At 49.0% G+C, this 56,841-nt stretch carries 53 protein-coding genes (1 of these 53 only partly in view); 27 read left to right on the top strand and 26 right to left on the bottom strand.

All coding sequences use genetic code 11. The features are described from left to right. On the top strand, positions 1 to 699 hold the 3' portion of the coding sequence (locus EHO61_RS15520; RefSeq protein WP_135814479.1) for a D-alanine--D-alanine ligase family protein. The gene continues 354 nt to the left of window position 1, outside the view; 699 of the gene's 1,053 nt are visible here — the last part of the coding sequence; its start codon lies off the left edge, out of view; the stop codon is at positions 697 to 699. Continuing rightward, positions 696 to 1,379 (top strand): iron-containing redox enzyme family protein, encoded by a 684-nt coding sequence (locus EHO61_RS15515; RefSeq protein WP_135814478.1) that lies wholly within the window; start codon positions 696 to 698, stop codon positions 1,377 to 1,379. The genes EHO61_RS15520 and EHO61_RS15515 overlap by 4 nt, the downstream gene beginning before the upstream one ends. A 17-nt stretch (positions 1,380 to 1,396) precedes the next feature. Here EHO61_RS15515 and EHO61_RS15510 read toward each other — a convergent pair whose 3' ends face one another. The 5 genes from EHO61_RS15510 to bfr form a co-directional block, all read right to left on the bottom strand. After that, positions 1,397 to 1,747: a DCC1-like thiol-disulfide oxidoreductase family protein gene (locus EHO61_RS15510; RefSeq protein ID WP_135814477.1), complete on the bottom strand. Its 351-nt coding sequence runs from the start codon at positions 1,745 to 1,747 to the stop codon at positions 1,397 to 1,399. Then, positions 1,744 to 2,934, bottom strand: coding sequence for an acetylglutamate kinase (locus EHO61_RS15505; protein ID WP_135814476.1), 1,191 nt, complete (start codon positions 2,932 to 2,934; stop codon positions 1,744 to 1,746). The genes EHO61_RS15510 and EHO61_RS15505 overlap by 4 nt, the downstream gene beginning before the upstream one ends. Positions 2,935 to 2,952: 18 nt before the next feature. Then, positions 2,953 to 4,062, bottom strand: a complete 1,110-nt coding sequence (locus EHO61_RS15500) for a THUMP domain-containing class I SAM-dependent RNA methyltransferase (protein ID WP_135814486.1) — start codon at positions 4,060 to 4,062, stop codon at positions 2,953 to 2,955. A gap of 56 nt (positions 4,063 to 4,118) precedes the next feature. Continuing rightward, the gene (locus tag EHO61_RS17260) at positions 4,119 to 5,051 is read right to left on the bottom strand and encodes a hypothetical protein (RefSeq protein ID WP_167884890.1); all 933 of its coding nucleotides are present in this window, start codon (positions 5,049 to 5,051) and stop codon (positions 4,119 to 4,121) included. A 151-nt stretch (positions 5,052 to 5,202) separates the two neighbouring features. After that, a complete protein-coding gene (gene bfr / locus EHO61_RS15495) occupies positions 5,203 to 5,670 on the bottom strand; it encodes a bacterioferritin (RefSeq protein WP_135766552.1) in 468 nt (155 codons plus the stop codon). A gap of 129 nt (positions 5,671 to 5,799) precedes the next feature. Between bfr and EHO61_RS15490 the strand changes: the two genes are divergently transcribed. The 4 genes from EHO61_RS15490 to EHO61_RS15475 all read left to right on the top strand — a co-directional run bounded on the left by EHO61_RS15490 (position 5,800) and on the right by EHO61_RS15475 (position 9,840). After that, a complete protein-coding gene (locus EHO61_RS15490; protein WP_135814475.1) occupies positions 5,800 to 6,924 on the top strand; it encodes a thiolase family protein in 1,125 nt (374 codons plus the stop codon). Positions 6,925 to 6,992: 68 nt separating this feature from the next. Continuing rightward, positions 6,993 to 8,015, top strand: a complete 1,023-nt coding sequence (locus tag EHO61_RS15485; RefSeq protein WP_135814474.1) for a glycosyltransferase family 9 protein — start codon at positions 6,993 to 6,995, stop codon at positions 8,013 to 8,015. Between the two features lie 2 nt (positions 8,016 to 8,017). After that, positions 8,018 to 9,307 (top strand): aminopeptidase P N-terminal domain-containing protein, encoded by a 1,290-nt coding sequence (locus tag EHO61_RS15480; RefSeq protein ID WP_135814473.1) that lies wholly within the window; start codon positions 8,018 to 8,020, stop codon positions 9,305 to 9,307. A 152-nt stretch (positions 9,308 to 9,459) separates the two neighbouring features. Beyond that, positions 9,460 to 9,840 (top strand): hypothetical protein, encoded by a 381-nt coding sequence (locus tag EHO61_RS15475; RefSeq protein WP_135814472.1) that lies wholly within the window; start codon positions 9,460 to 9,462, stop codon positions 9,838 to 9,840. Here EHO61_RS15475 and EHO61_RS15470 read toward each other — a convergent pair. The 6 genes from EHO61_RS15470 to EHO61_RS15445 form a co-directional block, all read right to left on the bottom strand. Further along, positions 9,837 to 11,015: a M20 metallopeptidase family protein gene (locus EHO61_RS15470; RefSeq protein ID WP_135814471.1), complete on the bottom strand. Its 1,179-nt coding sequence runs from the start codon at positions 11,013 to 11,015 to the stop codon at positions 9,837 to 9,839. The genes EHO61_RS15475 and EHO61_RS15470 overlap by 4 nt on opposite strands. An 89-nt stretch (positions 11,016 to 11,104) precedes the next feature. Then, positions 11,105 to 12,679, bottom strand: a complete 1,575-nt coding sequence (locus tag EHO61_RS15465) for an FAD-dependent thymidylate synthase (RefSeq protein WP_135814470.1) — start codon at positions 12,677 to 12,679, stop codon at positions 11,105 to 11,107. A 134-nt stretch (positions 12,680 to 12,813) separates the two neighbouring features. Continuing rightward, positions 12,814 to 16,086 carry an efflux RND transporter permease subunit gene (locus EHO61_RS15460; protein WP_135814469.1) on the bottom strand — a complete coding sequence of 1,091 codons (3,273 nt, stop codon included), beginning with the start codon at positions 16,084 to 16,086 and terminating at the stop codon, positions 12,814 to 12,816. Positions 16,087 to 16,180: 94 nt separating this feature from the next. Next, positions 16,181 to 16,912: a class I SAM-dependent methyltransferase gene (locus tag EHO61_RS15455; protein WP_246032166.1), complete on the bottom strand. Its 732-nt coding sequence runs from the start codon at positions 16,910 to 16,912 to the stop codon at positions 16,181 to 16,183. A 41-nt stretch (positions 16,913 to 16,953) separates the two neighbouring features. Beyond that, positions 16,954 to 18,255 (bottom strand): adenylate/guanylate cyclase domain-containing protein, encoded by a 1,302-nt coding sequence (locus tag EHO61_RS15450; RefSeq protein WP_135814468.1) that lies wholly within the window; start codon positions 18,253 to 18,255, stop codon positions 16,954 to 16,956. Positions 18,256 to 18,289: 34 nt separating this feature from the next. Beyond that, a complete protein-coding gene (locus EHO61_RS15445; protein ID WP_246032165.1) occupies positions 18,290 to 19,684 on the bottom strand; it encodes a glycosyltransferase 87 family protein in 1,395 nt (464 codons plus the stop codon). A 70-nt stretch (positions 19,685 to 19,754) separates the two neighbouring features. Between EHO61_RS15445 and EHO61_RS15440 the strand changes: the two genes are divergently transcribed. From EHO61_RS15440 to EHO61_RS15400, 9 genes are all read left to right on the top strand, one after another. Continuing rightward, positions 19,755 to 20,243 (top strand): DUF4395 domain-containing protein, encoded by a 489-nt coding sequence (locus tag EHO61_RS15440; protein ID WP_135814467.1) that lies wholly within the window; start codon positions 19,755 to 19,757, stop codon positions 20,241 to 20,243. A gap of 153 nt (positions 20,244 to 20,396) precedes the next feature. Further along, complete coding sequence (locus EHO61_RS15435; RefSeq protein WP_135814483.1) at positions 20,397 to 20,738, top strand: arsenosugar biosynthesis-associated peroxidase-like protein; 342 nt, start codon at positions 20,397 to 20,399, stop codon at positions 20,736 to 20,738. Positions 20,739 to 20,757: 19 nt separating this feature from the next. Further along, positions 20,758 to 21,801 (top strand): arsenosugar biosynthesis radical SAM (seleno)protein ArsS, encoded by a 1,044-nt coding sequence (gene arsS, locus EHO61_RS15430; RefSeq protein ID WP_135814466.1) that lies wholly within the window; start codon positions 20,758 to 20,760, stop codon positions 21,799 to 21,801. A 152-nt stretch (positions 21,802 to 21,953) separates the two neighbouring features. Next, positions 21,954 to 22,037, top strand: coding sequence for a K(+)-transporting ATPase subunit F (kdpF, locus tag EHO61_RS17465; protein ID WP_135814482.1), 84 nt, complete (start codon positions 21,954 to 21,956; stop codon positions 22,035 to 22,037). A gap of 9 nt (positions 22,038 to 22,046) precedes the next feature. Next, positions 22,047 to 23,735: a potassium-transporting ATPase subunit KdpA gene (gene kdpA, locus EHO61_RS15420; protein WP_135814465.1), complete on the top strand. Its 1,689-nt coding sequence runs from the start codon at positions 22,047 to 22,049 to the stop codon at positions 23,733 to 23,735. A gap of 3 nt (positions 23,736 to 23,738) precedes the next feature. Continuing rightward, a complete protein-coding gene (gene kdpB, locus EHO61_RS15415) occupies positions 23,739 to 25,832 on the top strand; it encodes a potassium-transporting ATPase subunit KdpB (RefSeq protein ID WP_210415354.1) in 2,094 nt (697 codons plus the stop codon). Further along, positions 25,829 to 26,416: a potassium-transporting ATPase subunit KdpC gene (kdpC, locus tag EHO61_RS15410; RefSeq protein ID WP_135814464.1), complete on the top strand. Its 588-nt coding sequence runs from the start codon at positions 25,829 to 25,831 to the stop codon at positions 26,414 to 26,416. Before kdpB ends, kdpC begins: the two co-directional genes overlap by 4 nt. Before the next feature lie 21 nt (positions 26,417 to 26,437). Beyond that, positions 26,438 to 29,101, top strand: coding sequence for a sensor histidine kinase (locus tag EHO61_RS15405; protein ID WP_135814463.1), 2,664 nt, complete (start codon positions 26,438 to 26,440; stop codon positions 29,099 to 29,101). Beyond that, complete coding sequence (locus tag EHO61_RS15400; RefSeq protein ID WP_135814462.1) at positions 29,094 to 29,798, top strand: response regulator; 705 nt, start codon at positions 29,094 to 29,096, stop codon at positions 29,796 to 29,798. The genes EHO61_RS15405 and EHO61_RS15400 overlap by 8 nt, the downstream gene beginning before the upstream one ends. On the opposite strand, the gene EHO61_RS15395 is transcribed toward EHO61_RS15400, so the two are convergent. From EHO61_RS15395 to EHO61_RS15385, 3 genes are all read right to left on the bottom strand, one after another. Continuing rightward, positions 29,795 to 31,963 (bottom strand): cation:proton antiporter, encoded by a 2,169-nt coding sequence (locus tag EHO61_RS15395; protein WP_135814461.1) that lies wholly within the window; start codon positions 31,961 to 31,963, stop codon positions 29,795 to 29,797. The two genes, EHO61_RS15400 and EHO61_RS15395, sit on opposite strands and share 4 nt — an antisense overlap. A 134-nt stretch (positions 31,964 to 32,097) precedes the next feature. Continuing rightward, positions 32,098 to 32,949, bottom strand: a complete 852-nt coding sequence (locus EHO61_RS15390; RefSeq protein WP_135814460.1) for a penicillin-binding transpeptidase domain-containing protein — start codon at positions 32,947 to 32,949, stop codon at positions 32,098 to 32,100. Then, entirely contained in the window at positions 32,946 to 33,458 is a 513-nt protein-coding gene (locus EHO61_RS15385) for a hypothetical protein (protein ID WP_210415353.1), read from the bottom strand. The genes EHO61_RS15390 and EHO61_RS15385 overlap by 4 nt, the downstream gene beginning before the upstream one ends. 156 nt (positions 33,459 to 33,614) lie before the next feature. Here EHO61_RS15385 and EHO61_RS15380 point away from each other — a divergent pair, with 156 nt between their 5' ends. From EHO61_RS15380 to EHO61_RS15355, 6 genes are all read left to right on the top strand, one after another. Next, positions 33,615 to 34,778 (top strand): class I SAM-dependent methyltransferase, encoded by a 1,164-nt coding sequence (locus EHO61_RS15380; protein WP_135814459.1) that lies wholly within the window; start codon positions 33,615 to 33,617, stop codon positions 34,776 to 34,778. A gap of 120 nt (positions 34,779 to 34,898) precedes the next feature. Next, on the top strand, positions 34,899 to 35,696 hold the full coding sequence (gene flgG, locus EHO61_RS15375; protein ID WP_010411171.1) for a flagellar basal-body rod protein FlgG: 798 nt from the start codon (positions 34,899 to 34,901) through the stop codon (positions 35,694 to 35,696). Positions 35,697 to 35,701: 5 nt separating this feature from the next. Then, entirely contained in the window at positions 35,702 to 36,610 is a 909-nt protein-coding gene (gene flgA, locus EHO61_RS15370) for a flagellar basal body P-ring formation chaperone FlgA (RefSeq protein ID WP_135814458.1), read from the top strand. Position 36,611: 1 nt separating this feature from the next. Then, entirely contained in the window at positions 36,612 to 37,283 is a 672-nt protein-coding gene (locus EHO61_RS15365; protein ID WP_135814457.1) for a flagellar basal body L-ring protein FlgH, read from the top strand. Next, the gene (locus EHO61_RS15360) at positions 37,280 to 38,353 is read left to right on the top strand and encodes a flagellar basal body P-ring protein FlgI (RefSeq protein WP_135814456.1); all 1,074 of its coding nucleotides are present in this window, start codon (positions 37,280 to 37,282) and stop codon (positions 38,351 to 38,353) included. The genes EHO61_RS15365 and EHO61_RS15360 overlap by 4 nt, the downstream gene beginning before the upstream one ends. Positions 38,354 to 38,355: 2 nt before the next feature. Further along, complete coding sequence (locus tag EHO61_RS15355) at positions 38,356 to 38,826, top strand: rod-binding protein (protein ID WP_135814455.1); 471 nt, start codon at positions 38,356 to 38,358, stop codon at positions 38,824 to 38,826. Positions 38,827 to 38,839: 13 nt separating this feature from the next. Here EHO61_RS15355 and EHO61_RS15350 read toward each other — a convergent pair whose 3' ends face one another. The 4 genes from EHO61_RS15350 to EHO61_RS15335 are packed head-to-tail and all read right to left on the bottom strand — an operon-like array spanning position 38,840 to position 43,839. Beyond that, complete coding sequence (locus EHO61_RS15350) at positions 38,840 to 41,092, bottom strand: YhjD/YihY/BrkB family envelope integrity protein (protein WP_135814454.1); 2,253 nt, start codon at positions 41,090 to 41,092, stop codon at positions 38,840 to 38,842. Further along, positions 41,089 to 41,976, bottom strand: coding sequence for a class I SAM-dependent methyltransferase (locus EHO61_RS15345; RefSeq protein ID WP_167884892.1), 888 nt, complete (start codon positions 41,974 to 41,976; stop codon positions 41,089 to 41,091). Before EHO61_RS15345 ends, EHO61_RS15350 begins: the two co-directional genes overlap by 4 nt. Beyond that, the gene (locus tag EHO61_RS15340; protein WP_135814452.1) at positions 41,952 to 42,584 is read right to left on the bottom strand and encodes a class I SAM-dependent methyltransferase; all 633 of its coding nucleotides are present in this window, start codon (positions 42,582 to 42,584) and stop codon (positions 41,952 to 41,954) included. The genes EHO61_RS15345 and EHO61_RS15340 overlap by 25 nt, the downstream gene beginning before the upstream one ends. Then, a complete protein-coding gene (locus EHO61_RS15335; RefSeq protein WP_135814451.1) occupies positions 42,574 to 43,839 on the bottom strand; it encodes an ATP-grasp domain-containing protein in 1,266 nt (421 codons plus the stop codon). The genes EHO61_RS15340 and EHO61_RS15335 overlap by 11 nt, the downstream gene beginning before the upstream one ends. Positions 43,840 to 43,966: 127 nt before the next feature. Here EHO61_RS15335 and EHO61_RS15330 point away from each other — a divergent pair, with 127 nt between their 5' ends. Next, complete coding sequence (locus EHO61_RS15330) at positions 43,967 to 44,830, top strand: flagellar hook-basal body protein (protein ID WP_135814450.1); 864 nt, start codon at positions 43,967 to 43,969, stop codon at positions 44,828 to 44,830. A 31-nt stretch (positions 44,831 to 44,861) separates the two neighbouring features. Here EHO61_RS15330 and EHO61_RS15325 read toward each other — a convergent pair whose 3' ends face one another. The 3 genes from EHO61_RS15325 to EHO61_RS15315 form a co-directional block, all read right to left on the bottom strand. Continuing rightward, complete coding sequence (locus tag EHO61_RS15325; RefSeq protein WP_135814449.1) at positions 44,862 to 45,857, bottom strand: response regulator; 996 nt, start codon at positions 45,855 to 45,857, stop codon at positions 44,862 to 44,864. Between the two features lie 7 nt (positions 45,858 to 45,864). Then, positions 45,865 to 48,852 carry an MHYT domain-containing protein gene (locus EHO61_RS15320; RefSeq protein ID WP_135814448.1) on the bottom strand — a complete coding sequence of 996 codons (2,988 nt, stop codon included), beginning with the start codon at positions 48,850 to 48,852 and terminating at the stop codon, positions 45,865 to 45,867. 89 nt (positions 48,853 to 48,941) lie between these two features. Further along, on the bottom strand, positions 48,942 to 49,526 hold the full coding sequence (locus EHO61_RS15315) for an SCO family protein (RefSeq protein ID WP_135814447.1): 585 nt from the start codon (positions 49,524 to 49,526) through the stop codon (positions 48,942 to 48,944). 441 nt (positions 49,527 to 49,967) lie between these two features. Between EHO61_RS15315 and EHO61_RS15310 the strand changes: the two genes are divergently transcribed. Continuing rightward, positions 49,968 to 50,258 (top strand): DUF1272 domain-containing protein, encoded by a 291-nt coding sequence (locus EHO61_RS15310; protein WP_135814446.1) that lies wholly within the window; start codon positions 49,968 to 49,970, stop codon positions 50,256 to 50,258. Positions 50,259 to 50,376: 118 nt separating this feature from the next. On the opposite strand, the gene EHO61_RS15305 is transcribed toward EHO61_RS15310, so the two are convergent. After that, a complete protein-coding gene (locus EHO61_RS15305) occupies positions 50,377 to 50,874 on the bottom strand; it encodes a MarR family winged helix-turn-helix transcriptional regulator (RefSeq protein ID WP_135814445.1) in 498 nt (165 codons plus the stop codon). Between the two features lie 298 nt (positions 50,875 to 51,172). Between EHO61_RS15305 and EHO61_RS15300 the strand changes: the two genes are divergently transcribed. Together EHO61_RS15300 and EHO61_RS15295 are read left to right on the top strand one after the other, a co-directional pair. Then, positions 51,173 to 51,496 carry a YceI family protein gene (locus EHO61_RS15300; protein WP_135814444.1) on the top strand — a complete coding sequence of 108 codons (324 nt, stop codon included), beginning with the start codon at positions 51,173 to 51,175 and terminating at the stop codon, positions 51,494 to 51,496. Positions 51,497 to 51,516: 20 nt separating this feature from the next. Further along, positions 51,517 to 51,960, top strand: coding sequence for a hypothetical protein (locus EHO61_RS15295; protein WP_135814443.1), 444 nt, complete (start codon positions 51,517 to 51,519; stop codon positions 51,958 to 51,960). A gap of 129 nt (positions 51,961 to 52,089) precedes the next feature. On the opposite strand, the gene EHO61_RS15290 is transcribed toward EHO61_RS15295, so the two are convergent. Then, positions 52,090 to 52,674, bottom strand: coding sequence for a dihydrofolate reductase family protein (locus tag EHO61_RS15290; protein ID WP_135814442.1), 585 nt, complete (start codon positions 52,672 to 52,674; stop codon positions 52,090 to 52,092). Positions 52,675 to 52,939: 265 nt separating this feature from the next. On the opposite strand from EHO61_RS15290, the gene EHO61_RS15285 reads away from it, so the two are divergent. Next, complete coding sequence (locus EHO61_RS15285; protein ID WP_135814441.1) at positions 52,940 to 53,386, top strand: VOC family protein; 447 nt, start codon at positions 52,940 to 52,942, stop codon at positions 53,384 to 53,386. An 86-nt stretch (positions 53,387 to 53,472) separates the two neighbouring features. Here EHO61_RS15285 and EHO61_RS15280 read toward each other — a convergent pair whose 3' ends face one another. The 3 genes from EHO61_RS15280 to EHO61_RS15270 all read right to left on the bottom strand — a co-directional run bounded on the left by EHO61_RS15280 (position 53,473) and on the right by EHO61_RS15270 (position 55,917). Further along, positions 53,473 to 54,252 carry a hypothetical protein gene (locus EHO61_RS15280; protein ID WP_135814440.1) on the bottom strand — a complete coding sequence of 260 codons (780 nt, stop codon included), beginning with the start codon at positions 54,250 to 54,252 and terminating at the stop codon, positions 53,473 to 53,475. A 160-nt stretch (positions 54,253 to 54,412) separates the two neighbouring features. Next, complete coding sequence (locus tag EHO61_RS15275; protein WP_135814439.1) at positions 54,413 to 55,363, bottom strand: fumarylacetoacetate hydrolase family protein; 951 nt, start codon at positions 55,361 to 55,363, stop codon at positions 54,413 to 54,415. Positions 55,364 to 55,512: 149 nt separating this feature from the next. Next, entirely contained in the window at positions 55,513 to 55,917 is a 405-nt protein-coding gene (locus EHO61_RS15270) for a DUF2721 domain-containing protein (RefSeq protein ID WP_135814438.1), read from the bottom strand. A 165-nt stretch (positions 55,918 to 56,082) separates the two neighbouring features. Here EHO61_RS15270 and EHO61_RS15265 point away from each other — a divergent pair, with 165 nt between their 5' ends. Then, positions 56,083 to 56,655, top strand: coding sequence for a TetR/AcrR family transcriptional regulator (locus EHO61_RS15265; RefSeq protein ID WP_246032164.1), 573 nt, complete (start codon positions 56,083 to 56,085; stop codon positions 56,653 to 56,655). The last annotated feature ends 186 nt before the right edge of the window (positions 56,656 to 56,841 follow it).

Genomic DNA, 56,841 nt, shown 5'->3' with positions numbered 1-56,841 from the left:
AAAATGGTGGCATCTTCCCTGGGAATCCCTACGGCCGACTGGGGAATCTGCGGGTCCGGCCGGGAAGGCGTGCTTCCGACTTCGGAGAAATATCCGATTTTTATAAAGCCTAGATACGAAGGATCCAGTCTCGGAATCGGAGAGGAAAACCGTGTGCAAAAAGAGTCGGATCTGAACTCCTTTCTCGGAACGGAAGAGAGGAGTAGGACTTCCTGGATCTGGGAAGTCTTTCTTCCCGGCACGGAATGGACCCTTGCCGTAATCGGTTCCCCTTCCGTCGGATATCGAGCCAGCGAGGTGGGTCGCATTTCCCTGGAGGAAGCGGAAGAGAACGTTTACGGAGAGAAAACCAAGACGAAATCTCATATGCCGGAAAAAATCCGATTCGATTCCGATCCGACAATCTCCAGAAAAATCCGAGAGCATTCCTTGCGACTCTGCGAATTCGTAGGCACTAGCGGTGCGGTCCGCTTGGATTGGAAAGCCGACGAAGGGGGTCGTCCTAATTTTCTGGAATGGAATTCGACTCCGGGGCTTTCCCCTTTTTATAGCAGTTTCCCGATCTGTTATTCGCAATCTTTCGGCGACTATTCTTCCCTGCTCGCAAAACTTTTGGAGATAGCAAGAATCGAGTTTCAGGAAGCACGTTTTTTATACGCAAAAAATCAATCTCGCAGGGAAATCTTAGAAGGTTTATGACAGGAAAATTTCGGGAAGAATTGAGCGTCGAAGTGGGAAGGCATCCCGTTTTGACAGCGAATCATTGGTTGGAACAAAGGGAGCGGAGGATGGATAGAAGGGATCTAACTCTTTGGCTCAAACAGGAATATTTCGTCTCCGTAGCCTTTGTGAATTGGTTCCTTTACGCGGCGGCTCTCTCTGATTCGGTGGAATCGAAAATCGTTCTGGCCCAGAACATTTGGGAGGAATTAGGGGAAGGAAAACCCGATGAGGCGCACGTTTCCATTCTGCGTCGGTTCTTATCCGAAATGGGAGAGACGGTCTCGGAAGCGGATCTTCTCCCCGAGACGTCCTCTTATCTGTCGATCATGCGACGTATCGTAAATTCCGACTTTTATTCGGCGTTAGGCGCTTTGGGACCCGCGAACGAGTACCTTCTCAAGCTGGAATACGGTAGGATGTTCGCTTCCTATCGGGAATTGAAGTCGAGGATCCCCCTGCCGGAGGGTAAATTCTTTCAGGTAAATCTGGAAGCGGACGAATCCCACGCGGAAAAGATGTTCGCGTTGATAGAAACGGTCGCGACCGATTCCGAAAAAAGGGACCAGGTTCGGGAAGGGATGGTTCAGGCCTTGGACGCGAGGCTTCTATTTTACGAAGGACTACAAAGGGTTTCGCCTCTTATTGTTTCCGGTTAAGAGATGTGAGCGATAAATCAATGCCCGGGATTTCGAAGCGATTTCAGCAGACTCATTACTACCACTCCTAACAGAGGAACGAAGGGCAGATATAGGAATAAGGAAAACCACCTCCAACCGCGGAGAGAATGCGAAAGTCTGCGAACCGCAAAAAAACCCGGATACCTGATTCCCTTGTCTATCAATTGGACGTTGCCTTGGGCGACTTCCGTCCCCAAACTAGGGTGGAGTTTCCGCAAATCCTGTTCTTGGAATTCCCGAAAAGATCGGAATTGTATGGAGGTATCCAGGCAGTTCCTTTTTAGATAATTTCCCAGTCGGAAACAGAACGGGCAGTCTCCGTCGTACAGAAAAATCCTTTCGTTCATGGTCGATTCGTCGGAATTGCGGTTTCGGAAGATTCCAAATCCACGGGTAGGCTTCGCAAATAGGAACATACTTCGGGAATTTCTTTGTCTTCCAGACCGATCCAAAAATAAATCCAGATTCCTTCTTTCTGCAACCCTTCGCATTCCTTCGCGTACCATTTCGAGATGGTGTTTTCGGATCTGGCTCTCCAGAAAATCTTAGGATGACGGGAAAGCATTTCGTCCCAGATATCCCTTCCGACTCCTTCTCCTCTCGCGATTTCGTTCACCGCAAATTTGGATAAGAAGGTTCCCCAAGGAGTGTTTTGTAGAAGGGCACAGCCTTTGTAAGCGGATTCCAAAAGTATAGCCGAAAAATCCTGTTTCCAAAATCCGGGTTTCAATCTTTTACGGAAGGCTTCTTCGACCAGATTGTTCAGTTTTTCCCGATCCAAATTCCGTGCAGAGGAATGGTGTTCGATACGATTCTTTTGTCTGAATAGGGTTCCGCTCCCTTTGATCGTAAAAAGTTCCTTTAAAAGACTGGGTGCGGATGCGACCGCGATGTGGAAATTCGGATCCCCAACGAGTGTGAATATACGATCCGCTTCTTTGCGAAGGGGCTCGTCTTCTTGCGATACTTGTTCCTTGGAATGTACGTCCAAAATGGAAATTTTTTTACCGTCCGGGGAATGAATTCCTCCACGAGGGGTCAAAAGAATCAGTTTTTTCGATTTTAGTTCCTTGCCGAGGTTCGCAAGATAAGAGTGTATTTCGGAACCGCCTAGATCCGTGACGAATACCGGGATTTTTCTTTCCGAAATCGCGGAGCGAACGGACTCGAGGGAATGAGAAGGATCACGGAACCATTTTGCGGGAAGATTATGGGAACCAGGAAGTACATCTTCGAGATGGTCCTCCTTGAATTCCTTTAGAGTGGTTTTGGGTAGGGTAGGGGACCGGTAGAATAGATTCGCATACGAAATCCCTTCCTTTTCTAGGACCACTACCGGAAAGAGTTCCAGCTTTTGGAGAAGTTTCAGATTGTATAATAGAGCTTCGGCCGATTCCGCCAGAGCTTCCGCCCCGGCGTGAATGACGGCGAACTTTTCCGGTTCCAAAGAGCGGAACAATTTCAGAAACTGAAAGCTGTCCTTGGAATTTTCGGTAACTTCCAGAAGTTTAAGCAGGATCTCCTGGTGGTTCATCTTCTCCCGGGCTCTTCCTCAATCGATATGATAGGCGACCAATTTTCCCTTCAACTTCGCGATCGTAACGGATTGCTCTCTGGCCGATTTTAATTTGAGATGGCCGAGTAGAGAAGGATCTCCGGAAACCAAGGCGATGTCCGTGGACGGAAATCTTTCTTTTAAGGTCTTTCCCCAGTTTTCGTAGAGTTCCGCGACCTCTTCCTTGGATCCGATCCGGATTCCATAAGGAGGATTGGTGACGATTTTACCTTCCCGGAACGGAAAGTCCGACGGGGGATTTTGTGCGGCAAAGACTTCCCAGTGGATCAGGTCGGACACGCCCGCTTCCCTTGCATTCTCCTTTGCCAATTCGATCGCTTCCTCGGAAACGTCGGATCCGAAAAGGAGGGGGCCGGATTTTTGGGAGCCGGTTTCGTTCGGTTTAAAGGAACCGAAGAGTCTCGTAAAAATCGTGGATCTTGAAAGGCTTCGGTAATTCACCCAACCCTTGTTTCGAAGTCTAAGGGCGGCCTCTATGAGCAATGTGCCCGATCCGCAAAAGGGATCGTACAACGCTTCTGTTTCCTTCCAGCCCGAGAAACGCAAGAGAGCCTGTGCCAGAGTTTCCCGAAGAGGGGCTTCTCCTCCTTGCCTTTCATGTCCTCTGCGCTGGAGGGGTTGTGCGTGGAGAGCCAAAAATAATTTCGCCTGGTCCATTCTGGAACGAAGATAAAACAAAACTTCCGGTTCGTCCCTGTCCGCCTCGGGCAAATCCAGTCCTTTGGCCCGGAATCTGTCGAAGATAGCGTCCTTCAATCGGTATGTCGCATAACGCGAATCCGGAAGATTGTCCTTGGTGGTCGCGTCGATTCTGAAACGTGTTCCCGGAGAAAGCAGTTTTTCGAACGGGTACATCGCGGCGACTTCGTAGAGATCGTCCGGCTCCTTGATATTGCTCCAGGAAGACAGCTCGAAGCTGATTCCGGAAGCGATCCCGGAGCCGAGACAGAAGTCCCTCACTTTTTTGACCGGACCTTTGAAGAATACTCCTCCCCGGTTTTCGGAAATGACTTCCAAACCGGCTTCTTCCACTTCTTCCTTTAATAGGAATGCGAGACCGTCTCCGCAGGAGGCGTGGAATGTCAGACTTTCCGGTCTGTCGAATTCGCTTAAGGAAAGTTTAGCGGAATTCCAACCGGATCTTACGTCCTCGTAACGATCCTCGTCCGATGAGGAAAACCCATGACGGTTCCCGAAGGATTCGTTTCCTCTTTGAGAACCGAACGGTTTCCGAGTTCCGTTTTCCCTAGAGCCGAAACGTCCTCTTGGAGATCCGGACCCCTCTTGGGAACGATACGGCCTTTGGTTGCCGCCTTCCCTGTTTCCGTTGCCGGAACGAGAACGGAAAGGAGTGCGTTCTTCCCTTTCATTTCCGTAATTTCCACCGCCGGAACGGAACGGTTTGCGGTTCTCCCGTGATCCTTCTTCCGAAGTCCGGAACGGTTTCCGATCTCCTCCTTCTCTGGGAGAAAACGGTTTTCTATTTCCATCCTTTCTGCCGTCACGGCCGGAGGAAGAATAGGGCTTGCGACCTTCGTTTCTAGATCCGGAATCGCCGTCTCCCCGAGGACGGAAAGGTCTTCGTTCGTTCCCCTCTTCTTTAGGGCGAAACGGTTTTCGATCTCTTCCTTCTCTGGGAGGAAACGGTTTCCTGTTTCCGTCTTTTTTAGCGTCACGACCGGAGGAAGAATAGGGCCTGCGACCTTCGTTTCTAGATTCCGAGTCGCCGTTTCCGCGAGGTCGGAAGGGTCTTCGTTCGTTCCCTTCCTCTTTCGGGCGAAAGGGCTTTCTGTTTCCGTCTTCTCGATTTCCTCGGCCGGAGGAAGAGGTAGGTTTCCGATCCTCGTTTCTAGGTCGAAATGGTTTACGTTCTCTGTCTTCTTCCCGAGCACGGAACGGTTTCCGGTCTCTTCCTTCTTTGGGAGGAAATGGTTTACGTTCTTTGCCTTCTTCCCGAGCGCGAAACGGTTTTCGCTCTTTGCTTTCTTCTCTTGGACGGAACGGTTTTTTTTCTTCTCCCTCTTCTCGGGAGCGGAAGGGCTTTTTATCAGAAGTGCGTTTTCCTTCCTTGGCACGGAAGGATCCGGATTCTTCCTCTCTGTCGGTTCGGTTTTTATTTCCGGAGCGGAACGGTTTGTTTTTGGAAGGACCGGAGGATCCTGCGCCCCTTCCTGCGGAGCGGGAGGAGGGGCCTTTTTTATTCACGGATTTTTTAGGAAACAATGTCTAGGAAAGTTGTTGGGCCAAGTAATTTTGGACCCCGATGGTTTTGATGATTTCGAGCTGGGCCTCGAGCCAGTCGATATGCTCCTCCTCGGATACGAGGATCTTCTCAAGCAATTCACGGGTACCGTTGTCCTTGTTTTTAGTGGAAATTTCGATTCCACGGTTGAGACGGTCTACGGCCGAATATTCCACATCCAGATCGTTTTTCAGGATGCTCTCTATGTCCTTTCCCACGTTGATTTTCATGTATCTTTGTAAGTCGGGAACTCCATCTAAAAAGAGAATACGCTCTATCACCTGATCAGCGTGGTGCATCTCTTCGATGGATTCTTTTTTCATATAATCTGCCAGCTTTTCGTAGCCCCAGTTTTTATTCATTTTTGCGTGAATGAAATACTGGTTGATCGCAGTCAGTTCGGCGGAGAGTACTTCTGCTAGGATTTCGAGGACTTCTTGGTTGCCTTTCACGTGTTTCTCCTCCAATTTATCACTATAAACGATCGGGCCCTATTTTGAAAAGCGCTATTCCTGCCTTCTCCCGCCTTTGCTCTTTTTTGACTTTTCTGTGAACGTGGCTTCGGTTCCCTTGTAGGAAGGATGATTCGGGCTTATATTCTGGACGCAACTTTGAGTCGATTCGGCAAATCGGACTCGGATTATCGGTCCCTTTCCCATGAGACTGCGAATCACTTGCTTAAGAATCATCCGGAATTTCGCCCGGAATTTTTGGTTTTTGCAGCCATGGCTCCGGAAAAATATACGGGAGAGATTTTTCTCCCGGCAAAGATCCAGGAGAGTCTGGGGTTGCCGAACCTGTTCGTTGTTCGAACAGAGACCGCTTCTTCCAGCGGAGCATCCGCCTTACACTTGGCTCGTTATCTGATACTTTCCGGTAAGTTCCGTCGCGGTTTGTTGATCGCCACGGAGATCATGAGCCGTCTTCCGAGAGAGGAGAACAATCTACTTTTGGGTTCCGTGCTTTCGGAAAGCCAGAGAAGGTTGGCCATGTCCATGGCTCAGGGCGGAGCAATGACGACGACCAGGTATATGCACGATTATGGATATACCAGAAAGGATCTGTATTATCTTTCCAAAAAGCTTCACGATAACGGATTGGAAAATCCGATTTCCCATATTAAAAAAGAGTTAAACGAGGAGGAATATTTCTCCTCTCCCGTATTTTCCAGCCCTCTATGTCTTTACGACATTTCCCCTTTGTCGGACGGATGTTGCGCCTTGCTTTTGGAATCGGACTCTTCCCGGATTCCCGGAGACAACGCCAAAATATTCCTGGCCGGAACCGGTCACGGAACGGGCCACGTAAGCGGAGTACCGGGCGGAACCAGTTTTCCGGCTTCCGTTGAGGCGTTTCGACAGGCATACTCGGAGGCGGATCTGACCCCTTCCGAGATCAGAGTCGCGGAATTGCACGATGCATTCACTCCTTTCGAGCTGATCGGAGCGGAGGATGCCGGATTGTTTCCCCGCGGAAAAGCGTTGAAATACGTGGTGGAAGGTGTGACGGATAAGAGGGGAAGGTTGCCGATCAACCCTTCCGGAGGTTTGAAAACCAGAGGGCATCCGGTGGGAGTTTCCGGGTTGGCACAGATTGCGGAATTGTTTTTCTTGATGAATCGGGAAACGTATGGAGCCGGTTTGGCTCTTTCCATAGGCGGATTGGGAATCAACAATTTCGCCACCATCTTGCGGTCGGAAGATTAGAAAAGGAAAGAGTCCGGTCGAAAGTCCGTAGGATCCGAAACGAAACGGAAAATTTTCAAGTCAGCGGAATGAAGGAAAAGATTCTTTTGATACAAACTGCGTTCCTGGGGGATCTGATCCTTACGACCCCCTTGTTTCGGGCGGTAAAGAAGAAATTTCCGGATTCCTCCCTGACCGTGATCGTAAACAAAGGAACGGAATCCGTTCTCGAAGCCAATCCTTGGATCGACGAGATCCTTCCCTTGGATAAGAAATCCGTAAAGTCCTCTCTCCTGCGTTTTTGGAGATTCGCATCCGATCTAAGGAAAAGGAATTTTACCGTCTGTCTCTCCCCTCATTTTTCCTTCCGTTCCTCTCTTCTCGCTTGGAGCTCGGGTGCTCCGATCCGGATCGGTTATCGGACCGCCGGGTTCTCCTTTTTACTTACCGAAAAAAAGTCCAGGCCTATCCTAGGTCCTCACGAAGTGGACAAGCTGCTTTCCCTTTTGTATTCGGAAGAGGAAAGCAAGGCGATAGACAGGAGACCGGAACTGTATTGGAAGGAAGAATCCGTCAGCGGAATCCGGAACGTTTTAAAATCTTGGAAACTTGAAAAAGGGGGTTATATTCTGATGACCCCTTCTTCCGTATGGGAAACGAAACGGATGCCCGCCGAAAAATTCCGGGAAGTCGGCATTGCGTTGTCCGAAAAAACGGGAATGCCCGTCGTTCTGGCCGGCGGAAAAGGCGATCTAGATCTCTGCGAAGAGGTGGGAAAGGGTTTTGCCCTCAATCTCGCGGGCAAAACTTCCCTTCCGGAAATGTCCTATCTGACTGCGGGAGCCGCGTTACTCGTGACTAACGATTCTTCTCCGATTCATTTCGCCTCCGCGTTCGACATTCCCACTTTGGCCGTTTTCGGGGCTACCGTTCCGGATTTCGGTTACACTCCTCTGGCTACTCGCTCTTTTATTTCGGAAATCGAAGGATTGTACTGCAGGCCTTGCGGGATACACGGAGGAAAGGTTTGTCCCGAGAAACACTTTCGTTGCATGTTGGAACAGGATCCGAATCGAATCGTCCGAGAAGCACTTCGTCTAATAAGTAGGTAGTTATGGACCAAAGCATTTTTAGAAAACGGATTCGATCGGTTCAAAATCTTCTAAAGGAAGGGGAGGTCCTTCTCCTTTTCGCCGCAAATCTGAAGATTCGCAACCGCGATGTGGAATACAAATTTCGCCAAGATTCGGATTATTATTACCTAACCGGAATCGAAGAGGAAGACGGAATCTTGACTCTTCGCCGGAATCATTCCGCTCATTTCGCCTTACCGAAGGATAAGGAACGGGAAATCTGGACCGGAATCCGTTTGGGAAAGGAGGAGATCGGCCGCCGTTTGGAACTGGATGATAGTTTCGATTTGAGCGACTGGAATTCCCGGATCTGCGAGATCCTGACGAACCAGTTCACCCTATATCATTTTTTCGGAAAGGACAGGGAGCGGGACACGAAGCTTCTGGATTTGATAAGCACCCTGAATCTGCGCTTGCGGGAAGGAAAATTCGGCCCGCAAAGATGGGAGATTCCGAATTTTCTACATGAAATGAGAATGATCAAAAGTCCGGAGGAAATCGAAAAACTAAAGGAAGCTTCCGAGATCACCGCTGCGGGACACAAAAGGCTGATGAGGGAAACCAGGCCTCTGATGTTCGAATTCGAACTGGAAGCGATTCTGGAATCGGAATACCTTAGACTCGGAGCTTGGGGCGGCGGATACGGGCATATCGTGGCTGCGGGAAAGAACGCAACCATTCTGCACTATACCAGCAATCGGGCTAGGATCGGAGAAACGGACGCAATACTGGTGGATAGCGGCGCGGAAAAGGATTATTACACTGCGGACGTGACTCGAGTATTTCCCGCGGGTAAGAAATTTACGAGCGAGCAAAAAACGATCTACGAACTGGTGCTCCTCGCGCAGAAAGAAGCGATCGCGAATACGAAATCTGGGGTCGAATTCAATTTCGTTCATGAGAAGACGGTTCGCACATTGGCTTCAGGGCTGAAGGACCTCGGATTTCTGAAAGGAGAACTTTCCGAATTGATCGAAAGAGGGGAATTCAGACGGTTTTATATGCATCGCACGGGACATTATTTAGGAATGGACGTCCATGACGTAGGACGTTATTTCGAAAACGGAAAAAGCAAACCCATGCAAAACGGGTTAGTCGTCACCGTAGAGCCCGGACTGTACTTTGATCCTTCCGACGAGAGCATTCCGGAAAGATTCCGGGGAATCGGAGTGAGGATAGAGGACGACGTACTTGTCAACGGAGAGACTCCGATCGTGCTTACGTCCGGAATTCCCAAGGAGATCGGAGAGATCGAAGCCCTGAGGGATTGAGTTCCGGATAGATTATGTCTTTCTAATTTACGCGTTAGACTACCTTTTCGTTTTATCTACTATTTTTAAGAAATATTCGGACCGACGTCCGGAAACCCCCTTGCATTCGGACGATCTTTTGCGATATAGACTCGTTTCGGGAGGATCCGAAAATGGAAGAGAAGTTCGTCCAGTACTTGATTAGAAAGAAGGTTTTAAGAAGAATCGATCTGCGTGTTTCATCCGATCTATCCTTGCTTTGGGATTTTGCCGTAAGAAAAACGGGGGATCCAAAATTTCTATACTCCCATCTATTGCAATCGTATCGGATCAGGAAAGTGGGGGGCAGGTTGTCGCAATGGGAGTTCCGGAAATTCGCGCGGAACGATTCCCGTAAAAGGATATGTGTGGATTTTCGGGATTATTGGGAATCAGCCTGCCTCGCTTACGGACACGGCACTTCCGTCAGCGGTTTTATGAACGCTTTGCTGGAACTGGAAAAGGATCGTCTCTCCCGGCCTTCGGCGCTGTTCGGATTGGATCGGGTCGCTTAGTGCGATTCCAGGTAGAGCCGGATCGCTTCCCGCAAAACGGACAATCCGATCGGAAGAGCCGATTCGTCGAAATCGAATTTGGAGCTGTGGTGCGGGTGGACGAGACCTTTGCTTTCGTTCTGAGATCCTACGAAAAAATAGCATCCCGGGACTCTCATTAAAAATGCGGAAAAATCCTCTCCTCCCATCGTCTTAGCTCCTTCTTCGGTGACGTGACCCGGACCTAAAATACGGTCTGCGGCTTGTCGGACGATGGAGGAAACGGAAGGGTGATTGATCGTAGGCGCGTTCGTCCTTTCGTACCGGATATCGACGGAGGCGCCGAAAGCGGCCGCAGTATTTTCCACAACCTTACGGAACAATTGAGGAGCGCGATCGAACATTTCCTTGGTGAAAGTTCGTATGGTGCCTTTGAGTTCCGCCGTTTCCGGAATTACGTTAAACGCTTGGCCGGAATGAAAGGCTCCCACAGTAACCACGCAGGAATCCAAGGGATCCGTGTTTCTGGAAACGACGCTTTGCAAGGCGGTGACGATATGAGATCCTACTAGGATCGGATCCACGGTGTGCTGGGGCATCGCACCGTGTCCGCTAATCCCTCGGACGGTAACGATGAATTCGTCCACCGCGGCCATCATGGGTCCGTCCACGACTCCGATTTTTCCGACGGGAATGTGATTCCATACGTGAAGGGCGAGGGCGGCGTCTACGCCGTATTTTTCCAGGATACCCTCTTCTATCATCTTGTCGGCCCCTTGACCTCCTTCTTCCGCAGGCTGGAAAACCAACAGTATTCTTCCTTTCGGAAGGATGCTCGCGGGATTTTCCTTCAGATCCGAGGCCAGACCCATTAACACGGAAGTATGAGCATCATGCCCGCAAGCATGCATGACTCCCTCATGGATGGAGGCGTATTCTACTTTATTTTCTTCGAATATAGGTAAGGCGTCCATATCCGCACGAACGAGAAGGGTTTTTCCGGGCTTTCCGGAATCCACGAGACAGGCGATTCCCGTTTTGGCGATGCCGGATTGGAAGGAATACCCTAAGGATTCCAGGTGTTTTGCGACAAAATCTGCAGTACCTTTTTCCTCGTATTTCAATTCAGGATGTTTGTGTATGAAGCGGCGGTACGAGACGAGTTCATCGGTTCTTTGCGGAGATACGGATTTCATAGGAAGGCCTTTCGTTCAGGGAACAAATCGAAGGTAAGCCTGTCTCTCTTTTTTCGATGAAAACCGCCGCTTCCGGTGGTTTTCGATCCTTAGAGCGTGCGATCGTAATCGCTCAATTCCTTCTTCCAAACTTGGGTTCCGCAATAATGATCCCCTTCGGGGCAATAGGGTTTTACGTCTCCCTGAAGGCGGATCCAGCAAGGGGCCTTGATCCATTTTGCGATCTGAGGGTGGACCTTCTGCAAATCCGTCAGTTCGTTTATCGAAGCCTGGAATATCTCTTCCTGTGCATTGTAGCAGGTTCTGGCCCTCCATTTGTGGTGAAGGTTCAAAAGGTCGCCGCTTTCGTAAAAACGGATGGGGAACGCGTTCGGTAAAAGATATGTCGCGTATTCCGGACTTCCGCCTTCCTCCAGGAATCGGTTCAGGTTCCGAAAGATTCCGTCCATTTTGGTGCGGTAGGTTTCTTCCAATTTGGAATATTTCAGTACTACTTTCGGCACGATATAATCCGGCATTCCCGCATACTGGGAGAGGAGTACGGGGCGAGCCCCCGGTACCATTCTATGTCTTTGGTCCTGGCTGTCCGCAGTGTGGGAGATACGCTTCTTGAACGTGTAATGCACGTTAAACATTGCTCTTGCCAAGGGACTCATTGTGGTTTCGTTCAAAGTGGAAGTCAGATGAGGATTCTTGCTCGGGTCCAGAACCAAACGGATCGCTTCCTCATCGTTTAAGGACTCCCGGGAGACTCCCAGTACGGAACGTACGGAAGAGGCCAGAATCTCGGAGGAATTTTCAGAATAAGACACCAAGCGCGAATAACGCGAATCCAGATCCTGGTCGAATTCCCGGACGAAGATTTTCGCGTGGCCCGGTCGGAAATCGGAAGAGTCGTCTCCGTAAAATTCTCTGAAGAAGCGGTATTCCGCCGTTTCTTCCAGTGGAATCGGATCATCCATTTCCTGCACGTACAAAGAATCCATTTCCCGTACTTTTTCGATCATTTCCTCGACTACGATTCTTTGTTCCTCGGGTACGTTGAAGGAGTTCATCAATCGGTGGTACCGGTGCAGGGTCAGTCCGTTGACGGAATGATAGAGATAGGTAAAGGTCCCGAGCGGGAGAAGATAACGAGCCACTTCCAGGCATTTCTTTTTGATCTGGGGCTGCCATTTTTCCGGATAATTCGCTCTGGCTTTATAGATCAGAAAGTATTCGTCCTGGATGAACGGATGCAGGAGTTCCACAAATTCGAAATAGGCTTGGGAAGCGAATTCCACCGCCTCCAAATACGTTGCTCTCCTCTTTCCTTCCAGAGAGGCAGGAACGTAGTAGTTCTCCGGCTTTACTTCCACATAACGTTGGCTGACCTGCTCGGAATTGTAGTAGGGATGCGAGTGTAGAAAGGACCAAACGAACTGGCGGGAAACCTTGTCCAAGGTAAAAATGAAATGAGGGTGCTGCCTGGTGGTTAAGTGGCCCGCCTTTTTCGTGGACTTGGCGACCTTATCTCGGATCTCGAGGGACTTTTCCGAGCGGACCATGTCCTCCGGCAAGAGAATGCCTTTGGAGGAATAGCAGGTTCTCGCCGAGGCGATAGCTAGGTTAAAAGGTTGTTGGGTGGCGTCTAAGAGTCGGACGGTGGGTTTCTGGCTTTCCATAAATTGAGGAGTTCCCGGAAACGCTAGGATGGAAGGGACCGGGTCCAGGAAAAGGATTTTCCGACATAATTTGGATTCTTATGTCTCTTTTTCGGTAGAAAAAAAAACAGAGTGCTGTCGATTTGGCCGGAAAATTAGGATTTCTTTTTCTTTCTTTCTGGTTTTTTGGAGACCGTTTCGGTTTCTTCTTCCGCCCAAGATCCGAAAGTAGAAGAGGACGACGGTTCTTCCGCGGGAACGGGAAGGTGTCTGGATTTTTGGAATTCCGCTTCAAGTCTTTTCTTATTGATGGCCTTCCTTCTTTCCTGGCCTTCGGAGAGATTCAGTAGGAACTCCATCACGATCGGGAGAAGAACCCGGGAAAAGACGGTCGCCACGATGATTCCGAAGATCACCACGGTCGCCAACGGTTTTTGGATTTCCGCTCCCGCCATGGAGGAAAGCGCCATGGGAATAAAACCGATCGCGGCGATGACTTCCGTAGTCAAAACCGGCCGGAGCGAATGGAGTCCCGCGTCGATCACCGCGTCGTAGATGCTATGACCTTTGCCCAATTCTTCCTTTAATGTGGAAGCATAAACGACTCCGTTTAACACCGCGATCCCGCTCACGGCGATGAAACCGATTCCCGCGGGAATACTGAAAGGCAATCCTCGGAGCACCAGCCCGATGACTCCGCCGGAAATCGCGAGAGGTACTACGATAAACACGCCTAACGCGTAGTAGACGCTTCCGAAAGCGGCCATCAACATGAAGAAAATGATCGCGAGCGCGACAGGGACCACGAGCAGGAGTCTGTTTTTTGCGCGGGTAAAGTTTTCGAACTGTCCTCCCCAATCCGTTCGGTATCCGTTCGGAAGACTCTTTTCCAGATCCGCCGTCGCCTTTTGCGCATCGTTTACGAATCCCACCAGATCCCGACCGCGAACGTTCACTTCCACCATGATCCTTCGTTTGAGTGCTTCCCTATAAATCGCCGCGGGGCCTTCTTCCAACTGGATGGAGGCCACTTGTCCGAGAGGGATCGTAATCCCTCCCGAGGTCATGACGGGGATATTTTCGATTTCGTTCAGATCCGAGACGTCCAGCTGTAGACGAACGACCAGATCGAATCTCTTGAATCCTTCGAATACCTTTCCTTCCTGTCTGCCGATACGGAGAGCTTCCACGGTGGTCAGGATTTCTTCCGCCTCCACTCCGTACCTTGCCATTTTTTGTCTGTCGGCTTTGATCTCTATCAAAGGAAGTCCCAGCACTCGCTGCACCCGAAGGTCGGCCGCGCCCGGAATTTTTTTGATCTTTTCCACGAATTGATAAGCGGTGTCCTTTAACACTTGTAAGTCGTCCCCGTAGATTTTTACGGCTAGATCCGCCTTGGAACCGGAGAGTAGAACGTTGACCCTGTTTTCTATGGGTTGGGAAAGGGAGATCGTGCTGGAAGGTACGGCGTTCAGAATCGCTTCCTTGAATTTGTCCATGAGTTCCTCTCGAGAGGAAGCTGTGGTCCATTCCCGGGTAGGTAGAAGTTTGACCATGGCCTCTCCTTCTTCCGTGCCTATGGGCTCGGCGGCGGATTCCCCTCGACCCATTTTGGTCACCACGCTGACGGTTTCCGGGAATTTCGCGATGACCTTTTCCAATTCGGCGTTTGTTTCCCGGGAATAGCGGAGCGCGGTGGACGGAAGCCTTTTGATATCGATCGCGAATTCCCCTTCGTCTATCCTGGGTAAGAATTCCGATCCTAATGTGGAACCTAAGATTAGGGAAAATGCGACGACTCCGATACCGGTGCGGAGAAAGAGGGACTTGTTCGCCATTCCGAAGTTTAAGAGAATCAGGTATTTTTCCGCGATCATGTCCCAGTATTTGCTCTGGTAAAAGATCGGTTTTTTGAATAGGATACTCGCGGCTGCGGGAAAGGTCGTCAGACTGAATGCCAAAGCCATGGCCAAGGAAATCGCCACCGTCATGGCCATGGGTTGGAACATCCTTCCTTCCACTCCTTGTAGGGTCATCAGTGGAAGGTACACTAAGAGGATAATTCCTACGGAAAACGTCGCCGCTCTGGCCACACGAACACAAGCTTCGGTAATGATTTGCTCGGAGGCCAGGTCTCGGTCGTCCTGCGTGTTCTGCAATTCATAGAACGTTTTTCTCAAGAGGAATCCGTGAAGGATGGATTCCAGCATCACGATGGCTCCATCGACGAGTAAGCCGAAATCCAGGGCTCCCAGGGACATCAGGTTTCCTACGATTCCGAACATCCTCATGAAAATGGTCGTGGCCAGCATTGGGATCGGTATGGAAAGACTTACTAACAACGCGCCTTTTACCGTTCCCAACGCGAGGATCAACACGAGTATGACGAGAACCGCCGCTTCCGCGAGATTCGTGAAAATGGTGCCTAAGGTTCTCCCAATGAATTCGGACCGATCGTAGTAAGTGACGATCTGCATGCCTTCCGGAAGCCTGGTGCGGAGAATCTCTATCCTTTCCTTGACTCTCTTGACCACTTCCAGGGAATTCTGCCCCATGAGCATGATAGCGGTGGCGCCCACCACTTCCCCTTTTCCGTCCTTCGTCATGATTCCGAATCGAAGCGCCGGGCCGGTTTCCACCGTGGCGATTTGTCCGAGAAGGAGAGGGACGCCGTCCCGCTCGGTTTTTACCGCCACGTTCCGAATTTCTTCCACGGTTTTGAACTGGCTCTCTCCTCGGATGACGATCTGTTCGGCTCCCTTCGAGATATAGCCTCCGCCGGTATTCTGGTTCGCGGATTCCAATTTTTGACAGAGTTGGGATAATGTAATATTATGAACCGCTAATCTTTGCGGATCTATCTTGATCTGGTACTGCTTCGCATAACCGCCTATGATATTTACGTCTATGACTCCTTCCGTGGATTTGATTTCCCTAGCGAGTTCCCATTCCATATAAGTCCTTAATTCTTCGGGGGAATGTCTATCGCTGGTCAGAGCGAATTCGTATATGTCTCCCAAACCTGTGGCGATAGGCGAAAGTTCCGGTGATCCATACCCTTTCGGAATCGCCGCTTCCGCCGCGCGGAGTCTTTCGTTGATCAATTGTCTCGCCAGGTATATATCGGTGCCGTCCTTAAAAACCGCGGTGACGCTGCTGACTCCCGTGCGGGAGATGGATCGGATTTCCGCGACGTTCGGAACTCCGGTGATTTCCATTTCGATGGGGTAAGTGATGAATTGCTCCACCTCGATCGGAGAGAGCCCGGGAGATTGGGTGACCACGGATACTTGTACGTTCGTGATATCGGGGATCGCGTCTATGGAAAGCTGAACCGCGTTATAGGCTCCGATCGCGGTCACGATACCGGTGATCGCCAGGACCAGGAGTCTGTTCTTGATGGAAAATCGGATCAGTCTATCTATCATGCGCGGCTTCCGGTAAAGGATACGAACAACATCGACGAGTTTAAGGGGGTGTCGATAGGTTTTTTCGGGAAAAACTTCCTCGTCTTCGGCGGGCTTACCCTTTTCGAGAAAAAAGGATAAGAGATATTCCTTTGGACTCGCCTTGTTGGAGGAGCGAAAAACCGGATTCGCCGGCCCATTCCAGAATTTTCGCCTCGGGCAGGATCAGTTTGAAGTAGGAACTTGTGCTGAAATTCCATAGATTCCCGTCCCATTCGTGGTAGAGATCCGTTACGAGAACCTTATCCTTTTCGAAAGAAAGGATGCAGGAAAATATCCGATTCCGTTCCACCCGCACGGGAAAGCCGACCTTCTCTCCCGTTTTTCCGCGACTCAGATCCCTGTATCCCAACGCGAGTCTCGTCCCCGATTCCAGAAAGGAACCCCAAAGACGAAAGAGTTTCCTTACTGCGGATTCGGACTCCAAATGCGTCAGGGTGTCTCCCATACAGACCAAAAAATCGGGACATTTCCCCTCGTAAAGGGAAGGATCCGTTATATCCGCTTTCTTGGTTTCCAGATCAAGTCCGACGCTTCTGGAAGATAATTCGTTTAACAATTTAGAACTAAGATCCACCGACAAGACTCGGAATCCCGATCTAGCGAGAGGGAGGGATTGTATACCGCTTCCGGCTCCCAAATCCCAGGCTGTCCGATTTTCCGCCGGGAGAATTCCCCAACTACGGAACAGTTCCTCCGCTTCGGCTTCTTTTTGTCCGGCGTCACCCATCATCCAGGAGTATTTTTCGGACAAAAAGGTTTCGTAATGTTCTTGCGGAGTGAGCATGAGGTAATCTCGGAGAAATCCGGACTTTTCGTCCTGCGTCCTTAGGTCAGGCGATAAATCTGCACTTCGCTTTCCCTGCCCTTGACTTTTACGGGAGGAAGGGATTCGCAAGAAATATAATGTTTGATCTGCTCGTACACCGCTTCCGTGACTAAGAGAGCGGTGCCGTAATCCTTGTTGAGTTGTTCCACTCTGGATGCAAGATTGACGGTGTCCCCGATGATCGTGTACTCTTTTCTTTGGGAGGAACCCACGCTGCCCGTCATCGCTTCTCCGGAATGCAATCCGATTCCGATTTTCGTTTCCGGAATTTTTCCCTCCCGATTCAGGTCCGCCACTTTTTCTATGATTTCCATGGACGCGTTAACCGCGTTCTGCACGTCCTTTCCCTGGTCGGAAAGGGGGGCGCCGAACACCGCCATGAATCCGTCGCCCAGGAATTTGTTGATGATTCCGTTGTTCCGATTCACTATGTCGATCATATCCTCGAATAAGGTATTCAGATAAGTGATGACTTCCGTAGGAGTCTTCTTTTCGGAGAATTTCGTGAAATTTCTGATATCCAAAAACATCACGCAGACTTCCCGACTTTCCGAAATCGTCTCCGCTTTTTGGCTCATGAGCCTGTCGACCACTGACGGCGAGACGTATTGTCCGAACATCCCTACGATTTGGTTTCTTTCCTCCAATAAAGTATAAGATTTTCTTAACGTATTTTTCAGTCGGATGCCGACGATTCCGGCCAGAGCTCCGGAGCCGATGAATATGAAGGATCGCATGATGACTGGAATTTTGGAGTAGAAAAACGGATACGGAAAATCGGTCGGAGCCGTAGTAGGAGTATAAACAAGACCCAAGGCCATAAATTCCACTCCCGCCACGAGCCCGGTGAATAAGGAAAGCCCTAACTCCATTCTTAGGATGGAAAGCAGGATGAATATAAAGAAGAGGTTGGGAATAGGAGAATTCAGCGTGACGATCGGCGACTGGAAATGGTGCAGAAAGATGAACAGCACGATTCCGGGTAACGAGGTCTCGATAAGCGCATTCCCGAACCTAGGGATTAAGGGAAGAGGTTTTTCTTTTTTCCTCCAAAATTCCAGGATGCGTAAGACGATCAGTTCGTATACGCTTCCAAAGGCCAGGGTCCCGATGATGATTTCGAAGGGAAAGATCGTGCCGGAGCTCTCGTCGAATTCTCTCCTCGCCAAAAAGGACAGGACCGTCCAGACAGCGGCCGCGATCAGAAAGGAAGCAAGTAGGATTTTGCTGCGAATCTTTTCGCTTTGGAGTATCTCCGATTCCAGAGTGTTGGAGAACGTGTCCAGTAGTTTCGGGGCCATGTTAGTTTTCCTTTTTCGCGAACGAGCTTCGTATCTACCATCGGACCTTTTCAGGGTCAATGAGTTTCCTTTTTTCCAGGAAGAATACGGTTAACACGACGGCATATTCTAAAATCATGAAAAAGACATCATCCTTGTAGGGCGCATTCCGATACGTGGAATAGGAAAGGATCCAGATACCCGCCGCAGCTTGCGGCCAGAGAGAATTCGTAAAAACGACCCCTGCCAGCAAGGGTAAAAGATACCAAGGATGGACCGTCGTCGAGAAAAGAAGATACACTCCCAAAACGGAGATCCAAGTTTCCGCGGTCCCTTCCAACGTTTCCTCTTTACGGGAACGGAAATAGGAGATAACGGAAATCGAGATCGCGCTTAGGACGGCGAGGTGTATTCCCGCAGCGTAGGGAAACCAAGTGCCCGCTAAAGCGGCCTTCCAAAGATAATAGGGACCTCCGTGGAATTCGAATAATCTAAAATAGACTCCGATTCCTTTTTCCCACTGTTTGTTCACGGAAGAAACGAAGTCTTCTCCGAACAATAAGAAACTCAAGAGAAGGGGAACGATGGAGATAAGGAGGATCAGGATCGCCTTCCGATTTTTTCTTCCGTTTTGCCAGAGGCGAAAGGATAGGAACGGAAGTAAGAGTAAAGGGATCAGTTTGGTGAGAATTGCCGCCGAGTAAAAGATCCAGGATAGCAAAGGTTTTCCTCGGAATCGAAAAAAGAAAAATAGGAAAAGGAAGAAGATGAGGATCGGTTCCGGATGCCCGCTACCGCAACCTTCCAATAAAACCAAGGGGTGCATCCAATACTTGAGGAAATTTTCGCGGTGTTCCTCCGTTCCTCGAAACCAAACTAGAGCAGCAGTGGCGGCCTCGAATCCGAAAACGATTCCTTTCCAAATTCCGATCCCGATCGGAACGGAACCGAAGGATCTCATTCCTTCTGCAGCTAGAAAAAAGAAGAGCTGCAGTACGGGAGGATAGACGGAATAGAATCCCGCGGAATTCATTTCCTCTTTTAATCGAAGGCCCAATGTTGCGTCCGCTTCCGAAAGACCGATTCGTTCTAAATCGCGAGGTAGTACGGTATAAGGTAGGATTCCGTTTCCGTCCAAAAGTCCGTCCCAGAGAAATCGGAAAACATCCTCGGAGAGCACGGGGGGAAGAAATAGGAAAACTCCCCGTAGGAGCAGTCCGGCCCAAAGAAGAGTTCGGTAGGAAAGCCTTTCACTTTTGCAAGAAGAGAGGGAGAGAATATAAAACGCGAAACCGGTAGAGAAAGCAATCAGTAACGGATAAAAATCAGACCGGGAAAAAAAGAGGGAAAAAATCGCCAGAGGAAGGGCCCAACCGAATAGAAAAAAAATCCTCTGCGTGATGATGGGCCTCTGTTTCTGATCTAGGATGCTTTGGAAGGAAGTCAGCATTTTGTTCAATATAGCGGATTTTTCTTGAAATAAAACGGAATTGAGTTAGGATTGGCCCAGGACGGCCCCCATGCGCTTTTCCATCGGAAATTTCCCGGATACGGTCAACGAATTTGCAGCTCGCTCCGTGGCGGGGTTTGTATTCCTTCTTTCTCTCCTTACGATCTGGACCCAGTCTCTTTGGCTCGTTGCCGCCTTGGCCTTGGGTTTTTTGGCGCGGGTTCTGTATGGGCCCAAATTTTCTCCGTTTGCCCGTTTGGCGATCCACGTAGTGGTGCCGGTTCTGGGACTGGGAACACGTACTGTTCCCGGACCTCCGAAACGATTTGCGCAAGGAATCGGTTTGGTTTTTAGCGGAACCGCATTGATCCTACTATCGTTCGGATTCTTTTCGGAATTTCGCATCGTATTAGGGATACTGGCAATTTTTGCCGCTCTAGAAAGTTTTCTCGGATTTTGCGCCGGTTGTTTTGTGTTCGGGAAACTCATGCAATGGGGTTGGGTTCCCCGAGAAATCTGCGAGAAATGTAACAACTTGACCTTCTCCTCCGAAAAATAAAACGAAAAACTTCCGTTTTACGGGTGTTTTTCGACCGAGGCCAGGGAAACTTTGGCCGCCGTAAGAGTCAAACTCTGGGCAAGGTCGATCTTTTTTCCCCGCGGGGCCGCGATCGGGTCGATCAAATTTCGTTTGGAAAATAGAGGAGCGAATATGGCACAAGAGACCACGTATTATAAACCGGAAGACCTCAAGAAATTCGGAAACATAGGCGAGTTTGAACCGGATCTGGCAAAGAAATTCTTCGACTATTACGGAGCGGTTTTCGCGGACGGGGCATTAAGCGCCAAAGAAAAATCGCTGATCGCTCTGGCTGTGGCTCACGTCGTACAGTGTCCGTATTGTATAGACGCGTATACCAGCGATAGTTTGGAAAAAGGAGTCACGGAAGAACAAATGTGGGAAGCGATCCATGTAGGCGCCGCGATCCGAGGTGGAGCCAGTCTCGTTCACAGTGTTCAGGCTCTGAATAAGGTGAAAGAGCTGAGCATTTGAGTTTTTTCGGCGATCCATCATGAAGAGTTTGCTCGCAAGAGGAAACGAACTTTCCTCCTCCTCGGAACAATTGAAGATTCTGACCGACGTATCGGAAAGGAAGTCTCTTCCTCTTTTCGAAACAAAACTGGAAGAATCGGGGATGGCGCCCTTCCTGCCGACTCGGATCGAAATCTTACAGGTGAACGTCGGAAAACTATGCAACCAAACCTGTAAGCATTGCCATGTGGACGCCGGACCGGATCGAAAAGAGATCATGTCCCAGGAAACCATGCGGCAATGTTTGGACGTTCTTGCCGCTTCGGAGATCCCCGTTTTGGATCTTACGGGAGGAGCTCCCGAGATGAATCCGAATTTTCGCTGGTTCGTGGAGGAAGCCGCAGGCTTAGGACGGAAGGTCATGGTCCGTTGCAACTTAACGATCCTTCTCGCCGGAGAAAAGTTCAGGGACCTTCCGGAATTCTTTGCCGCCAATCGGGTGGAGGTCGTTTCCAGCCTTCCCTATTTCCAGAAGAGAAGAACGGACGCGCAAAGGGGAGAAGGCGTTTTCGATAAATCCGTCGAGGCGCTGCGCAGATTGAATTCCGTCGGCTACGGGATTCCAGGTTCCGGATTGGTTTTGAATTTGGTCTATAATCCGGGCGGAGCCTTTTTGCCCGGAGGGCAGTCCACTTTGGAAGGGGATTTTAAGAAGGAACTGAAACGTCAGTTCGGAGTGGATTTTAATTCCCTCTTTACCATCACGAACATGCCGATCAGCCGTTTCCTGGAATACCTAATCGAAAGTGGAAACCTGGAAGAATACATGGAAAAACTTGTTTCTTCCTATAATCCCGCCGCCGCCGCCGGGGTCATGTGCAGGAATACTCTAAGCGTGGGCTGGGACGGAAGTCTGTACGACTGCGACTTCAATCAAATGTTGGATTTGCCGGTTACGGGAAACGTGAGAATGATAGGAGATTTTCATTTGGCATCTCTGGAGAGGAGAAAAATCCGATTGCACCAACATTGTTACGGATGCACTGCCGGAAGCGGGTCCTCTTGCGGCGGAGCAATCGCCTAAAACACGGCCTTCGACTCGGATCTTAACGCGAAATTAACGTTCAGGGGCCACTTCCGCACTACCGCCATATTGACTCAAGACGGAAAAAAGGCTACTCTCTTGGCAACGGAGAACCTACCTTGTTTCAAGGCTAGCGTCTCTCGGAGGTTTTCTTGTCGTACCCGCTTTTAGCAACCCTCGTCTTCGGCCTTGTGGTCTATCTTGTCTATTCGATCATGAAACCGGAAAAATTTTAGGAAAAGATAATGAACGGAAACGATTCGGTTTTTTATTTTCTGTATTTCGCGGTTCTCTTTTTAATCTCTCCCTTGCTCGGTGCGTTCATCGCCAAGGTGATGGACGGAGAAATTCCCGCCTTTCTTAAGCCCGTGGCTGCCGTGGAAAAAATCATCTATCGCGTTACGGGAGTCCGTCCGGAAGAATCCTCCGGTCCGAAGACCTACGCGCTGGAAATACTCGGTTTTACATTGATCTGTCTCGTAGCGGTGACGCTAGGGCTTCGGTTCCAGGAGTTTCTTCCCTGGAACACGGAAGGCAAACCCGGTTTGAACTGGGATCTGGCCTGGAACACGGCGGTAAGTTTTACCACGAACACGAACTGGCAGGCGTATTCCGGAGAGAGCTCGCTTTCCTACGGAAGCCAAATGCTGCTTTTGGGCGTACAGAATTTCGTCAGCGCCGGCGTCGGGATTGCGGTACTCTCGGCGATGGCTCGAGGGTTATTAGGCGTATCTAAGACCGGACTCGGAAATTTTTTCGTGGATTTGACTCGGTCCATTCTTTATGTTCTCCTGCCGATCTCCTTCCTCTTCGCCTTAGTGTTGTTAGCCCAGGGAGTGGTCATGGATTTTTCCTCCTACATAGGGGCCACGACACTGGAAGGAGAATCCGTGAAGATCCCTATGGGGCCGGCCGCTTCGCAAATCGCGATCAAGCAACTGGGAACGAACGGAGGAGGATTTTTCGGAGTGAACTCCGCGCATCCGTTCGAGAATCCGACACCTTTCTCGAACTGGTTGCAATCCCTGGCGATTCTTCTGATTCCCGCTTCTCTCCCTTTCGCTTTCGGTAAATGGGCCAAATCCTGGAAGGCGGGAGTTTCCCTGTTCATCGCGATGCTCGTGCTGTTCGCGGGAAGTTTTGCAGTCTCCTTTTGGTCCGAACTGTATTCCTCTTTGCAAGTAGGGGGACAGAATTGGGAAGGAAAAGAGATCCGTTTCGGAATCGCCCAGAGCGTTCTTTGGGAGATGGCTACCACGGCCGCGTCGAACGGCTCCGTGAACTCCATGCACGATAGCTTTTCCGCCCTAAGCGGTGGAGCCGCCTTATGGAACATTCTGCTGGGAGAAATCGTTTTCGGAGGAGTCGGGGTCGGTCTCGCGGGAATGCTGTTTTACGTGATTCTCACCGTCTTCATCGCAGGATTGATGGTGGGACGTACTCCGGAGTATTTCGGTAAGAAAATAGAGGCCAGAGAAGTGAAATACGCACTCTTCGGAACCTTAGCTCCGGGAATCTGTATGCTTCTTTTTACCGCGATCGCGGTCTCCTACGATTTCGGATTGTCTTCGCGCGCGAACAACGGTCCTCACGGATTGACGGAAATATTGTACGCTTTCGCCTCCGCGGCAGGAAACAACGGATCCGCGTTTGCCGGTTTGAACGTGAACACGATTTTTTACAATACCACTCTTTCCTTTTGTATGCTTTTGGGTCGGTTTGCCGTGATTCTACCTGCGATCGGTTTAGCGGGAGCCTTGGTGGACAAGAAAAAAGCCCCGGCGGGAGAAGGGACCTTTTCTACGGACGGTCCCTTGTTCGTTTTACTTTTAGTATCCGTAATCGTTTTGGTGGGAGCTCTTACTTTCCTACCTTTACTCGTTCTCGGTCCCGGAGCCGAATATCTGCTCCACGGTTTGGGGAGGACCTTTTAATCCATGATTTCCAAGAAAAAGACTTCGTTTTTCGGCGATTCCGATCTCATACTTCGCGCGATCCGGGATTCGTTTATCAAATTAGATCCCAGGACTCAGTGGAAAAACCCGGTGATGTTTATGGTATATCTGGGAGCGATTCTGACGACTGCGGAATTGTTTTCGGGTTCGGGGCATCTCGCTTTTACCGCACAAATTTCCGTCTGGCTTTGGGCGACGGTATTATTCGCGAACTTTGCGGAGGCGCTAGCGGAAGGAAGAGGAAAAGCGAGAGCAGAATCCTTGAGAAAGACCAGACGAGAAACCGAGGCAAGAAAATTGAACGGGAATTCAGAGTCGAAGGTTCCGGCCTCCCAACTCCGTACGGGAGATAAGGTGATCTGCGAAGCAGGGGATACCATTCCCGGAGACGGAGAGGTGGTGGAAGGAATCGCCTCCGTGGACGAATCCGCGATCACCGGAGAATCGGCTCCCGTGATCCGGGAATCGGGCGGCGATAGATCGGCGGTGACCGCGGGGACGAAAGTGTTAAGCGACAAGGTTATCGTCCAGATTACGACCGACCCGGGAAAGACGTTTATAGACAAGATGATCGCGCTGGTGGAAGGGGCGGCTAGGCAAAAGACTCCGAACGAAATCGCGTTATCCATTCTGCTTTCCGCGCTTTCCCTCGTTTTTCTTTTGGCCGTCGCTACCCTAGTTCCGGCGGTCCAGTATAGTTTGAAAGAAGGAGGAGGGGATCCGGGGCTTTCCGGTTCTCTTCCTGCCCTGGTAGGATTTTTGGTCTGTCTGATTCCGACCACGATCGGCGGTCTGCTTTCCGCGATCGGAATCAGCGGCATGGATCGTTTGATCCGCAGGAACGTGATCGCCAAGTCGGGGAGGGCGATCGAGGCTGCCGGGGACATAGACGTACTTCTCTTGGATAAGACCGGGACCATCACGTTCGGAAATAGGATGGCGACCCGTTTTTTACCGGCTCCGAAAGTGGAAGAGGAAAGGCTTGCGAACGCCGCGCAACTTGCGTCTCTTTCCGACGAAACACCGGAAGGTAGATCCATCGTAGTGCTCGCCAAGGAAAAATACGGAATCAGAGGTAGAAACCTTTCCGAGCTGGGAGGGAATTTCGTACCGTTCACCGCCAAGACTAAGATGAGCGGGGTGGATTTTTCGTCGCAGGCGGACGGAAAAAGCAGGCAGAACATACGGAAGGGAGCGTCGGACGCGATCCGAAATTACGTGATCGGGCTCGGTGGAGAGTTCCCGGACGAGATCGTTAGGATCGTAGAGGACATAGCGAAAGAAGGAGGAACTCCTCTCGTAGTTTCGGAAGGCAGGGAAATTTTAGGCGTCGTGCATCTGAAAGACGTCGTAAAAGGAGGTATCCGAGAACGTTTTGCCCGCTTAAGAACGATGGGGATCCGGACCGTGATGATCACGGGAGACAATCCTCTTACCGCGGCGGCGATCGCTGCCGAAGCCGGAGTGGACGATTTTATCGCCGAGGCGACTCCAGAGAGCAAGCTGAAAAGGATCCGGGAAGAGCAGGCTTCCGGAAAATTAGTCGCGATGATCGGAGACGGAACCAACGACGCGCCGGCTCTCGCGCAGGCGGACGTCGGAGTCGCGATGAATACCGGAACCCAAACCGCAAGGGAGGCCGGAAACATGATAGACCTGGACAGTAATCCGACCAAGCTCATCGAGATCGTGGAAATCGGAAAACAGCTCCTCATGACTCGAGGATCCTTGACGACGTTCAGCGTCGCGAACGACGTATCGAAATATTTCGTCATTCTTCCGGCGATCTTTGCGAGTCTGTATCCTATGTTCGGAAAAGGAAGTTTGGGAGTACTGAACTTTTTGGGATTGGGAAGTCCCGAGTCCGCAGTCTTAAGTGCGGTGATCTTTAACGCGTTGATCCTCGTGTTTTTAGTACCTTTGGCCCTGAAAGGAGTCGAGTACCGGCCTATAGGAGCGGATTCCGTGTTGGCAAGGAACGTATTCATCTACGGTTTCGGCGGTTTGCTGTTGCCTTTTTTCGGGATCAAAATCATCGATGTCCTGCTTAATTACGTTCAAGGGTGGTTTGTATGAGGAGAGCGGTTTCTCAATTCTTTTTTTGGACGATTCTTTGCGGAGTCCTTTATCCTTTCTTAATTTACGGAATCGGAAAGATCGCGTTTCGGGAACAGAGTCAGGGTTCGCTGATCGTAAGGAACGGAAAAGTGACGGGATCGGTTCTACTCGCTCAAAAGTCCGATTCTCCGGAATTCTTCCACCCCAGACCTTCCGCAGCCGGATTTAACCCCGAGTCGGGTGCCGCGAGCAATCTAGGAACGACTAGCGAGACGCTGCGTAAGCAGGTAGAGGAAAGAAGAAAATATTGGTCGGAAAGAGGGGGAGTCGGAGAGGTTCCCTCCGAATTGGTTTTCGCTTCCGCGAGCGGACTGGATCCGCATTTGAGTCTTAAAGCGGTGGAATACCAGCTTCCATTAGTCGCAAAAGCAAGAGGATTAAACGAAGAACAGATTCGACATCTGAAAGATCTGGTCGCGCAAGTTTCGGAGCCTCCTCAATGGGGAATTTTCGGCGAGGAAAAGGTCAACGTCCTTAAGTTGAATTTGGCTTTACAGGATTCGGCGCAATTAGCGCAACGATCCGACGGAAAGAATCACTGAAGAGAGAAGTAAAAATATCGTATGACCTATCCTGAGGAAAAAAGACCGGATCCGGACGAATTACTTTCTAGGATCGGAGTGGAATCGCAGTCCAGAGGAAAGTTCAAAATCTTCTTCGGGATGGCTGCGGGCGTGGGGAAAACCTTCGAAATGCTCCGGGACGCACAAAAGGCCAAATCCGAAGGAAGGGACGTAGTTGTGGGTTATTTGGAAACCCATAAAAGAAAAGAGACGGAAGAGCAAGCGGCAGGATTAGAGTTGCTCCCCCGCAAGAAATCGAAGTACAAGAACGTCGAACTGGAGGAGATGGACCTGGACGGGGTGCTGGAAAGAAAACCGGAACTGGTTCTCGTGGACGAATTGGCGCATACGAACGTCCCGGGCTCCCGACATCCTAAGAGGTATCAGGACGTGCTCGAGATTCTCGATAACGGAATCGACGTGTATTCCACATTAAACGTACAGCATTTGGAAAGCCGAGCCAATATCGTGGAGGAACTTTCCGGGGCTCCCGTTTCGGAGAGGGTGCCGGATTCCATTCTAGAGATCGCCGACGAGGTCGAATTGGTGGATCTCGTCCCCGACGACTTGATCAAAAGATTGAAGGAAGGAAAGGTTTATCCCTCCGAAAAAGTGGCGGGCGCTCTCAGTTCTTTCTTTCGCGTTCCGAACCTAACCGCTCTCAGGGAACTCGCGTTAAGTTATACTTCCAAACTCGTGGACAGGGAACTTTCCCGGCTCGAACCCACGAAGGATTCCAAATTATCGGAAAAGATTCTAGTCGCGATCAGTCCGGCTCCCGGATCCGGGGAACTGATTCGTCATGCCAAGAGAATGGCTTTTTTACTGAAGTGCAATTGGGTGACTGTCTACATCGAAAACGGAAGGAGCCTTACGGTAGAGGAAAGGAAGCAGTTGCATTCCCATCTTCAGTTGGCGAGGGAATTGGGAGCCGAGATCCTAAGCCTTCCCGAAAAGGATCTGGTCCAGGGGATCCTGAGGGCGGTGGAGAGAACCAAGGCCACCCATGTGGTGATCGGTAGGACCACTCATAGTCGTTTTCGGCATTTTCTAGAAGGGGGCTCCCTGTTGGAAAGGTTATCCGCGGAATCCGCGAATTTCCAATTGGTCGTCGTTCCGGGAGGGGAAGGGAAATACAAGAATTTGCGGCCTATTTGGTGGATCGGAAAGTCCGGTCCCATTCAGTATTTCTTTTCCTTTTTGGGGCTCTTGGCGGTCACTTCGGTGAACCTTCTACTTCTGAATCTGGTAGGTTATTGGTCCATAGGATTAGTATATCTTTTTTTTGTAATGTTTATTTCCTTGTTTGCGGGGCGAGGTCCGGTTCTGGTGACTTCCGCTCTTTCCGCATTGCTTTGGAATTTCCTGTTTATCCCTCCGAGGTTCACGTTTTTTATCGGTAAGCTCGAGGATTGGATGATGTTCGTGATGTACTTCGTGCTCGCGATGGTGCTCGGAGTCTTTACCACCCGGTTGAGATCCCGGGAGGAAGCGCTGAAATACGGAGAAGGGGCGATCTCTTCCCTGTACGAGCTTTCTCTCGCACTTTCCAGGACGCATACGACGGACGGAATCGTGAACGCATCGGTGGAGGTCCTGACGAAAACCTTCTCCTGTCCTATATTCGTAGTCATTGCGGATAAAGACGGTCGCCTGGATAGAACCGCACATCCCAAAAGCGGGTTCATTCCCGAATCGAGGGAATTCGCGTTGGCATCCTGGTCCTTCCAAAATAGAAAACCTTCCGGAAATTCCACGGACACGGTCCCCCTTTCTCGAGGACTGTATCTTCCTCTTCTTTCTCCCGGAGGTTGTTTCGGGGTCTTGGGTTTGGATAGGGAATCCAAGCAACCTTTGGAACCGGGAGAAGACGCGCTCCTCCATTCCATGTTGAATCAGATCGCTTTGGCTTTGGAAAGGATCCAACTTCTGGGATTGAGAGAAAACGCTAGAATGGTGGAAGAGTCGGAGCGGTTGCATTCCGCTCTCTTCAATTCCGTAAGCCACGAATTTCGTACTCCGTTAACCGTAATCCGCGCTTCGCTGGATTTGTTGGACAGAGAAGTACCGGGAAACAAGGAAAAGGAAACCTCCCTACTGAAGGAGATTCGCGGGGCGTATCGAAAATTGGAGAGGTTGGTAAACAACCTTCTGGACATGACCCGCCTGGAATCGGGTCGTCTGCAGTTGGACTTGCAGTGGGAGGATCCCGCCGATTTGGTGTTAGGCGCAGTTGCGGAAGAAGAGAGCGAGAAGGGCTCCCACAGTCTGGTTTCCGAGGTGGACGAGAATATGCCCCTCGTGCGATTGGACAATCGTATCATGCAGCAGGTTCTTATTCATCTCATTCAAAACGCATTTTTGCATACTCCGGAAGGAACCCCGGTGCGGGTTCGCGCCAGTGTTCCTAGGGACCATCTTCTACTGGTCGTCGAGGATGAGGGGCCGGGAATTCCGAAAGGGGAAGAGGAGCGGATCTTCGACAAATTCACGAAGGTCTCCTCTTACGCTCATGGTACCGGTCTCGGGTTGTCCATATGTAAGGGGCTTGTGGAAGCGCAGGGCGGAAAAATTTGGGCCGAAAATCGTGCGGAGGGGGGAGCCCGTTTTCTAATCCGAATTCCAGTCATGACCTTTCCCCCGTTAGAGGAATCGTTTGGCTAGCCCCGTCGTTTTTGCAGTAGACGACGAGGTGCAAATCCGTCGATTGCTCCGTATGGCCTGCGAGTCGGAAGGATACAAATTGGAGGAAGCCGTTTCCGTGACGGATGCATTGTCGAAATTCTATATGGTCCGACCGGATGTGGTGATATTGGATCTAGGTCTGCCTGACAGAGGAGGCGAGGAATTCCTGGAAAGGATTCGAGAAAGCGGCTCCAAGGTTCCCGTTCTCGTGCTAAGCGTGAGAGATGCGGAGAAGGATAAGATCCATCTCTTGGATGCGGGAGCGGACGATTATCTCACGAAGCCCTTCGGAGTGGGAGAACTCCTGGCGAGAATCCGGGTTTTGCTTAGGCATTCCTCTCCGGAAAAAACGGACGTCAAAGTTAGGATCGGAACTCTGGAATTGGACTTCGGTTCCCGACGGGTTACGAAATCGGGGAAAGAAATCCGACTGACTCCGACGGAATATTCCTTTTTGAAATTATTGGCTACGTATCCGGGAAAAATCATCACCCAAACCCAGATTTTAAAAGAGCTCTGGGGACCGAACCAAATTTCGGAAGCCGGTTATCTGCGGGTGTACGTGAATCAAATCCGGAAGAAGATCGAAGAAGATCCTAGTAAACCTCAAATTCTGATTACGGAGCCCGGAGTCGGATATTATCTGAAGGCCGAAGACGACTCGACTTCCCGTTAAACGAATTCCGAATTTCCGGCAAATCGGATCAGGAACAAACCCGAGCCGTCGGAAAGTTCCCAATTATGGAGTTCCGGTTCGGCTTCCCAGGTTTCCAGGTTGCAGATGATGAGATCGGCTTCTCCCAACACCGTCGGATCCGATTCTCTCAGGATCGGAATCCTTTCTTTCTTTAATAGGTTCCGATCTTTTTGGGGAAGGCGAGCGATTCCGCCCCTGGGATCCCATACCGCCACTTTCGATCCGAGATTCTTGGAAAGTCGGACCGCGACGGGAATGAGCTTCGTATCCGATTCCGAATACATAGCCACCGTCAGGCGGTCGATTTTTCCCAGTTTTTCCGCCACCAGAATTCCGGCGTTGTTTTCGGATTCGGAAAGCAGAGTCCGTATCTTTCCGCCTAACACGTCGTCGCTGAACAAGGACCTGGCACCGCCCGTCAGAAACATATTATAATTTCCCGATTGGATCGTCTTTAATATGTCGCGGGTAACGTTATCGGAGGGTTTGTAAAGCGTCCTCAGTTTTATCCCGAATTCTTTGGAAAGTTTTTGTAAAGGCTCGAAACTCGTCTTTTCGTATCTTTGGGCCACTTTTCCGGAAATGGAGGAATCGGGACTCATGTGCAAAGCGGTCACTTCCTTGCCTTTGGATCCGGGAGAGAAGAATCCGTTGGCCAATCGCAGAAGGTCGATTCCCCGGGAGTGAAGGGCAAAGGCGATGAGAATTCCTCCTTCCTTCCTTTCTTTTCCCGGAGACACGGAAGAGAGAAAGCGGTTGATTACGTTTAACGAAGGACCCGTCATGAACGTGGTGACGAGAGCCATGAGCACCATCATGGAAAAAACCTGAGAGGAAAGAATGCCAAGGTCGTAGCCGATGTTCAGGACGATCAATTCCATGAGACCCCTGGTGTTCATCAGTGCTCCCAAGGACAAGGATTCCTTCCAATCCTTACCGGATGCTCTTGCGGCCAAAGCGCTGCCCGCAAATTTGCCGACGATCGCGACGACCAGAACCCAGAGGAAATCGATCCAGAGACCGCCTTCGTTTAACAAACCGATTTGGGTTCTAATTCCGGTCAGAGCGAAGAATAAAGGTAGAAAGATGGCGGTGCTGACATCCTCGACTTTTTCCGCCAAAAGGGTTCTGAGTTTCGGGCGATCCGGCATGACCGTTCCTGCGAGAAAGGCTCCGAATAAAGCGTGTATTCCTATGGTCTCGGTGACCCACGCGGAACCGAGAGGAAATAATAGAAAGAATGCGACTGCGGTTTTGGTAAAAGCTTCGCGGTTCGTAAAGATATGACCAGCCCTCCTCATCCAGGGGAGAACCAATTTCCACATGCAAAGAATGTAAAGTAAGGCCAATAGAATCGTCAGAAGACCGGGGAGTAGACCTCCCGCCTGGACGAGAGCGATCACACAGGCCAAAAGGCACCAGGCTGTCAAGTCGTCCGAAGCGGCGCAGGTCAGGGCCAAGTTTCCCAATTTCGTTTTGGTCAACCCTTTCTCTTGGACGATACGTGCAAGGACGGGAAACGCGGTGATACTCATCCCGATTCCCATAAAAAGCGAGAAGGAAAGAAAACTAATACCTTCCGGAGCCAGCCTGGAGTAGAAGGAGAGAGCTAAAACTCCTCCCAATAGAAAGGGGAGAAGAATACTTGCGTGAGAGATCAGGATCGCAGAATCGGCCTGATTTCTCAGCGTCTTCAGATCCAATTCCATTCCGATGACGAACATGAAGAAAACCAATCCGATCTGACTGATGGATTGGAGGATACCGAGAGAAGGTTTCGGAAAAACCGTCGCGTATCCTTCCGGAAACACGTAACCGAACAAGGACGGACCCAGCAAGATTCCGGCAACGATCTCTCCGATCACCGCAGGCTGGCCGAATGCCACCGAGACTTTTCCCAAGAGTTTGGTCGCGACCATGACAAACCCGATCTGGAATAGGAGAAGAGCGAAAGGTTCCTTTAAACCTTTGGCCAAAAGCTCCGCGGGCAAAAAGGCGCCGATCTGGAAGCCGATCGAGGAACTCCGTATTTGGGACTGGTTCGTAAGATCCGCTTCTATCTTTTTTCCGAAGTGTAAAAGGATGAGAAAAGCCGCGATAAAGGAGACGATTAAAACGATGTAGTACAGTGCATTACGTTTCATCCAAGGTCCGAAGGTTGGCGCGGAAGTACGGAGGACAGTAGCCTACCGCTTTCCATGATCATTGGACGCGGTTTCCGGGAAAAGAAGAATCTTTTTCGGTAGGATTCTCGGGGAAAAAAACGGAAACCCTCGGATCAACGGGAAAAAAAGAACCGTTCCCACAGATGTTCCTTTTGCAGGAATTCCGTTCCGATGCGCGCGGCTTCGAGAGGATTCAGGATCTCCGTTTCGCTTTCCGCTCTGGAGAAAAATAGCCTACTCTTCGTGCCCGACTTCCAAAAGAACCAAAAAAGGGAAAGGCTCCTGCCTCCTATATAGGCCGTACCGGAGTCGGAATAAAAGCGGTCGGCTTCTCCCCAATTTCCCTCAAGAGTGTGTGTTCCCGTGGGATTGCTGACTTTTCCCGGGGATCGTTCCAGCGTTGAAAGTACGGCCGCCCGGTTTTTATCCCGTGCTGGAAGTCTTTGCAGCACTAGGTTTCGTAAAAATCCGAAAAAATCTTCCCCGTTCAAAGAATAGCTTTCCTCCAACCAGAACGCACGATTTTCGTCCGTTACGTTTGCCGGGAGCCCGGCGTTTTGCAGCCAGGACTTCGTTTTGGCCATCGACGTTTCCCGGATTAGTTTTTGGAAGTACCAGATTGCGGACGACTCCGTGGCGGATTGCAGGTTCAGGTCCTTCTGCCAGCGAATATAAGGATACTTGGTGCGATCCCATTTGTAGAGTGCATTCGGATCTTTCAGGCTGCCCGATTCGAGAGCGGCCAGAGCGACGGCGGGATGGAATGCGTGCAGGGGAGGAGTTTTCGTCCTGCATATCGTAGGATTGATTTCCACGATGGAGTCCGATTCGGATTCCAAATATACGATGCAGACCTTTCTTCCCGGAAACTCCCGATTTTCCGTTCGAGACGGAACTTCTTTTACGGAAGTCCCGGAACAACCGAACAGCAGAATCGCGAGTGAAACGCTTCCTAAAACTCTCATTCCGTCCAAGCCAGATACGTCAGGTAAAGAACGAAAGCGCAGACCGGAAAATAGAAAAACAGGAAGATCCGCGCGATTTTGCGCCAATTCACGACCGTCTTCTCTTTCAGAAAATCGCAGAGCTCTTTTCGGTCCATACGGTAGAGTTCGCTCGGGTCGTTCCAACCGAAGATATTTCTCGCAAGTCTTCCCAGTATCTCGTCGCGGTGCATGTCGAGGGTTTGCCAAGCGGAATCACTTTCCCTTTCGTCGGAGGAGAGCAATCGGAGAAAGACTTTCGGAACTAAAAATACTCTTCCGATCATGAGGCTGGCAAATCGGGTAAATAGACCTAAGAAGAAGAGGGAGGAGAAAAGAGGGTTTTCCCGCTTCAACCCGAAGACGATCCAAAAACAGACCAAGTAGGATCCGTATCCTACTACGAATCCGGCCAGTTCCCACCTGCCGTTCGATTTTCTTTCCGCGACGAACTCCTGATACATCGCGCTTGTTTCCATCGTTCGAATCATCCTCTTTCCCGTTTGCGGTTTCCTCTGCAGAATTTTTCCGGAACGTTACCAGGACAAGCAGGAAAGCCGATCGAAGAGTCGTTCCGTTTATGTCGCCGATCTTTTCGTAAAAAGATGAACGGGAAAAATTTCCGAACTTCCGAAAAATAAGGGTAGATGGCTGCCAGAACGAACACGGCGATACTCGAAAGAGAAAGAAAAATCCGAATCGGGGAATTTTGGACTTCAAAGCAAAGACAAGCTCACTCGATCCATTACGTCGTCAGCTACCGCGCTTCCTTCAAGCCGGAGTTGCCTTCCTTTTTTATCGGAAAGTATTTGGGTTCCAAAAAAGGCGTGGTCCTGGATCCGTTCGGCGGACGAGGGACGACGGCGATCCAGGCGAATCTGGAAGGACATGTCGCGATTCATAACGATATCAGTCCCATGTCCTTGGCTCTTGCCCAATCCAGAAGGATCATCCCTTCCGTATCCGAATTGGAAAAAAAATTGGCGAGTTTCGATCTGAGCTCGGACCTTCCCGAAGAGGAAGGGGATTCGGACTTACTCCATTTCTATCACAAGGATACGTTAAAAGAATTAAAAAATTTGAAACGGATTCTTTCGGAGGATACTTCTCCAGAAGCGAAATATCTTGGAATCACCGCATTGTCCAGACTTCACGGTCATAGTCCGGGATTTTTTTCCGTTTACAGCTTTCCGCAAATTTCCATTCCTCCTCTGGCCCAGAAGAGGAACAACGAAAAGAAAGGGATCGCTCCGGAATACCGGGAAGTAAAACCTAGGATTCTTCAAAAGCTCAAACGGGATTTACGGGAAAAGCTTCCGCCTTTTTTTCACGAGTTTTCATCTCGGAATCTTTATACGAATCAATCCTCCTTGAATATGAATCGAATCGCCGATTCCAGTGTGGATCTGGTAGTGACTTCTCCCCCTTTTCTGGACAAGGTGAATTACGAAGAGGACAATTGGCTCAGGTATTGGTTCCTAAACATCTCCTTGGAAAAGGAACAAAAACCGAGTATCTTCGCCACATTGGCCGGTTGGTGCGAATTCATCCAAGGCACCTTACGGGAATTGTCCCGCGTGCTCCAGCCGGGAGGTATCCTGGTAATGGAAGTGGGAGAGGTGAGAAAAGGCAATACCGTATTCAATCTGGACGAATATGTGATTCGCTGCGCCGAAGGGACGAGTCTCGTTTGGGAAAACACGTACATCAACGACCAAAAATTCACGAAACTGGCCAATTGCTGGAACGTTTCCAATAACGAAAAAGGAACCAATTCCAATCGTTGCGTGGTGTTTCGGAATTATAAATAGGATTTTTCCGACTTTCACCCTTTTTGAAATCCCGTTTGGAGACGGGAATTCCTCCAAAAAAAGGGGGAATTCCTAGGGAAAATCGCAAATCGTCCGATATAAAACCAGAGGTATTCTCCCATGATGCGATCCCTTTGGACCGCGGCGACCGGAATGATCGCCCAGCAATTCCATATCGATACGATTTCCAATAACCTGGCAAACGTCAATACGACCGGGTTCAAAAAGAATCGAGCCGATTTCGAGGACTTGGTTTATCAGCACATGGTATTAGCGGGGACTCCGGCAACTTCGGTGAGCGAAATTCCCACCGGAGTCAACGTGGGACACGGTGTTCGCGCGGCGGCTTCGCAGAAATTGTTCGAAATCGGTTCCTTCCAAGCTACGGGAAATAAATTGGATTTGGCGATCACGAGCGAAATGGGATTTTTCAAAATCCAAATGCCGGACGGAAGTTTCGCTTTTACGCGCGACGGTTCCTACAAGATCGATTCCAACCAGCAAGTGGTGACTTCCAACGGGTATTTGCTCGAACCTCCGATCATCCTTCCGGAAGGAGCGATCCTGAACACGCTTATGATTTCCGAACAGGGAGAAGTGACCGTAAAGATAGGCGCCGATGTTCGCCCGACCGTCATCGGACAGATCGAATTGTATCGCTTCGTAAACCCGGCAGGTTTGCAGGCAATCGGTAAGAACCTGTTTCAGGAAACCGTGGCGTCCGGCCCCGAAATCCCCGGTACTCCCGGAATGGAAGGTTTCGGAAACGTGCTCCAGGGATTCTTGGAGATGTCCAACGTCAAGATCGTGGAAGAGATGGTGAATATGATCGTGGCTCAAAGAGCTTACGAATCCAATTCCAAAGCGATACAAACTTCGGATAACATGCTCTCCACTGCGATCGGCTTGAAACGTTAATCGAAATGAGTAGCCGTTTCTTCGCGCTTTCCTGCTTTCTTTTGCAGTCGCTTTTAGCGGTTGCGGGAGATTTGCATGCGATAGAGACGGCTTATCTTCGCGGAAAACTTTTGACGGAAAAAAAGGAAGTAAGACTTTCCGAAATCGCAAGATTGCCGGACGGCTCGGAGGATCCGGTGGTGTTGAAGAACCTAGAAGCGCCCGTTATATTGCGTCCGGAAGAGATGCAAAGGTCGTTTCCGAAGTTCCATTTTTCCGGAAAGGAAACCTTGGTTCTCCCGATGAACTCCGAATTGGACTCGAAAGACCTCGAGGAAAGTCTGTACAAGGAGATCTCGAAGGTCTCTCACGAATCCGAGCAGGAATTTCGGATCACGTATATCGGAGGGGAAAGAACGGTCCCTGCTTCCGGTGTGGAACTCAGATGGGCGGGCATTCCGCAAACCGTTCACGCGGGACAGATCGTAGCGTCCTTGGATTATTACTTCCAACAAAGAAAGGTCCATACCCAAAGGATCAAATTCAAGGTGGAAAAGAAGACCTCCGCCTATTTTGCGAAAAAGGCGATCTTAAAAGGCGAGAAGTTGGACGCGGATTCTTTGGAAGAAAGGACGGTGTTTGTCGAGGAATCCTTTACCGACGGGATCGGTCCGGAAAGCATCGGGGCCACCGCCTTAAAGGACCTTCCGCCCGGGGAACTGCTTCGGAAAAAGCATGTGCGTTTCCTGTTCGACGTTCAGAGGGGAGGGGACGTCCAAATGGTATACACGCGCGGCAATTTAGTGCTCAAGGCAAAAACGAAGGCCTTGAGTTCCGGGAATGTAGGCGATTCCGTGGAAGTGACTTCCTATTCCAAAGACGGAAAACTCAGTGCGCGGGTCGTCGAGAAGAATACCGTACTATTAGAGAATTAAGATGTTTGTAACGGGAAGAAAAAGACTAGCGGCATTATCGATTCTTGTCGGAGCGGGCATGGCTCTTACCGCGCAGGAGCTTTCCCAATGGCAGGACAAGAATCCCTATGCCAGGTCCCAGAACCTGAAAGTAGGTACCGCCGTTTTCGTCCGTTTGAAGGACGGATGGAATGCCGAATTCGAAATCGAATCCACCGCGGACGAGAATATTACCGTAAAATCCGTTCCGGACAAAAAAATCATTCCGGACAACCCTTCCTTTAACAGCGATAGAAGCATCGTAAGGAAGAATAAGGGAAAAATAAAGTCCCAAGGAAAATTGAAGGGAAGCCTTACCGCGACGGTCACTGCGATCGATCCGGCCACCGGGCTCCTAACCTTACAGGGGCAAAGGACTTCCACGTATAACGGAGAACCTTCCTCCGTTTCTTTGAGCGGAAGACTTTCTCCGGAGTTTCTTTCCAGAGATAACTCGGTGGACGCGGATCGGATCGCGGATCTTCAGATCCAATTCGTGGGAAGGATAGAGCCTAAGGACCTGAGGCCTCCCATCGCGATGAAAACGATTACGAATCCGGACGGATCAGTTACTTTAAAGGCGGAACTTTCGGACGAGGAAAAGCAAAGGATCATTTTGGAACAGTTGAACCGGCTGTTGGGAGAATCTAAATGAATCGGGTTCTCGCATCTTTTTTCGTTCTCTCCTGTTTTTCCTTAGCGTCTGCCGCCGAGGTACGCCTCAAGGATCTGGCCAAGATCGAAGGGATCCGGGTGAATCAGATCACCGGATACGGGATCGTTGTGGGCCTACCCGGCACCGGGGATAGCAAGACTCCGATGACGACCGAGAGCATGAAGAACTATCTGAAAAATCTGGGCGTGGAATCGAATCTTAAGCCGGACCAGATCAAGAATATCGCCTCCGTATTAATAACCGCTAATATTCCTTCGATAGCCAAAAAGGGCGATCGATTGGACGTGACGGTCTCTTCGATAGGAGACGCGAAATCCCTGGAAGGGGGAGTCCTTTTACAATCTCCGTTAAAGACCGCGAACGATAAGATCTATGCGGTGGCGAGCGGGGTGATTTCCTTCGGAGGAAAACCGGACAACGAACGTTCCTCCCGAAACTCCAAAAAGACGGTCGGCACCGTCCACCAGGGTGCGATCGTAGAATCCGAGTTGAAGGAAGAATTCTTTTCCAGCCAACGTGTGGTCGTACGACTCAACTCTCCAGATTTCTCCCTTTTGAACAATCTGATCAATAAAATCAGGGAAACCGTTCCCGAGAAATTCGGCTTGAAAAGCGAATCGATCCAGGCGCTTTCCCCTTCCGAAATCGTGATGGAAGTCGGGCCGGGATTTTCCGCAAAGTCGCCCGGTCTATTGGCACTACTTTCCGATCTGGAAAACATTTCGGTGGAATCCTCTCCTCGAGCCAAAGTTGTCATCAACGAGCGTACCGGAGTCATCGTCATGGGGGGAAGTATCGTCATCGACGAAGTTGCGGTCTCCCGTTCCGGACTGAGTTTATCCGTAGCGGATAAAAACCGTCGCACACAGAGACTAGGAAGAGACAATCAACAGACGGTCAAGGAGTCTTTCGTCATACAGGAGGCCACCCAGGTTTCGGACGTGGTGGACGCTTTGAACAAAGTGGGAGCCTCGACCAAGGATATCATAGCCATCCTGGAGGCCTTGAAATCGGCGGGTGCATTGCACGCGGAATTGGAGGTGCAATAAATATGATCGATAGAATCAACGATTATTCGAACAGATTGAATCTCATAGAAAAACCTGAGATCCAAAATCTGTTGCGGGAAGAAAAGCAGATCCGAGGCGCTCGGAGTTTTCCGGAAGCCTTGCGCGAGGAATTCAACGAAAAGCTGTCGGGAAAAGTCTCTTCCTCCGAAGTGCGTATGCCTCACAATATCCGGGAAGAAATTTCCGCGGATCCGTATAGGAAGAAATTATACGACGCTTCCGTGGAATTCGAATCCGTATTCGTAAAGATGATGTTAAAGGAAATGAAATCCACCGTTCATAAATCCGGTCTGATCGAGGGCGGATACGCGGAAGAAATCTTCGAGGACATGTTATACGACGAATACTCCAAGAATCTATCCGCAAATTCCTCTTTAGGATTGGCGGAACAGATCTATCAATCTCTCTCTTCCAATTTGCCTCCGGTTTCCAAATTGAACGCGAAGGCTTGATTAAGAGGGAAGCCTATCTTCCCTCGATCAAATCCCGGAAGGTGATCGAGTCCAGATCCTTTTGGAAGTTCGCTTCCGTGCGTTCCAATTTTTCCCTGACTTTGTCGGGATAGATTCCGTGCCCGTCCTCTTTCAATAGAGGTTCGGGGATTTTCCTATAAAAATCGGCTAAAGTAAGGTCTTCTCCCGAGGCGGAAGGAATCCAGGTTTCGTCAGTCGTTTCGCTTAACAAACCGACTTGGGAAAGCGTTTTGGTCAACCTCGGGATTTCTCCCGGATTGATTCCGGATCGGACCGCAAGTGCTCCTTCCGTCGCCGGAATCTTCTCCTCCTTTTGCACCAAATACGCGGCTTTTAGGACCGCCAAGAGTTTCCGGAATTCATATCCGAACGCGGTATGCTGTTCTTCCGCCAATTGGAAAGGGACAAGATACCTCGCCGGAAATTGGACGCAGGCAGTGATCTCGGCGCCGTACAGGACAATTAAGGAAAGGGAATATACTCCGATGAGGAAGATGGGTATGGCCGCCAAAGCCTTATATACGATCATTGTGGTTTCCGAGAACGAAGTAAGGTAAACACGGAAGCCGTACAGGAAGAGCAGAAAGATCGCGCTGGTAAACGCGGCGCCTATGGACGAGGCTCGGATCGGGACGCGCGTATTGGGGATCAGCGTGAATAAGGATAGGAAAAACAACCAGATCGCGGTCAAAGGGAAGGCGAGTTTCAATATATTGTAGGGGGAAAGTAGGGAATCGCCTCCTTGGATGATCTTCGTGACGTATTTCACGTCCCTGTATTCCGAAAGACTGATCTTTTTGTATTCGCCGATATTCAAAAGTCGGAATCTACCGTTTTCGCTTCTGTCGAATAGAACGGACGCGAAGACTTTCCCGCCGGCAGGAACGTAAAAGGAATTCCAGTGTTCGCCCTCGTCTATGGAAACCAGAATGTTTCCCAAAGAGTCGAGTAGAAAAATATCCGTGGATTCCTGGTTTTCCATAGACCAGACTTTTCGGAACGTATAACGTTTGTGGGTCAGGTTTTTCCAGGTATGCCCGCCGTCCGCGGTTTTGTAGACGGCGCCTCTTTCCCCCGCGGCGATGAGTTCTCCGGGTCGGATTTTATGTATGTCTTTTAAACCTTGCCCGGAGATTTTGTTCGCGCTCCAGGTTAAGCCTCCGTCTTCGCTCTTCCAAACGTTTCCGTCGTCATCCACGAGATATCCTTGGTCGAATTCCGGAAAATAAATCCGGTTTGCCCGGATTTTCAAAGTGTTCGGAAAGACGGGCTTATAACTGGTTCCTTGGTTGAAAAAATGCAGTACTTCTCCGTTTCCGAAAATGAAATAAAAATTTCCGTCCGCTACGAATTCGAAATCGGAGAATTGGACGTTTTCGAAATAAATCGCACTCCATACGGAACCTTCCAGCGGTCGGTGTAAAAAGAGTCCTTTTTTGGATAGGGCATATACCTTTTCATCCCGGACCAATACCCTGATAAACTCCTCGTGACGGAGTTCCGGTTTCTTACAAAGATCAAGTCTGGTTCCGAAGGAATCGAGACAACGGATATTCTCCAGATCGATATCCGATTCGTTTAACGAATAGTCCGCTTTTAAATCCTTATCCAGCCTGAATAAGCTTCCGTTCTCTCCGACGATCCAGATCTTTCCATCCGGTTCCTTGTCCATGCTCAGATAGTGAGGAGGGCGGAAGAAGTCGGTCATTCGTTCCACCAGACCTTGCCCGATCACGATCAAAAGCGGTCCTATGGAAAGGATGAAAAAATAGAAAACGAATTTTTGTAAAAACGAACGGCTGACTTCGATGCGCCAGATCGCGTTGAAGGCGCTTTCCAAGGAGCGAAGTACGGCTGTCGCGGAGAAAACGAGAACTACGAATCCGATGGTGCCGATTTGTCTCGCCGCGTCGATCAGGTCTCCGATCGTTTCCAAATACGGATTGATGTCCAGATTGATGTTGCTCGCAAGAAAGAAGACGTTGATCCGGTCGAAGATTTCCTCTTTTCTGTTTTCCAGGCCGGAAGTGATCGTAAGAAGGGAGAGCGCCACGGTGAACATCGGAATCAAGGAAACGATCGTCGTGTAGGAAATTCCGGAAGCCTTCATCAGGCAATCGTCCTTGACGAAACGGTAGGCGGACGAGGCCAGGACTCTTGCTGAAAAATTCAATTTTCTTAATATTCCGGAATCCGGAATGTAATCGAAAAGTCTGCTGTATTTGTGATTGGGATGGGAATTCATCGTTTGACCGCGTAGTGCACCATGGAAGAAGTTAGAGGGTAACCGCCCCGTTTGAGCTTGCTACGGAAATGATACAAGGCGGTCCAAAACCATTTTCCGTAATCCTTCCAGGAGGAAAAAGAACCTCTGGATTTTAAAAGTTTGGCAAGCAACGGAAAATCCACTCCGAAGTAGGTAATCTGCTTCCGAAATCCCCGCTTGGCAAGAATTTTATGAATCAGGGAGGCGGAATAGTAATATACGTGCCCCGGCAGATAGTAATGGTATTTCACTCCGGCTTTTCTGGCCTGCCATCCTTCGAAATTGGCCGTCTGGAGTACTAGTAGTCCGTTCGGTTTTAGGATCCGAGATAGCTTATCGAAAACCTCTCTCGGATTTTCCAGGTGTTCTATGACTTCGATCATGGTTACCACGTCGAAGAAATTTTCAGGCAGGTCCGCCTCTAGGAACTGACCCGTCCAAACCTCTATCCCTCTGGATTTTGCGACTTCGGAGGAATAGGGAGAGATTTCCACGCCGAAAGGGGAGAAACCTTTTTCTCGAGCGCATTGCAGGAAGCCTCCGAAAGAACAACCTATATCCAAAAAATTTCCCGAGGATTTGAATTTGGAGATGTTTTTCAACCTAGCGAACCAGACGTATCGATCGTATTTTTCCGTTAGTCGCTCGTCCCTGTATGTGAAGCCTTCCTTGCCAGTATAATAATCTTCCGTATACAATTCCTCGGGTTTCGGGCGAGGGAATTGCGCTTGGAATCCACAGTTCTTGCAGATCCGGATTTGCAGGTGAAAGTCCTGAAACTCGGAGACGTATAGAGATTCCCAGGAGCACAGCCCATCCGTCGGGCACTCTTTCCGGATTACTTCCTCGCGAGAAAGATCCAATGGCAAATCCTCTCTTCTAGTTTTCCCAAAGGCGTTCGTTCCGTGTACCCCAGTTGAAAAGAGTCGAAGTCGGATCCGATTCGTCTCATCTCCTCTTCGGAATAAAACCAGGTAGATCCGCCTTCCAAGTCGGGAGTTCCTATCTTTTCCCCTTTAACCCGCAAATGAGTGTCTCCTTCGGCGCGAACGGAAGCGGCAAGAAAGGATCCTTTTTTCATAATACGTTTTATATCGAGCAGCATTTCTCTGGCAAGTTCTGGAGGGTTATAATGGAATACTCCCCAGCATACGACGAGATCGAACGTGGAATCCGAAAAAGGATACGGAGGTTTGTCTAAGAGAAAAGTCTTTGCCCAAGGGAAGGCTTCCCGTATCGAGGAAATCGAGTTCTGGCTATAATCCGCCGCGCTGACTTCGTAGCCGAATTCTTTTAACAAAATGCAATGTCTTCCGGAACCGGAACCGAAATCCAAGGCTTGAAAGGAATTTGCCGGAGCAGGGACGCGCGCTAAAATACGGACCAAATTCTCATCCGGATACGCGAGCTTCGATTTGGGTCTGGTATAATGTTTTTCCCAAACTTCCTTTGAGGGATGGTCAGCGGACATCGTATTCGGCCTTGATTCTGCTTTTGACGCTCTCGCTCCACGCTTCTTCCGAAGAGGATGTGCGGGATTCGATTCCTATCACCATGGGTCGCACTTCGTTTCCGGAGGAAGTGTCCAATTTGGAACCCACTTCGTGTAAACCTTTTTCGAAAAGTATCTTTTCGGAAGAGGTCTTGGAAAACGAAGAAAACCGTTTCAGTACGGACACTCCGCGCGGAGGGATTTCGAATCGGATTTGTGCTTTCCGTTTCGAGTCGATCTTCAAAAGGGAAGGAGGTGGGTCGAAGGGATTTCCGATGAGCAGTTTTACCAAGTTGGTGAAATAATCATAGCCTGAATATTCGGGAATCAGGACGTCCGCCAGATATTCTCCTCCGACTTCCGGCGCCGCTTCGATCAATACGGGTTCTCCGGAAGGATCGATTTTGAATTCCGCAACGAAAGGACAGTTCTTTAATCCGGTGGCTTTTACCAAGGATCTGCAAAGCATCAGGATTTCTCCAGTGAGTTCCTTTTTCGGAAAGGGAAGTCGATGAGCCGCCTCCAGAAAGGGAGGAAAATCAGAAGTCTCCTTTAAGGTGAGACTGACGAGATGAAAGTCCGTATCCGATACCAGACCTAAAACGGTGCATTCCGTTCCGAGTATGAACTCCTCCAGTACCCATTTTTCTTCGGGAACCGATTTTGGAGAAGGCGCTTTGGAAGAGGGTTTGCCCTTTTTCTTTTTCGCAGTACTTAGGGTCGAGAGGAAACGTTCTACGTCCGAGTCCGAATGGAGGAGTTGGATTCCTTGTTTGCCGCTGCCTTGGCTCGGCTTCAGGATCCATGGGAAAGGAAAGGACTTTTCCTTTGCCTTCCCTTCCGAAAAGGGAATTTCGTTCGGAACACGGATCCCTTTCTCTCTTGCAACGGATTTTAGGACACGCTTGTCCGAAAAAAGGGATACCGATTCCGTACTCGCGTACCGCAACTTCAGCTTTTCGGCAAGATACGCAGTGGTATAAGTCGCTTTTCCGTAGGACCGGGTGCCGACCCCGAGAATCGGAATGGGAAGAGGGTTTTCCGAAACCAATTTATGGATTTTGCGATATTCGTAGGCGGATTCTATGATTTTGAGGTTGGACAAAGCGAAGCCTGGAGCCCGGTCGTCTCGATCGACGGAGATGACTTCGAGACCCAAATCCCTACAAGCTCGGATTAAGGGTAATTGGTTTCTGCCTGCCCCGACGGAAAGAAAGTACCCTTTCGTTTTCATTTAACGGATAGATATCCTTGCGAGACAAAGGACTGTCAAAGGTTTTTTCTATATGGGACAAAATCCCTCTTTCGGAATTCCGAAAAATACCGATGTATATTACGGAAGTAGAACGGGGGAAAAAGGTATGCTAAGAGGATTATATACCGGGTCCAACGGGATGACCATCCAGCAGACGAGAATGGATGTGATCTCCAACAATTTGGCCAACGTGGATAAGACCGCATATAAGAGAGATACCACGGTATTCAAAACCTTTCCCGAGTTATTGCTCCATAGATATAACGAAGACGGAGTGGGCAAGGTTCCGATGGGATCCTTCGATACCGCGCCCGTAATCGGTAAACTAGGATTAGGCGGAGAAGTAAACGAAGTTTATACGCGGTTCGAACAGGGAGCCGTAAAAAAAACGGACAATCCTTTCGATCTTATGCTTCAGGATCGCCCCGGGAACGAACACCCCGCATTTTTCAGCGTGCTTACGAACCGGGGGGAAAGACTTTCCCGTTCCGGAGCTTTCGTTCTTGATACGAACGGATATCTCGTCACCCCTCAGGGATTTCCGTTGATGGGGGAGAACGGTCCCATCAAAGTCGCCAGAGGAAATTTCATTATTCGGGAAAACGGTGAGGTGTGGATCAACGGAGAAATCGGAAACGATCCTGTCAATTCCACTTCCATAGACAAGAACAGATTCGAAACTCCGGTGTTGTTGGATAAGATCAAGATACGGACCGTGGAAAATCCGAGACATTTGGACAAGGAAGGGGATTCCTTTTATTCCGATACGCCCGAGTCCGGAGAGCCGATGCCCTTCGAAGAGAAGGACGAACCGAACGTACTGCAGGGGTATCTGGAAGCGTCTAACGTAAGCGTCGTTACCGAAATGGTGGAGATGATCGAAGTGAACCGTTCCTACGAAGCGAACCAAAAAACCGTTCAAACCCAGGACCAGATGTTAGGTCGCTTATTGAACGATATTTTAAGATAGGTATTTTTTGTTGAAGATCCGATAAAGGCGGTTATTTTTCCGCCCAGCGCTCTCTGATTTCTAAAATTTCGGGCATTTGGTCCAGAAAGATAGGCACAATAGACGGATCGAAATGTTTTCCCGATTCATTATTGATATACTGAATGGCATCCGAAATTTCCCAAGCTTTTTTATAAGGTCTTTCCGTAGTCAAAGCGTCGAATACGTCCGCTAAGGCGACAATTCTCGCCTCGATCGGGATCTCGTCCCCTGTCAATCCGCTGGGATATCCGGATCCGTCCCATTTTTCGTGGTGATTGAGGGCGATACTTTTGGCCAATTGTAAAAGGGATGAGTTGTGATCTCCGATGATTTCCGCGCCGATCGTCGGATGTTTTTTCATTATTTCCCATTCTTCCGGCGTAAGTTTACCCGGTTTTTGTAATATTCCATCCGGAATTCCGATCTTGCCGATATCGTGCATAGGGGAAGCATGAAGTAAATCTTCGGCGCATTCCAAAGAGAACCCCAATGCCAAAGAAAGAGTCCGGGAGTAATGGCTCATTCGAATGACATGCAATCCGGTTTCGTTATCCTTATATTCCGCTGCGAGCCCGAGTCGTTGTATGATCTGCAATCTCGTTTCCCTCAATTCTTCGTTGCGTACCAAAGAAAGGTGGGTTCGAACTCTTGCCTTTACGATCGAGGGACTGACCGGCTTTGTGATATAGTCCACGGCCCCCGCTTCAAATCCTCCCGCTTCGTCTTCTTCGTCCACCATCGCGGTTACGAAAATAATCGGAATTCGGGAACTCTTCGGATTTTTTCTCAGAATCTTGCAGACTTCGTAGCCGGTCATTTCCGGCATCATAACGTCCAGAAGAATCAGATTCGGATTTTCGGACAACGCTAGCTCGATCCCTTTTACCCCATCCTTAGCGAACAACAGTTTATAGTCGTCCTGTAGAATTTGTTTCAGGACCTGTAGATTCGCCGCCTCGTCATCCACGATCAGTATTTTCGGCCTAGAGTCTATGCCATGAACCATTTTTGTCTTACACTCCGGAAATCCCGAGCGTCCGGGCGATTTCTTTTAGGATCGTTTGGGCCGCTTCGAATTCGAATTGCTCAATTTTAGATAGTAGGCTTTCGATTTGTTTCTCTTCGACTTCGCTTGCGAGGAGAGAAAGAAGTTCGTTTAAACGAGTTTCTTCGATCGAGCCTCTTTGAAAGGAATCTAAAATGAGGCGGATCAATTCTCCGATTCGTTCGGTATCCCGAGGGATTTCGGAGTCTTTTTTTAAGACATTCGGCGAACTTTGCAAAGACGAACCGGAGAGATTGAGTACTCTTTTGATTTCCTCCATCATCTGGTTGAATTCGATCGGTTTAGATATAAAACCGTCCATACCTGCGGCTTTAGCGGAATTTTTATCTTCCTCGAAGACGCTTGCAGTCAGAGCCAGGATCGGAGTTCGAGGAAGATTTTCATCCGTTTCGTGCTGTCGGATGGCCCTGGTCGCTTGTAGTCCGTCCAGTATCGGCATTTGTACGTCCATTAGGATCAGATCGAATTCATTCGATTGTACTTTACGAATGGCTTCTTTCCCGTTGTAAGCTGCGGATACCGAATGCCCTTCGTTTTTTAGGAGCAATTCAACCAACTCGGTATTCTGCTCGATATCATCTACGACCAGGATCTTCAAAGAAGGAAGATTTCGGCGGATGGCGATCTTCGTTTCCGTTCTAAGATTTTCGATTTTTTGCAAGGGGAGTATTACATGAAATGCGCTTCCTTCTCCCAATCTACTTTCGGCCCAAATGCGGCCTCCCATAAGTTCGGTCAATTGTTTGCAAATAGTGGTTCCTAGTCCGGTTCCTCCGAATCGTCTGGTTGTAGAGATGTCCGCTTGCGTAAAAGGTTCGAATATTTTCTCCAATCGGTCTGCCTGGATTCCGATGCCTGTGTCTATTACGGAGAAATAAAGTTCGCTTCCCGCTTTTTCGATCCTGAGAGTCACCTTTCCTTTGTCAGTGAATTTGATCGCATTTCCGATCAGATTGATAAGGATCTGTCGGATCCTGAGCGAATCTCCCAGATAGAATTCCGAAAGTTTCGGATCCTGGACCACCTCGAAATCCAGGTTCTTTTTGATCGCGCTCATTCCTAAAAAGGATTTGAGTTCTCCGATCAGCCGGAAAAGGGAGAAGCCGACGGATTCAAGTTCCACCGCTCCTTTTTCCAACTTAGCCGTATTTAAGATATCATTCAAAAGTCTTAATAGAGACTTCGCCGAACCTTTTACCGTTTCCAGATGATTTCTTTGGTGCTTCTCCAGTTTTCCGGAGAGAAGTACTTCCGTAAAACCGAGAATGGAATTCATCGGTGTCCGGATTTCGTGGCTCATGTTCGCTAAGAAAGAAGTCTTTGTTACGGCGGCGAGTTCGGCCTTTTCCTTGGATAACCGTAGGTCTTCTTCCATATTATGCCTTTCCGTGATGTCCAAGATCACCCCGCCTAGAAAAAGAACGTCGCCGTTATTGTCGAAGACGGCGCTTCCGTTTTCCCAGAACCATTTGATCTCTCCGTTTCTATGTATGATCCTGTATTCCAAAACGAAGGCCTTTTTTTCCCGCACGGCTCTCTGAACTGCAAGAAAAAGATCTCTCCGATCGTGAGGATGGATGATGTCGTTGAAGGAGCGGATCGGATTCGGAGGAGAAAAGTCCGAAACCGGGTATCCGGTCAATGCCTCCACCGCATCGCTCATGTACAAGCTGGTCCAATCTTCGTTGAACAGGCATCGATAAGTAATCCCGGGAATGTTTTGGATGAGAGACCTTACCTGCTGCTCGCTTTGCTTGAGAGCGGTTTCGATCATTTTTCTTTCGCTAATGTCCGTTATGAAACTTACGAATAAGACTTCGCCGGGAAGCTTTACCTGTCCGATGGCCAATCTCAGGGGAAAAATGGAGCCGTCTTTTTTTCGTCCTAAGGCCTCCCTGCCCGTTCCGATAATTCTCGAGGTTCCTGTCCTGATATAATTCTTTAGATTTCCGCCGTTTCCGGAATAATACGGCTCCGGCATGAGCTCCCAGATATTCTTACCGAACAACTCCGAGTTCGTATATCCGAAGATGCATTCGGCAGATTTATTGAAGTCTATGATTTTACCTCGGATATCGACCGTGATGACTCCGTCTACGGCGGTGGAAATGATGGCTCTAGTGCGAGCTTCGCTTATTTTGAGGTTGTTTACTAGTTTCCGGTATCTGAAGAAGGCATTCACAGAGAACGTAAAAATCGTAAAGCCGACGGTGATGATCGATACGGACAAGGCGAGAAATGTTGGATCCGTCTGGTCGTTCGGAGAAAGGGTTTCCTGGATTCCTATAAAGCGGGCGGCTGCCATTCCGGTGTAGTGCATTCCGGAAATTGCCACGCCCATGACGGATCCGGATATGAGAGTGGGCCAATGAGAACCTAGTCTCAATCCTTGCAATCCGAAGCGGACCCAAAGGGAAACGATCGCCAGTACGACCGCGACTAAGATCGACAAGGAAAAGACCCAGGGATCGTATCGTAGCGAAGCGTTCATACGCATCGCTGCCATCCCCGTATAATGCATGGATCCGATTCCTGAGCCGACCAGTATTCCTCCGATGATCAGCTCCAATATCCTGAGTTTAGAGCGACTTACGTAAGCTAAAGCGACGGTAGAAGCAACGATACTCGGAAGAATGGAGAGAATCGTAAGAGTGCGATCGTACGTTACGGTCGTACAAAGCCTGAAAGAGAGCATTCCGATAAAATGCATTGACCAGACTCCGCACCCTAAGGCAAAACTCGCCGCGACTAGAATCAGATACTTGCTCCAAGGAGGAAAAGACTCCGGAACGGTCTGGCCTACCATTCTCAAGGCGATGTAAGAGGAAAAGATCGCAACCAAGACGGATAGACCGACCAGCACCGGATCATAAGAGCTAGCTAAGAGGGACGAGGGTTGATCGAATAAGAAGTATTCATGTATTCTATCGAACATGGAAAAATTTTACCTCAGAGCCTATAAAGTAAGGATTTCATCCTTTCATTTGCGAATCCATCGCTCAATGCTTCGCTATACATTCTTCATCAGTTCGGATGACCCTTCGCTATTCTTATGAATTCCTTTTCTTTTTCCGGATTCCATTGTTTGTTGAATTCGAAAAATAAGCCTCTTATTCTGCCTTCCGAATTTACCCATATTACCGAATCGGAATGATCAATATTTTTTTCCCGATCGACGAGAAACGCTTGGACCCCGAAAAGTCGGGCGAGCTCGAAGGCGCGCTCCATTGATTCAGGGCGTATAAGAACCGATTTCGGTTTTACTTCGGAAAAGTATTCCTGGAAACGTTCTTGGGTATCGTTTTCCGGATCTAGGGTGATAAAGACGAAATGCAGGTCCGTTCTTTTTGATAGAATGTTTTTCAATTTCATCAAACTTCCGTGGCATACCGATTTGCAATTTAAATAGCCGAAATAAACGAGATTCTCCTGTCCGATTAGGACATCTCGAATGTCCGAAGCGGAGTTTTCCTCCGGTCGAGTTAATGGAAAGGAGGGAATTTTCCGGTCCGTCTCCAAGATTCCGTTCGAAACGTTAGGAAGAAAATAGATCAAAGGAAAGATGCACGCGATTCCCCCTAAACTCAATTTCCAAAGCCCTGTCTTCATTTCAAAAATTCGGATTTAGAATTCTTCCGATTTTCCAAAAGTAAATTCGATTCTTTTTTATTCAAAAATATAATAAGTTCAAGGGGCTGCTCAAAAAATTAACGTTAGTAAGTACAATGGATTAGTTTTGTTCATCGTATCTGGATCGCCCTATGTTACTCCAGGGATAGAGTCTCTTACGATGCCCTTCGCTTAGCATGTATTGTTAGGATCCCGAACTCTCTAATAACAAAGGGAAATCTCTACGAAACGGCAGACTATATTGTGGATTTTCTATACGAGTCAATTAATCAATTAGGAAGCGTCCCCGAGCCTCGGTCATTATTCGACAGTTTGGCTCGAAGAAAACCGAACAGATCAGTTCCCAACTTCATAGGATTCCTATACAATTCATGACTTTTTCTTGCAAAGATAAGGAGCGATTTACAAAAAGTAAATGCTATGTTAGAGCTCCGACCCGTTTGTGAGAATTGTGCAAAACCTCTCCCGAATGAAAGCCTTGATGCTTTCATTTGCTCTTTTGAATGTACCTTTTGTCAAGACTGCGTTACATCGGTTTTACAGAATGTCTGCCCAAATTGTGGTGGAGGATTTGAGAGGCGTCCGATACGCCCTATCGAGAAACTACGCCGATTCCCAGCAGTGATAGAAAGGCGCACCAAACCCGTTGATTTGGAAAAATTTCATCCTCTCTTGCTTAGTAATCGTGATGTCCCGCCACAAAGCAGATGATCTCTTCAGCATGCGCGAAACGCTTCAAACCCAATACTTCGAGATCGCTTCAGCGGCGCCAAATTTCGTTTTGTCATTCGACTTGTTGAGCAAGTCTCGCGCCGAGTCTTTAGGGACATTATCTATTCATCGTCGGAATTCTTTCGCTGAGTTTGCGTATGATCGATAATGTCTGGTTTAGTTGTTTGGCCGAAAAGCCTTGCGCTATTTCATTTGCTATCTCTGACCAGGCTAACTTGAGATTTTCGGACCGTTCTGCTCCATGCGGGCTTAATCTCAAAAGATGAGCTTTGCGGTGGTGCGGGTTCTCTCCGCTTAAAACAAAGCCGTCTTTAATCAGGATATCGGCAAGCCTTTGCACGCTTTGGCGGGCTAAGCCCATCTTTCTGGCAATATGTGCAGCAGGCGCCGGGCCCTCAGCTAGGGCGCCCAATACCTGCCATCTTGCACTGGTTAGGCCGGAAGGGGCGGTTAAATCGTCGCCATAGGCTACTAGACGGCCATTGATTCGAAAAATCTCTATCACAAGATCGGTGAAGATCTGTCCTTCTTCAGTATGATTATAGGTCGGCATGGTTAAAAATACCTCGAAATTATATTGACAGTATGCTGTCATATTGGTGCAATGCTGTCTATACAAGTCAACAAAGAGGGTTCGTATTGAAAACCAAAAGGAGGGTTTATGTTGATAAAATTTATGAGAAATAAGCTGCTAGGGGTGGCTATTGTAGGCGGGTTCTTTGCAATTGGACCGGTTCATGCCGAATTGACCGTTGATTTGCAGAAATCGCACCTCGATTTCACCGCTTATAGCCGCATCCACAATGTCGATGGGCGGTTTTCGTCGTGGCGATTTGAGGGAAAAATTAACGATGATTTTAGCGGCCAAGGTAAAGTAATCGTCCGGTTGCTCGGTGAACTCCGGCAGCGAGAAGCGCGACAATCATCTGGCAGACCCGGAATTCTTCGATATCGCTAAATTTCCCGAGGCGATCTACCACATTGATAGTGTTCGATTGACCGGTGATACTTTGGCAATCAAGGGTCGTCTGTCTCTGCACGGTGTCGAGAGGCCACTCGACCTGGATCTACAGAGGAAAAAGGATACATCGGATTTGGTTCTTGTCGGCGAAACAACTCTTCAGCAGAAAGATTTCGGTATGGTCTATAGCAGCCTCATTAACCCGATAAAGAGCGAGGTTGCGTTAAAATTTCATATCGTCTTAACGAAGAAGTAGAAAGGACGAGGAGCATACTTATGAAACATATGATACATGCCCTTGCGGGTACGATTGCCATGATTTTGATTTTCACCTTTTGGACTTCGACTGTTATTTCAGAGCTCGTAATGGATCGAAATTCAGTGGCGCTAGTTAAGCAATATCTCATCTATGGTTTGCTGATTCTGGTGCCTTGTCTGGCAATCGCAGGAGGCTCCGGTGTGGCGCTAAGTAAACCTGGGGCAAAGGGACTAGTCACGAAAAAGAAAAAAAGAATGGCCTTCACGGCCATTAATGGCGTGCTAATTATGCTACCGTCAGCCTTCCTCCTAAATTATAAGGCGGGCCGAGGTGAATTGGATATAATTTTCTATATCGTTCAGGTTGCCGAACTCTGCGGAGGTATCGTACAATTCATCTTGTTGGGGCTCAATTTTAAGGATGGCATGCGCATGCGCCGTGCTCGACTCATCCGCGGATAATCTATCGCGAGCAGGATCGTTCTCGGACAGAAAGTCCGGGAGCCTTGTAAAATGATTTTATCAGGCCGCAGAGTATCACTGTCGGTCCGGAAGGAATTTCTAATATACTAAACAGGATGCATCTTTGCACTAAGACTGGCCGGCTCGCAACGATCCAACGTGGCGATATGTGTTGATGAAAACGCCTGTGGGAGTAACCTTTGTGCTGACGAATTCCAGTTCGCGCGGGTATGTCTTTTCCGAAAAAAGACGTTTCCCCCGGCCCAACAAGACCGGGTAGACGATCAGTACAACCTCGTCGACCAATCCCTGGTCAAGCAACAAGGATGTCAGCGTGGAACTTCCCCAGACGATCAGGTCAGAGCCTTCTGCTGTCTTGAGGTCGCGAATGCCTGCAAGGATGTCTCCGCCTAAATCTCGAACAGGGCCCCATTCGAGGCTGCCAGGCCTGTGAGTGGCGACGTATTTCGTAGCTGCGTTCAAAGAGTTCGCCATGGGACTATTGCCGGCCTTCGGCCAGAAGTCTGCCCAGGCATCATATGTTCGGCGACCAAGCAGGAGATCGAAGGTATTACCCTGCGCCTCGACGACCGCCTCTAACCCGGCGGGAGTACGATATGGCCCCGTCCATCCGCCATGTTCGAAGCCTTCGCCGTTTTCGTGTTGGATGACACCGTCCAGCGAGATATGCTCCATGATTTTGATCTTTCTCATTTAGAGTCTTCCTCAGTCAGGTTTATCGGTCACGGATGTCCTGCTTCGAGACAGTACGCCGTTCCATACAGTTCAGGGAAGCACTTTAATCTTCCAATCATGTTTCCTCTACGAAATGGGGAACGAAAAAGTATGTTGACAGGGGGAAGTTAAAAGAGTTAAAAAATTTCGAAGTTCACAGCTTGATCTGTTTGAAAACCTTATGATAGTAAATGTGCTTGCTGCAGGAACAACGCTCTCTTTAATTCACAAGAAGAAGATACTTATGGCAAAAAACAAATTCCTGCGAATGCACAATGTAGGTATCGTGGTGGAATCCCTTGATGAGGTCGTCTCTTTCTTTTCCGAGCTGGGCTTGGAACTCGAAGGAAGAGCAGTGATCGAAGGGGAATGGGCCGGGCGAGTCACCGGACTGGTCTCCCAGCGTGTCGAGATCGCTATGATGGTCACTCCTGATGGTAACAACCGGCTTGAGCTCTCCCGATTTCTCGCGCCCGCACCAGTCGCCGACCACAGGAATGCTCCCGTGAATGCTTTGGGTTACCTACGTGTTATGTTCACGGTGGATAACATTGATGAGATGCTTGCCCGGCTCGGCAAGTACGGAGCGGAGTTGGTCGGAGAAGTGGTTCAATACGAAAATGCGTATCGGCTCTGCTACATTCGTGGACCAGAAGGAATTCTCATCGGATTGGCAGAAGAACTCACGTGACGTTTTGTGTTTTTTCGACATTTCTTCGGAGAAATATATGCGTAAAATATTATATATCTTCCGCCTTTCTGTTCCGGCGTAATTTCTCATTCTTGATTCGATTGTTCAAAATTCAATCCGTCGACGATGTCATCGATCATTTTTAATGTGCAATTCGGCAGCTTGGACCAAGTCTCATCCTTTTTCACATTCCCCTTCGTACTCTTTGATTTCTTAATTTTACATGTTAAATAATTGACGCTTTTTGAATTCAATTCGCCGGTATTCCGTTGGGCGCTATTGTACTCGTAACCGATGAGTCTTAAAGCGGAGTCTTGGTACCAAAAAATATAAGTATACTTCCAAGTGCTCCATGTACCGGCATTAGCCCAATATCCAAGAGTAATGTGCAGAGTTCCTTTATTTATTTTGGGGCAGGATGAAAGAGGGTCGTTTATCGTCGGGATCGTGTGTCGAGGTATGAAAGAATGGTTTTGCACTTCTAATCTAAATCCTCTTTGATTCGGAAGCCCAAGTGCAACGACCAAAATGCGGGGATTTGAATTCATCGTCTCCACACCTATTCCACTTCGATTCTCAATCCTTTTTTTGCTGTCATTTTGGTGCAGTATGAGAATCAAATCCGGAATTTGATCCTTACTGATATCACCGGTTTGCTGGCATTCAATCATCCAGCCCTTCGGAACAAAATCTTTAAAAGATTTTCCTGTATTTGCCAATTTAGGAAATGCGGAATCCAGCATCGGGGGAATCTCAGGATCGATATCCTCTCCAGCTCTTACAGTCGAGAAAAGAATCAATAACGGACAAACGCACAGTAGAAAAGCATTCACCCATTTGACTCTTTTTAAGGATAAATTTTTCATACTGAAAATATTCTTTATTTTCTATTAACGATAGATAACGTCCAGAATATTTCGCACTTACTAATATAAGGAAAAGTTCTCCTTCCCGTCCTAGGATTGTGACCAAGCAATTTTCAAAAACGGAGCCCTCATGAGGGCGGAAGAAGATAAACTAACTATTTTACGATTCCTGGACGACGTTCAGGATTTGTTCCCCTAAGTCTATTTTGCGATCATCAGTTCTGATGGAAGATCGGATCGTATCTTTCGGTTGCAGATACTCTCTTCGTTTGGATTGGCCTTTTACGAAGAGTTCCCATTTTCTCCTTTCGGACAAGAGTCCTCCGATCTTCTGGACAAATTTTCCGGGCGCTCGTAAGGCACATCCGGAAGGTGTGCCGGTAAGTAAAACGTCCCCTGGATTTATATTACAAAATTGGGATAGTTCAACGATCGTTTCTATAGGCTTGTGAACCAAATTGGATGCGATGTCTTGTTGCCTAATTTCGCCGTTTACCGTTAAGGTCAGTTTCAAGTTCTCTAAAAGTTCGAAATCACCAGGCTCTAATACCGCGAGTATCGGTCCGGCGGGCAAAAAAGTTCTGTAGGATTTTCCTTTATACCATTGGAGTTGGGGAAGCTGGACGTCCCTTGCGGAGACATCGTTCGCCATAAAAAACGCCGCTATCGATTGGGAAGCATTTTCCCGAGTCGGCTTGGACAGGGAATCGATCCTTTTACCGAAGACTAACCCTAGTTCTATTTCATAGTCCAACAGTTTCACATGTTTAGGTCGGACGATATTGCCCACGGGGGGAGATAGGGAAGCGTCCGACTTCGTGAAAAACAGATTGTACGTTTTATCGTTCGGTTTTAATCCGGATTCGATCAAATGTTGTCTATAATTCGCGCCTTGGCAGATGATCTGACACGGAGCCGTGATCGGTGAAAGGACAAGGATCCGTTCTAAGGGTAGCTTGGTTCCCGGTTTATTTTTTCGACCTCGCCGAACGGATTTTAAAAATTCCGCCGTGCTTACATCCCCGAATTCCAAAGGAGCCAAGGATCCGTTCTCGTAAAATCCCCAATCGATTTGGTTTTTCCTTTGAAATCGAATATAATTTTTCGCCATTCCTTATTCCTGTATCCGATCTTAGGAGCGTAATTTTCTACGCTTTGTTCATCGACCTACTTTTCACTTTCTCGCATATCGAAGAAAGTAAATATTTTATAAATGAGAGAATTATCAAAAATGATATTTAAGTCAACTAAAATCGGAGATTATCGGTATAAATTTTCCTTTAATACGGCCTCTATTTCTATTTTTAGAGCCTGGGTCGAGAGATGAATTTCGAGTAATGAATAGACCAAGGACAAGATCATGAATAGTAAAGAGGCTCCGAAGAATAGCCAAGCCGCAAGATTCTGAAAAAAGACGAGTCCGATGGATAAAGTGCAGCAGATTAAGCTGAGGATTCCGAAAGATTGGGAGAATCGTACGAGTGAAATCCGAAATCTTAAATTCCGCACTTGAGCGACGAGCAGCGCTTCTTCGGTTTCCCGATATTTTTCCAGAAGTTGGCGCGCAAGAGAGGCGAGTCCGAAGAATCGATTCGTAAAGGCCAACATTAAGAGCGAAATCGCCGGAAAAAGCAATCCTGGAGTATTATAAGAAAGTGAATCCATAATCCAAGAGGAGAATTTCGGATGATATAAAACAATCAATAAATGAGATTGTTCTCAATATTGTAGTTGCTCCGACTGTTCTTAAGAAGGTAATGGTAGGGAATGGCTATCGCGAAACGTAGAAAAGTATTACTTCCGAAGCGGGAAAGAACACGAGCTCAAATTATGAATGCCGCTTTAAGATTGTTCGCGGTAAAGGATGCGGGGGAAACGTCCATCGCGGAAGTCTCCGCGGAAGCGGAGGTCGCAAACGGTACTTTTTACAATTATTTCAAGACGAAAGAAGAGTTGCTAGAGGCATCTGCATTCACTCTGGCGGAGTCCCTGGTCTCGGAAGCGGTTCAGTTAATGCCGGATATCGCGGACGGCGCGGAACGAATGGCCTTAGGGGGGATGCTTTTTTTAAAAAAAGCGAGAAACGACGCGGATTGGGGCTGGGCTTTGATCAGAGTCGCAGCGGCTGCTCCTAGAATGAGCGAACTTCTTCGCGCTCAACCTTTAAAAGATATGCAGAAGGCGATTAAAGCGGGAAGGTTTACGATCGAGTTCGAGGAAGCCGCCTTAGGACTCTACGTGGGCGCATTGCATTACGGGATCAGAAATATTTTGGAAGGTAGAGCCAAAAACAAATCGCATGACGTCGATATGATCGCTTTGGTTCTGAAAGCCTTCGGAGTTTCCGCAACTACCGCAAAGAACATCAGCCAAAAAGCCTTCGATAGGGTCTGGAAACAATAGACCTCTTTTCATTTCGATTAACGATTTCTGGCCTTCGAAGCCAGGCTAACGAATCGCTTGATCAGTCGGAATTTGATCGTTGTACTTAAATTTATCCGATCGAACTTCGGCGTGATCTCGGAGCTTTCTCCTTCGATCGCTAGCCCGGGAAATAATTTCAGAGAATGGCCGCGCTCTAACCTGCGA

This window comes from Leptospira fluminis, assembly GCF_004771275.1.
GTDB lineage: Bacteria > Spirochaetota > Leptospiria > Leptospirales > Leptospiraceae > Leptospira_B > Leptospira_B fluminis.
Note: the sequence above shows the minus strand (reverse complement) of the source record. Positions and strands in the feature narration are given on the sequence as shown.

What these genes read in the sequence shown, in the direction of transcription:
- EHO61_RS15330 (WP_135814450.1), top strand. Translation starts at nt 43,967, where the DNA reads ATGCTAAGAGGATTATATACCGGGTCCAACGGGATGACCATCCAGCAG.
- EHO61_RS15355 (WP_135814455.1), top strand. Translation starts at nt 38,356, where the DNA reads ATGATCGATAGAATCAACGATTATTCGAACAGATTGAATCTCATAGAA.
- EHO61_RS15385 (WP_210415353.1), bottom strand. Translation starts at nt 33,458, where the DNA reads ATGATTCGAACGATGGAAACAAGCGCGATGTATCAGGAGTTCGTCGCG.
- EHO61_RS15435 (WP_135814483.1), top strand. Translation starts at nt 20,397, where the DNA reads ATGGCACAAGAGACCACGTATTATAAACCGGAAGACCTCAAGAAATTC.
- EHO61_RS15335 (WP_135814451.1), bottom strand. Translation starts at nt 43,839, where the DNA reads ATGAAAACGAAAGGGTACTTTCTTTCCGTCGGGGCAGGCAGAAACCAA.
- EHO61_RS15265 (WP_246032164.1), top strand. Translation starts at nt 56,083, where the DNA reads ATGAATGCCGCTTTAAGATTGTTCGCGGTAAAGGATGCGGGGGAAACG.
- kdpA (WP_135814465.1), top strand. Translation starts at nt 22,047, where the DNA reads ATGAACGGAAACGATTCGGTTTTTTATTTTCTGTATTTCGCGGTTCTC.
- kdpB (WP_210415354.1), top strand. Translation starts at nt 23,739, where the DNA reads ATGATTTCCAAGAAAAAGACTTCGTTTTTCGGCGATTCCGATCTCATA.
- EHO61_RS15320 (WP_135814448.1), bottom strand. Translation starts at nt 48,852, where the DNA reads ATGTTCGATAGAATACATGAATACTTCTTATTCGATCAACCCTCGTCC.
- EHO61_RS15445 (WP_246032165.1), bottom strand. Translation starts at nt 19,684, where the DNA reads ATGCTGACTTCCTTCCAAAGCATCCTAGATCAGAAACAGAGGCCCATC.
- kdpC (WP_135814464.1), top strand. Translation starts at nt 25,829, where the DNA reads ATGAGGAGAGCGGTTTCTCAATTCTTTTTTTGGACGATTCTTTGCGGA.
- EHO61_RS15440 (WP_135814467.1), top strand. Translation starts at nt 19,755, where the DNA reads ATGCGCTTTTCCATCGGAAATTTCCCGGATACGGTCAACGAATTTGCA.
- EHO61_RS15280 (WP_135814440.1), bottom strand. Translation starts at nt 54,252, where the DNA reads ATGAAAAATTTATCCTTAAAAAGAGTCAAATGGGTGAATGCTTTTCTA.
- EHO61_RS15455 (WP_246032166.1), bottom strand. Translation starts at nt 16,912, where the DNA reads ATGCTCACTCCGCAAGAACATTACGAAACCTTTTTGTCCGAAAAATAC.
- EHO61_RS15390 (WP_135814460.1), bottom strand. Translation starts at nt 32,949, where the DNA reads ATGAGAGTTTTAGGAAGCGTTTCACTCGCGATTCTGCTGTTCGGTTGT.
- EHO61_RS15480 (WP_135814473.1), top strand. Translation starts at nt 8,018, where the DNA reads ATGGACCAAAGCATTTTTAGAAAACGGATTCGATCGGTTCAAAATCTT.
- EHO61_RS15490 (WP_135814475.1), top strand. Translation starts at nt 5,800, where the DNA reads ATGATTCGGGCTTATATTCTGGACGCAACTTTGAGTCGATTCGGCAAA.
- EHO61_RS15325 (WP_135814449.1), bottom strand. Translation starts at nt 45,857, where the DNA reads ATGGTTCATGGCATAGACTCTAGGCCGAAAATACTGATCGTGGATGAC.
- EHO61_RS15310 (WP_135814446.1), top strand. Translation starts at nt 49,968, where the DNA reads ATGTTAGAGCTCCGACCCGTTTGTGAGAATTGTGCAAAACCTCTCCCG.
- EHO61_RS15505 (WP_135814476.1), bottom strand. Translation starts at nt 2,934, where the DNA reads ATGAACCACCAGGAGATCCTGCTTAAACTTCTGGAAGTTACCGAAAAT.
- EHO61_RS15465 (WP_135814470.1), bottom strand. Translation starts at nt 12,679, where the DNA reads ATGGAAAGCCAGAAACCCACCGTCCGACTCTTAGACGCCACCCAACAA.
- EHO61_RS15485 (WP_135814474.1), top strand. Translation starts at nt 6,993, where the DNA reads ATGAAGGAAAAGATTCTTTTGATACAAACTGCGTTCCTGGGGGATCTG.
- EHO61_RS15315 (WP_135814447.1), bottom strand. Translation starts at nt 49,526, where the DNA reads ATGAAGACAGGGCTTTGGAAATTGAGTTTAGGGGGAATCGCGTGCATC.
- EHO61_RS15510 (WP_135814477.1), bottom strand. Translation starts at nt 1,747, where the DNA reads ATGAACGAAAGGATTTTTCTGTACGACGGAGACTGCCCGTTCTGTTTC.
- EHO61_RS15470 (WP_135814471.1), bottom strand. Translation starts at nt 11,015, where the DNA reads ATGAAATCCGTATCTCCGCAAAGAACCGATGAACTCGTCTCGTACCGC.
- EHO61_RS15475 (WP_135814472.1), top strand. Translation starts at nt 9,460, where the DNA reads ATGGAAGAGAAGTTCGTCCAGTACTTGATTAGAAAGAAGGTTTTAAGA.
- EHO61_RS15295 (WP_135814443.1), top strand. Translation starts at nt 51,517, where the DNA reads ATGAAACATATGATACATGCCCTTGCGGGTACGATTGCCATGATTTTG.
- EHO61_RS15515 (WP_135814478.1), top strand. Translation starts at nt 696, where the DNA reads ATGACAGGAAAATTTCGGGAAGAATTGAGCGTCGAAGTGGGAAGGCAT.
- flgG (WP_010411171.1), top strand. Translation starts at nt 34,899, where the DNA reads ATGATGCGATCCCTTTGGACCGCGGCGACCGGAATGATCGCCCAGCAA.
- EHO61_RS15380 (WP_135814459.1), top strand. Translation starts at nt 33,615, where the DNA reads ATGGCTGCCAGAACGAACACGGCGATACTCGAAAGAGAAAGAAAAATC.
- EHO61_RS15350 (WP_135814454.1), bottom strand. Translation starts at nt 41,092, where the DNA reads ATGAATTCCCATCCCAATCACAAATACAGCAGACTTTTCGATTACATT.
- EHO61_RS15360 (WP_135814456.1), top strand. Translation starts at nt 37,280, where the DNA reads ATGAATCGGGTTCTCGCATCTTTTTTCGTTCTCTCCTGTTTTTCCTTA.
- EHO61_RS15275 (WP_135814439.1), bottom strand. Translation starts at nt 55,363, where the DNA reads ATGGCGAAAAATTATATTCGATTTCAAAGGAAAAACCAAATCGATTGG.
- EHO61_RS15285 (WP_135814441.1), top strand. Translation starts at nt 52,940, where the DNA reads ATGGCAAAAAACAAATTCCTGCGAATGCACAATGTAGGTATCGTGGTG.
- EHO61_RS15305 (WP_135814445.1), bottom strand. Translation starts at nt 50,874, where the DNA reads ATGACAGCATACTGTCAATATAATTTCGAGGTATTTTTAACCATGCCG.
- EHO61_RS15395 (WP_135814461.1), bottom strand. Translation starts at nt 31,963, where the DNA reads ATGAAACGTAATGCACTGTACTACATCGTTTTAATCGTCTCCTTTATC.
- EHO61_RS15405 (WP_135814463.1), top strand. Translation starts at nt 26,438, where the DNA reads ATGACCTATCCTGAGGAAAAAAGACCGGATCCGGACGAATTACTTTCT.
- arsS (WP_135814466.1), top strand. Translation starts at nt 20,758, where the DNA reads ATGAAGAGTTTGCTCGCAAGAGGAAACGAACTTTCCTCCTCCTCGGAA.
- EHO61_RS15270 (WP_135814438.1), bottom strand. Translation starts at nt 55,917, where the DNA reads ATGGATTCACTTTCTTATAATACTCCAGGATTGCTTTTTCCGGCGATT.
- EHO61_RS15450 (WP_135814468.1), bottom strand. Translation starts at nt 18,255, where the DNA reads ATGGCCCCGAAACTACTGGACACGTTCTCCAACACTCTGGAATCGGAG.
- EHO61_RS15365 (WP_135814457.1), top strand. Translation starts at nt 36,612, where the DNA reads ATGTTTGTAACGGGAAGAAAAAGACTAGCGGCATTATCGATTCTTGTC.
- EHO61_RS15460 (WP_135814469.1), bottom strand. Translation starts at nt 16,086, where the DNA reads ATGATAGATAGACTGATCCGATTTTCCATCAAGAACAGACTCCTGGTC.
- flgA (WP_135814458.1), top strand. Translation starts at nt 35,702, where the DNA reads ATGAGTAGCCGTTTCTTCGCGCTTTCCTGCTTTCTTTTGCAGTCGCTT.
- EHO61_RS15290 (WP_135814442.1), bottom strand. Translation starts at nt 52,674, where the DNA reads ATGAGAAAGATCAAAATCATGGAGCATATCTCGCTGGACGGTGTCATC.
- EHO61_RS15340 (WP_135814452.1), bottom strand. Translation starts at nt 42,584, where the DNA reads ATGTCCGCTGACCATCCCTCAAAGGAAGTTTGGGAAAAACATTATACC.